Below are 55,673 nucleotides of genomic sequence, written 5' to 3' on the forward strand. Positions count from 1 at the left end.
GCTCCAGGTAGCGATCGATACCCGCGCACCGATTGTCGAGCCGGCGTCGCTTGTCGCGCATCAGGCGAAACGGATTGTGTGCGACCCACCCTGCCTCGACCAGCCAGGCAAACATGCCTTGCAGAATCACCAGGCTCTGCCTGCGGCTGGTCGGCGACAGCGGTCCGCGAAACGGCCGCCAATCCGGTGCGTGTCGAGGTCGTGGCGGTCCCACCCAGAGATGGCGCGGCGCGGGCGAAGCCAGGAAGGCTTCAAAGGTATCCAGGTCCTGGCGGCGCAATTGCCCCAAATCCCGGCCCTGATGCTCCAGCCATAGCAACAGCCGCTCGGCTTCCCGGCGATAGGCCCGCAGGGTTTGCGGGCTGGCACGGAACTCGGCAAGCCACAGGGCCACGGCTTCGGCATCGCTGCTGGCCGCGATACGAGCAGCGCCATTCGCGTTGGCCGCGATAGGCGTTGCCGGTGGAATGAGGCGGCTTCCCACTGCATGGCGAACCGGCTCCCACCCCTGGTTTGGGTTTGCGGCGGGGTCGCTGCCGCCCTCTTCGCGCAGATCTTGCTCGTGTAACTCTCGTTCGTGTTCGTGCATCGCTCGTGTCGTCTGTCCTGCGCCGCGCTTGTCGTCTCTGTGCAGAAGTGTCGCGTGTAGTGACTATAAATTCAAGATAATACGGGTAATCTTGAGTTTATATTTTATCATTACATAAATTACGTAATTACGCTTTGATGTAATTTCCTTTCCGCTTTGGCCGAAAGTCGCTATGCTTAGTTAGCCGAGCGGGCGCATGGGACGGTAACAACAAGCGACGCCTGCCGCGTGACGCAAGGATCAGCCATCACACCACACAAGGAGACTGTCATGGCACGCAGCGGTGTGCAGTACGTGGACGTCCAACAGGCCATCGAAACCCTGCTGGCCAAGGGGGAAGCGCCCAGCGTTCAAAAAATTCGCGACGTGCTGGGAACTGGCAGTTTCACCACCATCAGCGATCATCTAAGGGAGTGGCGGTTTCAGCGCGAGTCCAGTCGCGACCTGCCTGCTTCCCAGGCAATGCCTGAACCGGTGCTGAGATTGGCGGAGAGCTTGTGGCACAAGGCTCAGGAGTCCGCCGGAGAGGCACTGTCGGGCTACCGTGGAGAGGCCGATCGTCGTGTGGCGGATGCGCAGGCTGCCATGCAGGAAGCACAGCGCCAGGTGGAAAATGCCGAGCAGCGCGAAGCCGCTCTGGCGGCGCACCTGGCGGGCACGGAACAGCGGCTCGAGCAGCGCAGTGCCGCGCTGGCGAAAGCCGAGAGCGAGCGCGACCAGTGGCAGGAGCGCTCACGCCAACTGGAACAGCGCCTGAGCCGCACCCTGCAGCAGCTCGACAAGTTGCAGCGGGAGAATGAGCAGCAGATGCAAGCGCACCAGCAGGCGTTGGCCGACCGCGACGCCCAGCAACTGGCGCGCCTTAACCAGGAAGAGCAGCGCCACGAGGCTGCCGAGGCACGCCTGATGAGCCTGCTCGACGAAGCGCGTCAGGAGCGGATGTCGGCAGAGAAGCGACACGACGCCACAATAGCGCAACTCGAGAAGCGTCAGGAGAACATGCAGCGGCAGTTGCACGAGACCCAGGCGGCGCTGGCCAAGGAGGAAAAGCAGCATCGCGAGACCCAGTGGGCCAGGAGCCGTGCCGAAGAGCGCATCGATACCCTGCGCCACGAGCAGTCGCTGCTGCAGGCCCGCATCGAGGACCAGAAACGCCACATCGACGAGCAGGCGGCACGCCTGCGCACGCTGGAAGCGGAGCTGATGCGGCGCACCTGGCAGCCTGACGAGGAAGGAAAGCCCTTACGTCGTGCGGAACGGGGAGCCGAAATGCAGGAAGGCTCCAAGGTAGAGCCTTCCGAGAGCGTTCGCTGAATGACCGGCACGCCTTACGGGTGGCGCCCCATACGAACCATGGCGATGCCGCGAAATGCGGCTCGCCGTATTGGATATCAGCGATAGTAGGCGTTGGTGGTATCCGTGTGGTCGGTTACGTCGCGGATGCCGGCGAGTTCAGGAATGCGTTCCATCAGGGTCTTCTCCACCCCCTCCTTGAGGGTCAGGTCCACCGCCGCACAACCCTGGCAGCCGCCGCCGAAGGCCAGTACCGCCACCTGATCCTCGGTCAGTTCGACCAGCTTGATCTCGCCGCCGTGGGCGGCCAGGCCGGGATTGATTTCGCTGTAGAGGATGTAGTTGACGCGATCCTCGAGCGGACTATCGGCGTTGACCTTGGGCATCTTGGCATTGGGCGCCTTGATGGTGAGTTGGCCGCCCATGCGATCGGCATTGAAGTCGACGACCGCCTCCTCGAGGAAGGGAATGCTGTTCTTGTCGACCAGTACGACGATTTTCTCGAGCTCCAGCCGCTGGTCGGTGGGCTCCTCCTCGCCAGGCCGACAGTAGGCCAGGCAGGTCTCGGCATAGGGCGTACCTGGCTGAGTGATGAAGATGCGCACGGCAATCCCTTCGACGTTCTGCTTTTCGAGCAGCTCGGCGAGGTAGTCCTGGGCGCTGTCGGTAATCTGGATGATCTCGCTCATGGTGTTCTCGCTGGTCGGGCACGGTCGCGCGGACCGGCCATAGATGACATGCCATTATGGTAAGCAAAAGCCTGCTTCGAGACAATCCCGACTGTTTTGCTCGGTTTTTGACCAGCCCTGCCTTCAAGGCGCTGGTTTTGCTACCATGGCGGGCCGACATGACCGCCTACGCCCGTAGCTCACAAGAATCCGCGGGGCGGCCCCAAACCCTGGACGTGACTTCGCTGGAGATAGACCCGACCCATGGCCGCCGTACCCTCTGCACTGACCGCCACCCTCACCGAGCGTCTCGGCGAGCGCATCCTCATGCTGGATGGCGGCATGGGCACCATGTTGCAGAATGCCCGGCTCGACGAAGCCGACTTCCGCGGCGAGCGCTTCAGCGATTGGCCCTCCGACCTCAAGGGCAACAACGATCTGCTGGCGCTGACCTGCCCCGAACTGGTCACGCGGATTCATCGCCAGTATCTTGAGGCTGGCGCCGACATCATCGAAACCAACACTTTCAACAGCACCCGCCTCTCTCAGGCCGACTACGGCATGGAAGCGCTGGTGCCAGAACTCAACCGCGAGTCGGCGCGCCTGGCCCGCGAGGTGTGCGACGCCGTGGCAGCCGAAACCGGGGTGCCGCGCTACGTAGCCGGCGTGCTGGGGCCGACCTCGCGCACCGCCTCGCTGTCACCGGACGTCAACGACCCGGCCAAGCGCAACGTCACTTTCGATGAACTGCGCGACAACTACTACGAGGCGGCCGCAGCGCTGATCGAGGGTGGCGCCGACCTGATCCTGATCGAGACGATCTTCGACACCCTCAACGCCAAGGCGGCCATCTTCGCTCTGGAGACCCTGTTCGAAGCGCGTGGCGAACGCCTACCAGTCATGATCTCGGGCACCATCACCGACGCCTCGGGGCGCACCCTCTCCGGCCAGACCACGGAAGCCTTCTGGAGTTCGGTGCGCCACGCCCAGCCGCTATCTATCGGTCTCAACTGTGCGTTGGGTGCCGAAGAGTTGCGTCCCTATCTTGAGGAACTCTCGAACAAGGCCGACACCTTCGTCTCGGCGCACCCCAACGCCGGTTTGCCCAACGAATTCGGCGAGTATGATCAGACGCCGGAGGAGATGGCGGCCATCGTGGCCGAGTTTGCCCAAAGCGGCCTGGTCAACATCATCGGCGGCTGCTGCGGTTCGACCCCGGAGCACATCGCTGCGATCCATGCCGCCATCCAAGGCCTGACACCACGCCAAGTGCCCGAGCGCCCGCGCGCCTGTCGCCTCTCCGGCCTCGAGCCGTTCAACATCGAGAAGGATTCGCTCTTCGTCAACGTCGGCGAGCGCACCAACGTCACCGGCTCGGCGCGCTTCAAGCGGCTGATCGTCGAGGAGGACTACACCACGGCGCTGGAGGTGGCCCTCGAACAGGTCGAAAACGGCGCGCAGGTCATCGACATCAACATGGACGAGGGCATGCTTGAGTCCCAGGAGGCGATGGTACGCTTCCTCAACCTGATCGCCGGCGAGCCCGACATCGCCCGCGTGCCGATCATGATTGACTCCTCCAAGTGGGAGATCATCGAGGCCGGACTCAAGTGCGTGCAGGGCAAGGCGGTGGTCAACTCCATCTCGCTCAAGGAGGGCGAGGCGTCCTTCCTCGAGCAGGCCAGCCTGTGCCGTCGCTACGGTGCCGCCGTGGTGGTGATGGCCTTCGACGAGGCCGGCCAGGCCGATACCTTCGCGCGCAAGACCGAGATCTGCCAGCGCGCCTATGAACTGCTGGTCGAGCGGGTCGGCTTCCCGCCGGAAGACATCATCTTCGACCCCAACATCTTCGCCATCGCCACCGGCATCGAGGAGCACGACAACTACGCCGTCGACTTCATCGAGGCCACCCGCTGGATTCGCGAGCATCTGCCTCACGCCATGGTCTCGGGCGGCGTCTCCAACGTGTCGTTCTCCTTCCGTGGCAACAACCCGGTACGCGAGGCGATCCACTCTGTCTTCCTCTACCATGCGATCCGTGCCGGGCTGACCATGGGTATCGTCAACGCCGGTCAACTGGCGGTCTACGATGACTTGCCCACCGAGCTGCGTGAGGCGGTCGAGGATGTGGTGCTCAATCGACGTAGCGACTCCACCGAGCGACTGGTCGATCTGGCCGAGAAGTACAAGGGCGACGGCAGCGGCGCGGCCAAAAAGGAGGACCTCGAGTGGCGCTCCTGGCCGGTCAACAAGCGTATCGAGCATGCTCTGGTGAAGGGAGTGACGGCCTACATCGAGGACGACACCGAGGAAGCCCGCCAGCAGGCTAACCGTCCCATCGAGGTGATCGAGGGACCGCTAATGGACGGCATGAACGTGGTCGGCGACCTGTTCGGCGCCGGCAAGATGTTCCTGCCCCAGGTGGTCAAGTCGGCGCGGGTCATGAAGCAGGCGGTGGCGTATCTCATCCCCTTCATCGAGGCGGAGAAGCGCGAGCTTTCCCAGGAAGATAGCCAGGCCAAGGGCAAGATCGTGATGGCCACGGTCAAGGGCGACGTGCACGACATCGGCAAGAACATCGTAGGCGTGGTCCTGCAGTGCAACAACTACGAGGTGGTTGACCTCGGCGTGATGGTGCCGGCGGAAAAAATCCTGCAGACGGCCCGCGAGGTAAACGCCGACATCATCGGCCTCTCGGGACTCATCACGCCGTCGCTGGACGAGATGGTGCACGTGGCCAAGGAGATGCAGCGCCAGGGCTTCAAGCTGCCGCTGCTGATCGGCGGCGCCACCACCTCCAAGGCGCACACCGCGGTCAAGGTCGAGCCGCAGTACGACGAGCCGGTGATCTACGTGGCCGACGCCTCGCGTGCGGTCGGTGTCGCCGGCAAGCTGCTCTCACCCACGCTCAAGCCCAGCTACGTAGCTGGGATCAAGACCGAATACGAGCAGGTGCGCGACCGCAATGCCAAGCGTCGACCCAAGGCGGCCGACCTGAGCTATGCCGAGGCGCGTCAGCGCAAGCTGCCCATCGACTGGGATGGCTACACCCCGCCCAGGCCCGCCGTCACCGGCCTGCGGGTGTTCGACTGCTATGACATCGAAGAGCTGCTCGAGCGCATCGACTGGACGCCGTTCTTCATGAGTTGGGAGCTGGCGGGCAAATATCCGAAGATTCTCGACGACGCAGTGGTCGGCGAAGCGGCGCGCAACCTGTTCGCCGATGCTCAGCAAATGCTGCACAAACTGATCGACGAGAAGCGCGTCGAGGCGCGCGGCGTGATCGGCCTGTGGCCGGCCAACAGCATCGATGACGACGTTATCGAAGTATATGTCGACGAGTCGCGTACTCAGGTCATCGAGCGGCTGCACCACATTCGCCAGCAGACCACCAAGAATCGCGACGGCGTCTGCTACAGCCTGGCGGACTTCGTTGCGCCCAAGGAGAGCGGCAAGCCCGACTGGATCGGCGGCTTTGCCGTGACCACCGGCCATGGCGTCGAAGCCTTGGCCGAACGCTACAAGGCCGCTGGAGACGATTATAACGCGATCATGATCCAGGCGCTGACCGACCGCCTGGCCGAGGCCTTCGCCGAACGCATGCACGAGCGGGTGCGCAAGGAGTTCTGGGGCTACGTACCTGACGAGACGCTGGACAACGATTCTCTGATTGCCGAGAAGTACCAGGGCATCCGGCCGGCGCCAGGCTACCCCGCCTGCCCCGACCACACCGAGAAGCGCACCTTGTTCCGCCTGCTCGATGCCACCACGAACGCCGGCATCGAACTGACCGAGAACTTCGCCATGTGGCCGGCTGCGGCAGTATCGGGGTGGTATTTCTCCCATCCGCAGTCGAAGTACTTCTCGACCGGCAAGATCACCCGCGACCAAGTCGAGGCGCTGGCCGAGCGCAAGGGCATGATGCTTGCGGAGATGGAGCGCTGGCTGTCACCGGTGCTCTCCTACGACCCGGCTTGATAGGTCACCATTCGACACCGCCCGTGCCACCGGCACGGGCGTTTTTCAGACGAGCCGATAGTACGGATGTTACCCGACTCCATTCGCCGCCGGAGAATCCTGCGCCTCGCTCTGCCGATCATCGCTGCCATGGTCACCCAGAGCCTGATCAACCTGATCGATGCGGCCTTGGTTGGCTCGCTCGGCGAAGTGCCGCTGGCCGGCGTGGGTATAGGCGGCTACGCCATGTTCCTGATCACCGCACTGGTGTTCGGGCTCTCGTCGGGGGTACAGGCACAGACCGCCTGGCGGCACGGTGAACAGGCCTGGCAACTGCGTGCCCTGCCGCTCAATGCCGGGCTTGCGATTGCCCTGCTCGTGTCGCTGCCCGTTACCCTGCTCTGCCTGTGGCAGGCGCCATGGCTGCTGGGATGGCTCAACCCCAGCGCCGAGGTCACCGACGTCGCGGTGGAGTACTTCCGCTGGCGAGTGTTGTCACTCGCCGCCGTGGCGATGATCTTCTGCTTTCGCGGCTATTGGAACGGCATCCAGCAGAGCGGCTTCTACCTGCGCATCATGCTGGTGATGCACGTCGTCAACGTGCTCGCCAGCATCTGTCTGATCTTCGGCTACCTCGGGCTGCCCGCCATGGGGGCGGCAGGCGCTGGCGCGGGAACCACCCTTTCGCTGTTCGCCGGGCTCGGTCTGTGGGCTTGGGTCAGCACCCGTCATGCCGTCGCCTGCGGTTTCATGACGCGTCTGCCGGAACGTCCCACGCTGCTGACGACCCTGCGCCTGGCCACGCCGCACTCCTTTCAGCAGTTATGGTTCGCTGCCGGTTACGCCGTACTGTTCTGGATCCTGGGCCAGATCGATACCGCCAGCGTGGCGGTGGGTCACGTGCTGGTGAACCTGTCGCTGCTGCTGGTCCTGCCCGGTGTGGGGCTGGGCATGGCCGCGATGAGCCTGGTGGGCCAGTCGCTTGGCGAACAGGCCCATGGCGAGGCTCATCGCTGGGGCTGGGAGGTTGTGCGCCTGGCCTGGCTGTGCCTGGCGTCACTGGCGCTACCCATGACGCTATGGCCCGAGTATGTCCTGGGGTGGTTCCTGCATGACCCCGAGCTGATCGCCCTGGCTCGGCTGCCGCTGCAGTTGACTGCCGTAATGATCGTGCTGGATGCTGCTGCCCTGGTATTGGGACAGGCCCTGCTGGGCGCCGGGGCCAACCGTACCGTGATGACGACCACCCTCAGCCTGCAGTGGCTGGTCTTCCTGCCTCTGGCCTGGTGGGTTGGCGTGGCCATGGAACAAGGGCTGCTGGGCATCTGGTGGGTGCAGCTTGGCTACCGTTGCTTGAACTCGCTGTGGTTTGCCGCGATCTGGCAGCGCCGCCAGTGGCTCAGGGTGCAGTTCTGAGAAGACGGGAGACCCTCTTGACGCTTTATATGTCTTTACGTATAAAAAATATGAATATTTATTCTTTCATAGAATAATGCAGGGGCGTTATGGTGCCCCCTGACGCTTCGCCAATCCCCTATCAGCAGGACCGGCTGCATGTATCGCTACGACACCCATGATCAGACTCTGGTCAATGAACGCGTCGCCCAGTTTCGCGACCAGATGAACCGTTATCTGGCCGGCCGCATCAGCGACGAGGAATTTCTGCCCCTGCGCGTGCAGAACGGGCTCTATGTCCAGCGATACGCACCCATGCTGCGTATCGCCATCCCCTACGGCATGCTGGCCTCCTATCAGCTGCGCAAGCTCGGTGACCTGGCTCGCGATTACGATCGCGGCTATGGACACTTCACCACCCGCACCAATCTGCAGCTGAACTGGCCGAAACTGGAGACGGTGCCGGACATGCTGGCCGAGCTGGCCAGCGTGCAGATGCATGCCATCCAGACCAGCGGCAACGACATTCGCAATACCTCCACCGATCAGTTCGCCGGCATTGCCGAGGATGAAGAGGTCGATCCGCGTCCTTGGTGCGAGCTGATTCGTCAGTGGTCGACCTTCCATCCCGAGTTCACCTACCTGCCGCGTAAATTCAAGATCGCGGTGACGGGTGCCGCCGAGGATCGTGCCGCCATCCAGGTCCATGACGTGGGCCTGCGCCTGTGGCGTGACGAACACGGCGAAGTGCGCGTCAAGGTGCTGGCCGGCGGTGGCCTCGGCCGCACGCCGATGATCGGCGAGGTGGTGCGCGAGGACCTGCCCTGGCAGCATCTGCTGACCTATCTCGAGGCCCTGGTGCGCGTGTACAACCAGTTCGGTCGCCGCGACAACAAGTTCAAGGCGCGCATCAAGATTCTGGTCAAGGCGCTGGGCATCGAGGAATTCCGCCGCCGGGTCGACGCCGAATGGGCGCATCTGAAGGATGGGCCGCAGACCTTGACCCGCGAAGCCGTCGACGCGATGCAGTCGCATTTCGTCGATCCTGAACGCCGCGCCGTCAGCGACGAGGCGATTGCCGAGTTCGAGCGCCTGCGTGGCGAGAACCGTGCCTTCGCCCGCTTCGTGACCAATAACGTGCATGGCCACAAGGTGCCGGGCTACAAGGCGGTGACGCTGTCGCTCAAGCGCAGCGGCCATTCGCCCGGTGACCTGACCTGGGAGCAGATGCATCAGGTGGCGGATCTGGCCGACGAGTTCAGCTACGGCGAGATTCGCGTCACCCACGAGCAGAACCTGGTGCTGGCCGACGTGGCGGTGGATCGCCTGGAGGAGCTCTGGCACCGGCTGGATGAACTCGGGTTGGCCAATCCCACCGTGGGTACCCTCGCCGATCTGATCTGCTGCCCCGGCGGTGATTACTGCGCCCTGGCCAATGCCAAGTCCATTCCGGTGGCCCAGGCGATTCAGGAGCGCTTCGAGGATATCGATTACCTCTACGACCTCGGCCCCCTGGACCTCAATATCTCAGGCTGCATGAATGCCTGCGGGCATCACCACGTCGGCCATATCGGCATCCTCGGCGTCGACAAGAAGGGTGAGGAGTGGTATCAGATCTCGCTCGGTGGCGCTCAGGGCAACGAAGCCTCGCTGGGCAAGATCCTCGGCCCGTCGTTCGACCGTGAAAGCGTGCCCGAGGTGATCGACAAGGTGCTGCAAGTCTATGTCGGTGAGCGTGTCGAGGGCGAAACCTTCATCGAAACCTATCGCCGTATCGGCCTCAAGCCTTTCAAGGAGCGGGTATATGCCTGATCAGAACGTCTCCGTGCGCCCCTTCATTCGTGGCGGCAAGCCGGCCGAAGACCGCTGGGTGCTGATTCGCGAAGAAGATGCGGCACTGCCCGCCTCCCCCGCCATCGTGCCGTTGGCACGCTGGCAGGAGCTGGAAGGAAGCCAGGAGCGGGCCCCGTGGCTGGCCAGCGATACCGAACTGACACCGGAACTGGCCGAAGAGCTGGCTGCAGCACCGCTGATTGCCATCGACTTTCCCAAGTTCACCGACGGTCGCGGCTACAGCCTGGCGCGTCTGCTGCGTGAGCGTTACGGCTACGCGGGAGAGATCCGCGCCATTGGCGACGTGCTGGTCGATCAGGCCTTCTTCCTTACTCGCTGCGGCTTCGACGCCCTGTCACTGCGCGAGGACCAGTGGCTGGAGGACGCTCTGCAGGCCCTGAACGCCTTCAGCCGTGCCTACCAGCCGGCCGTCGACCTCGACGAGCCGCTGTTCCGTCGGCGCATGCGCGAAGCGGTGAAGCGCGCCGAGCCGGCATTGGCGTAAAGACCCTTTGGCGTAACCATGAAGCCGGCCGAGTGCCGGCTTCATGGTTTTTGAGACGCCTAGCTTCCGGCTTCGAGGGCTCAGCCGCGCCGCTTCTGCTGACGCTCGCGGTTTTCCGCCCTCGCCCGCTCACTCTTGCGCAGCATCACCCAAGTGGCTCCCAGGCCGCCATCGGCCTGCTGAGCGGAGACGAACGCCTGTACCTCCTCGAACTGTGCCAACCATTTTGCCAGGTAGGAGCGCAGCACGTTGGCTGGACTGTCGCTCTCTTGCCCCCGACCATGCACGACCAGCAGAGAACGCAGGTCGTGGGCATAGGCTTCGTGAATGAAGGGCGGCAGTGCTCGCCGACAATCGGTCAGCGGGCGACGCAACAGATGCAAGCGCGACTGGGCGGGATAGCCGCCATGTCGCAGGCGATCGACGACGCCTTGTTGGATGCCGTCACGGCGAAACTCGATGGGATCGAACGGTGGCAGCAGTTCGACAAAATCGTCCGACAGAAAGTTGTCCCGAGCGAGTTCCGCCTGAGCGCTCTCGCGCCGTGCCAGTTGGGCCTCCGTGGGCCGGGGGCGGCGCTGGCCCGGATCGGCTCGATTAGCGTGGCTGCGTAGCGGCTTCACATCTCCTATCAACGCCCTGAAGTCCTGATCCTCGTGTGTCGACTGAGCCATGGGCATCCTCCGCTGTGGTCGAGCCATACTTCGCATCCTAACAGAGCCTTGTGCTGGGGTTGAACCGGACAGTCGTTGTCCGGCCGTGGCAGGATAGAGCTCATCTGGAGCACTCTTCTCGAACATCCTTCTCGAAGACAAGGAGCGTGTATGCGCCTGTCTCATGTCGTTATCGCTGCGTCTGCTGCCCCGCTGGGCATAGTGGGCTGGCTATGGCTGACCATGCTCAGCCCTCTGACCTATGACCGCCCCGATCATCTTCCCGAGATCGACGAAGGCGAGCATGCGGTCTTCGTTTACGGCACGTTGCGTTTTGCCCCGGTACGCTGGGTGGTGATGGGCCGTGCGGGAGAGACCGAGGTGGCCGTACTCGAGGGGTTTCGCCGCGAAGGGCTCGATCTGGCCGAGGCGCCGGACGAGCGTGTGCAGGGTGAAATCGTGGTGGTCGACGCCGATGAACTGGAGCGCCTGGATCGCTACGAGCGCTTGGGAATTCGTTATCAGCGCGTGCCCATGCGTCTGGCGGATGGCCGCGTGGCATGGGTCTATCGCCGCCTGAACGAAACCACACAAGTCAGTGAAAGTCTTGCCACCGACTGAACGAGGCGGACGAACCTTCATCATGGCTTCGGTTGTGGCCGACATGGCCGCCCTTCTACAATACTGGCCAGCCTTTCAAGGATCGAGGAGTCACGCATGGCCATTACGCTCTACCACAATCCCCGTTGTTCCAAGTCGCGCCAAGCGTTGGCTCTATTGGAGGAACATGGCGCCGAGGTGAACATACGGCGCTATCTCGACGAGCCGCTTTCCGAGGAGGAATTGCGCGACCTGATGTCGCGTCTGGACGCCGACGGCGAACGCCTGGTGCGCACCCAGGAGCCGGAGTGGCAGGAGATCGACGAGACCGACCTGCAGGACCAGGAGCAGGTCATTCGCGCCATCGTCAGCCATCCCAAGCTGATGGAGCGCCCCATTGCCGACGACGGCAAGCGTGCCGTGATCGGTCGCCCGCCGGAGGATGTGCTCGCCCTGATCCATGTCAACGACTGACCCGCCTGCCCACTGTTGAATCGGAGCCACGATGCGCGACTCCCTGCCTTATGTGTTGATCCTCTATTACTCCCGACATGGCGCCACGCGCAGCATGGCCGAGCAACTGGCCGCCGGCGTCGAATCCTGCCCCGGTATCGAGGCGCGGCTGCGCACCGTGCCGCCGGTTTCACCCACCTGTGAGGCCGTTGACCCCGAGATCCCCGCCGAAGGTGCCGTCTATGTCGAGTTGGACGATGTGCGCCATTGCGCCGGCTTGGCGCTGGGCAGCCCGACTCGCTTCGGCAATATGGCCGCACCGCTGAAATACTTCATCGACTCCACCAGCGCCCTGTGGCTCAATGGCGTGCTGGTGGACAAGCCGGCGACGGCGTTCACCTCCACCTCCAGCCTTCACGGCGGGCAGGAAACCACATTGGTTTCCATGCTGTTGCCGTTGCTGCACCACGGCATGATCTATGCTGGTCTGCCCTACAGCGAGACCGATCTGATGACCACGACCGTCGGCGGCACCCCCTACGGGGCCAGCCATGTGGCGGGGCAGCGCAGCGATCAGCCCCTGGCCGATGTCGAGCGTCGGCTGCTGCGTGCCCAAGGCAAGCGCTTGGCACGCCTGGCCTTGGCACTGGCGAACCAGAGGGAAGTCTCATGAGGCGCTGGGTCGAGGGGCTCGAGGAGCGGCACGGACTGGATTTACTCACCGAACGCAGTCGCCAGTTGGTGCTTACCAGCTACGTCGTGTTGCTGCTTTTGCTGGTATGGAGCGGCCTGGCGATGCAGGCAGGGACCAATCCGCTGACGCCGATTCTGATCCGCGCGCTGCCATTGATCCTGTTTCTGCCTTCGATCATGGCCAAGCGGCCCCGGGGTCATGCTTGGCTTGCTTTCGTCAGTCTGCTCTATTTCATCCAGGGCGTCATGGTGGCCACGCTACCCGGCCAGGGGATTCTTGGTGTCGTCGAGGCCTTGACCGCGCTGGCGCTATTTACCGGTTGCATGTTCTATGCCCGCTTTCGGAGCCGCCAGCTCAAGGCGGAGCGCGGTGAGTGACATCAGGCTTTATTGATCCGTTGCGGATAGCGAAGCCGTGATGACGGTCAAGCCGTAGGTGTTGTGCCGTTGCCCCTCAGCGGCCACCATTGAAAAAATGACGAGGAGTACGCCATGACACGCAACATCGCCGATATCCGGCGCGACTACGAGGGTGGCAGGCTCGATGAGGCCATGGTGCCCGAACAGCCCATGGTACTGTTCGACGAGTGGCTAATGCTGGCGCTGAATGCCGAGGGCGAGGATGGCAACGTGATGACGCTGGCCACCGTCGATAGCCAGGGGCTGCCCCACGCACGCGTCGTGCTGTTGAAAGGCTGCGACGAGCGTGGCCTGGTGTTCTACACCAATTACCACAGTCACAAGGGCAGCGAGCTGACCAACGTGCCCCATGCCGCACTGGTGTTCTGGTGGCCGTCCCTCGGCCGTCAAGTGCGTATCGAGGGGCGCGTCGAGCTGGTTTCCGACGAAGAGTCGGATGCCTACTTCAACAGCCGCCCCCGAGCCAGCCAACTCGGCGCCTGGGTGGCGACCCAGAGCGTGGTGATTCCCGACCGTCACTGGATCGAGGAGCGGCAGCATCGTTTCGAGCAGGCCTACGAAGGGCAGGAGATCCCGCGCCCCGTACACTGGGGCGGCTACCGGGTGGTGCCGGACATGATCGAATTCTGGCAAGGCCAGCCGAGCCGGCTTCACGATCGTATTCGCTACGAATATCGGGACGAGAGCTGGCACTCCTTCCGCCTCGCGCCCTGAAACCACGCTCTCTCCGGAAGGCGCCGACGCGGTGGTCGGCGCCGATCGGCATCAGTCTGGCAGGCTCTCCAGTCGGTGTTTCTGCCACTCGCTCTGCGGTTCGTTGAGCCGCATCACCGCGTCGATCACCTGCTCTTCCATGTTGTAGCGACAACGGAAGCCGAGATGCTTCATCAGCGCTCGCATGGGATGGTTGTCGACCATCACCTTGCCGACCATCTCCAGCGTGCCCACGCTCTTGCAGTAAGCGATCATTTTCTTCATCAGCAGGCTGCCGAGTCCCTGTCCGGCCATGTCGTCGCGCACGATGATGGAGAACTCGGTGCGGATATTGTCGGGATCGTTCCATACACGGACCACGCCGAGCATCTCCTTGCTGCCGTTCTCCTTCTGGTGTTCGGCGATGAAGGCCATCTGCCGATCGTAGTTGATGTGAGATAGCATCGACAGGTCGCGCTGGCTGAGATCGGACTTGTTATGAAAGTAGCGAAAGCGAATGCTCTCCTCCGACAGCTGGCTGTGAAAACTGGTGATCAGCGGGGCGTCCTCGGCCCGGATCGGACGGACCTCGACGTTCATGCCATTGCTCAGGGTGACCCACTCTCGCAACTCCTCGGGGTACGGCATGATGGCGAAGCGTGCCGGCGGCCCAAGGTCGAGGGCGAAATCCACCGCCACCATGCCGTCGCGATTGAGCAGCAAGGGATTGAGCTCCAAGCCGCGAAGCTCGAGCAGATCCGATGCCATCTGCGATAGCTTGACCAGTAGTTGACACAGCCTTTGCAGGTCGCGATCGGGCTCGCTCGAATGCTCGCGAATGAGCCTTGCGGCATGGGTGCGCCCGACCACGTCCGCCGCCAGAGTCATGTTGAGCGGTGGCAGCGCGACTTGCCGGTCGGCCAGGATGTTGACCTTGTATCCACCGATGCCGAACACGATGAGTGGGCCGAACACCGGGTCGCGAGTGATGCCGGCGCAGATCTGCATCGACTGCTTGCCCCGTTGCATGGGCTGCAGGCAGTACTCGCGGATTTTTACCGGTGGGAATTTCTCATGCACCTTGTTGCCGAGCCGGGTGAGCCCATCGGCGACCTGGCTCGGCTCGTGGAGGTCCTGCAGTAGCCCCGCCGAGATGCGGTGAGGATGCTTGCGGTAGCGGAATGGGCGACAGTTGCCGTCATGCACCACTTTCAGCGCCCACGGCCCCTCGAACTCATGGGCCGCCGCCTCGGCTTCTGCCGGCGTGTAGACATAGCGGCTGGGGGCCACGGGGATGCCGTAGGCCTCGAGAACCTGGGCAGTCTCGGAATGCGACAGGGTTTCGCGCCCCTCGGCCTTGGCCTGTTCGATCAGGGTATGGCACTGGGCGCGAATGTCCGCCGTGGTGCTGAATGGCAGGCTGGGTGGGGTTTCCTGCAGCAGCGCCTGCACGCGCTGATAGTCGACCATGTGCATGAACGCCTTGACCGCTTTCTCCGGCGAGACGTAGGTGGGAATGCCCGACATGCTGCACTCGTGGCGGGCATACAGGGCGCCTTCCAGCCCCATCCAACTGGTCAACAGGTTGCGTCTGAAACGCTTGCGGTTGGCGATGAGCGCCTGAGCGGTGATCTTGGACGGAGCCAGTCGCGTGGGAGCGTGAACCACTAGCACGGCATCGACGCCGGGATCGGCCGCGACTATCTCCAGCGCGTCGACGAAGCGCTCCGGCGTGGCGTCTCCGCCCAGGTCCACCGGGTTCTCGCCAGGCTTGCTCATGTCGAACTCGCCGTGGCGTAGCGCCCGGCGCGTTTCCGCTGTGAAGCTTGCCAGTGCCCCCCCCGCGCTGATCAGCTTGTCGATGGCCAGCATCGCGGGCCCCAGCCCATTGGAAACGATGGCCAGGCGGTCGCCCTTGAGCGGGCGCATCTGCGACAGAGTCATCAACGCATCGAACAGTTCGTCGGAGTCGTTGACCCGTACCACGCCGGCGCGCGAGAAGGCCGCGTCGAAGACCACGTCACGATTGGCGATGCCTGGTGTCGGCGGCATTCCGGAGAGATCGGACTGTGGCGTGCGGCCGCTCTTGATCGCCAGCACCAGGCGATGGCGCGAGGCATCGCGTAGCGCGGTCATGAAATGCAGGGAGTCCTGGATGCGTTCCAGGTGCAGCAGGATGGCCTGGGTCGGGGCGTACTGGTTGATGTAGTCGATCAGATCGGGAAGCATCACGTCGACGCTGTCACCTACCGTGATCAGATGCGAGAATCCGATGCCGCGGCCTGCCGCCCAGTCGATCATGGCATTGCCGAGCATGCCCGATTGCCCGAGGTAGGCCACCTTTCCTGCTTTCACCGGCTGGCTGGAGTACGAGGCATTGATGCGCCGTCCTGGAACGATCAGCCCCATGCACTCGGGGCCCAGCACCCGAATGCCCGACTCTCGCGCCGCCGTCAGCATGCGCTCGCGGATCGAACCCTTGTCGCCTTCGGCGTCGTCGAGATGCGCTCCGCCCGACAGCACCAGCGCCGCCTTGACGCCAATGCGGCCCAGCCGGGAGATCACCTTGGGCAGGGTCGCCGCGGGCGTGCAGACGACGGCAAGATCCGGTGTCTCGGGCAGCTCGCTGATCCGGGAGACGCAAGGTTGCTCGAAGACGGAGTCGTAACCCTTACGGTTGACCGCCCACACGGCCCCGGTAAAGCCCGCCTCCTGCAGATTGCGGATCACGATGCCGCCGATGGAATGGTTTTTTTCCGAGGCGCCTATCACCGCGATGGTCCGGGGTTCGAAGAAGTGGCGCAGGAATCGGGTGCTCAAGACGTCACCTCCTCCAGAACGGAAATATGCTTCCTTGTGTACGACTTATTGACACTGTTGTGCAAGGGCTTGCGCGCATTAAGGTGACTTGAGTCACTCTGGAGTTCCATATGATCACGGCGTTCATCTCGCATCCCGATTGCGATCTTCACCATATGGGTCCGGAGCATCCCGAAAGCCCCCTGCGTCTGGAGGCCATTCGCGCCCGCCTGGCTCTCAGCGGCCTGCTGCAGCAGACCATGCAATCGGAAGCCCGCCCCGCCAGCGAAGAAGAACTCGCCCGGGTGCATCCGCTGCGCCATCTGCGTGCACTCGACAAGTGCGTTCCCGAGTCGGGCATCGTCAGCCTGGATGGCGACACCCTGATGAATCCGGATAGCCTGGACGCCGCCCGTATGGCGGCGGGCGCAGTCATTCGCGGTGTCGATCAGGTCTATCGCAGCCAGGCCGACAACGTGTTCTGTGCCGTGCGTCCCCCCGGCCACCATGCCGAGGCCACCGATGCCATGGGGTTCTGCTTCTACAACAACGTTGCCGTCGGTGCTGCTCATGCCCGGGTTCGTTACGGGGCGCGGCGCATTGCGATCCTCGACTTCGACGTGCACCAGTGCAACGGCACCATCGATATCTTCAAGGACGATCCGGACATCCTGATCTGTACCAGCTTCCAGTTTCCCTTCTACCCTTGGCGCTACCTGCGCAGCGAGTGGCAGAACGTGGTGAACACGCCGCTGGAAGCCGGTACCGATAGTGCCGCCTTCCGTCGGGCAATCGAGGACGACTGGCTGCCGGCATTGCACGCTTTCAAGCCTGAGCTGGTACTCGTCTCCGCCGGCTTCGATGCTCATCGCGAAGATCCTTTGGCCGAGCTGTGCCTGGAAGACGCGGACTACTACTGGATCACCCGGCTGGCCCTGGATATCGCAGCGCTGTATGCCGACAATCGCCTGGTATCGGTGCTTGAAGGCGGCTACGACCTGGATTCGTTGGGGCGCAGCGCCGAAGCGCACGTCAAGGCACTGCTCGGCCTGCCCTTCGAGGCTTGAATCAGGGACGGCAGGTGTCGGTTACACGCATTCTGAGGGCGCCTCCCGGCCGGTGCATTTGAGGGCTTCTGTGGTACGCTTTGCGGAAACTCTGTTTCCAATAGTGAACACGCCAATGCCCACCAATACCGATCAGCAGGCCGCCCTGCGCATCGCCTCGGGGCGCAAGCCGTTCGTCGAGCCGCTGCGCCTGGGTGAGCGGCTCAAGGAAATCCGCCTGGCCAATCAGTGGACGCTGGAAGACGTCAGTCAACGCACCGGGCTGGCCCGGTCCACGCTGTCAAAGATCGAGAACGATCAGATATCGCCCACGTTTACCGCCGTGCAGAAACTGATCAACGGCCTGGGCATCGACCTGCCGCAGTTGCTTACGCCGCCGAAGGTCCAGCCGCGCACCATGGGGCGCCGAGACCTGACGCGGCGTGGCGAAGGCCAGCTCCACCCTACCCCCACCTATGAGCACGAACTGCTCAGCTGTGAACTGGCCCAGAAGCGCATGATTCCGTTCAAGACCATCGTGCGGGCGCGCAGCTTTGATGAGTTCAGTGAATGGGTGCGCCACGATGGAGAAGAATTCCTGATGGTGCTGGAGGGCGAGATCCAGCTCTACACCGAATTCTACGAGCCGCTGCAGCTGTCACGTGGCGATAGCATCTATTTCGACAGCGACATGGGCCACGCGCTGGTCTCGGTCAGCGACGACGACGCCGTGGTGCTTTCGGTCTGCACCCGTGGCGACAACGCATGAGTCGATGCAGGCGAACGCCATTTTGTTATCCTGAGGCAACCTGAACCAGGAGCCAACGTCATGCAGCATCTCGACGACGCCACACGCACCCAGCTCGAGGCGGCCGCCTTCCGTCGCCTGCTCCAGCATCTGGATGCCAACAAGGACGTGCAGAACATCGACCTGATGATCCTCGCCGATTTCTGCCGCAACTGTCTTTCCAAGTGGCTGGTGGTCGCCGCCACCGAGCACGGCGCTGAACTCGACTACGAAGCGGCACGTGAATACGTCTACGGTATGCCGTACGCCGAGTGGAAGGAGAAATACCAGCAGGAGGCCACGCCGGAGCAGCAGGCTGCCTTCGAGGCCAGGCAGGCGCGCAGTCAGGAAGCGCAATCATGAGTGAGGCGATGATACCGCTGCGGATCGCGGTGCTGACTGTTTCCGATACGCGCGATTTCAATAGCGATCGCAGCGGCGCCCTGCTGGCCGAGCGCCTCGCCGGGGCCGGACATCAGCTGGCCGAACGTCGCATCGTCATCGACGACGTCTACCGCATTCGTGCGGTGGTATCCGAGTGGATCGCCGACCCCGAAGTCCAGGTGATCCTGACCACCGGCGGGACCGGTTTCACCGGCCGGGACTCCACGCCAGAAGCGGTGTCGGTATTGCTCGACAAGCGCATCGAAGGTTTTGGCGAGCAATTCCGCCAGCTCTCCTGGCAGGAGATCGGCAGCTCGACTATCCAGAGCCGCTGTCTCGGCGGCCTGGCCAATGCCACCGCGATCTTCTGCCTGCCGGGCTCGAGCGGCGCCTGCCGCACGGCCTGGGATGGGCTGCTTCTCGAACAGCTAGATAGCCGCCACAAGCCGTGCAACTTCGCCAACCTGGTCATCCCCGAACGAGGCCAGCATGTCTGAGCTGCAATCCGTCGAGGCGGCGCTTGCCGCCCTGTTGAAGGACGTCTCCCCCGTCGAGGCGGAAACCGTACCCTGCGAACAGGCCGGGCGCCGTGTGCTGGCCGATGAAGTCATCGCGCGTCTCGACGTGCCACCATTCGACAACAGCGCCATGGACGGTTATGCCCTGCACCATGAAGATGCCGGCAAGCGACTGCCCATCGCCCAGCGCGTCGCCGCGGGGTACGAGCCGCGGCCACTGGCGCGGGGTGCCTGCGCACGTATCTTCACCGGTGCGCCGCTGCCTCCCGGTGCCGACTGCGTGGTGATGCAGGAGAAAGTCGAAGTGACTGGCGACGCGGCGCTGATACCTCCCCAGGTTCCAGCGGACGCCAATGTGCGCCACCGCGGCAACGACGTGGCGGCCGGAAGCGTGCTGCTCGAACGCGGGCAGCGACTGCACGGCGCGGCCCTGGGCCACCTGGCGAGCCAAGGCATCGTCGAGGTGACGGTACGTCGACGGCCTCGCGTTGCCCTGCTCACCAGCGGTGACGAGATCGTCGAACCGGGCCAGCCGCTTCTCCCGGGCCAGATCTACAACAGCAACCGTCCCATGCTGAAGGAGCTACTGGAAAGCTTCGGCGCCGATGTGACGTTCGTCGCCTCCATGGCCGACGAGGCCGAGGGCACACGAGCCATGTTGGCGTTGGCTGCCGAGCAGGCCGATGTGGTAGTGGCCACCGGCGGGGTCAGCGTTGGCGAGGAGGACCATGTCAGAGCCGCCATCGAGGCGATCGGTCGGCTGGACCTGTGGCGTCTGGCGCTCAAGCCCGGCAAGCCGCTGGCGCTGGGCCGGCTCGATGCCAGCGACGGGCGCGAGGTGCGCTTCGTCGGTCTGCCCGGCAATCCGGTCTCCAGCTTCGTTGCCGCCTGGCTATTCCTGCGGCCGCTGATGGGCGCCCTGCTCGATTGTCCAGACCTTGCCAGCCTGCCCAGGCTCAGTGCACGCGCCGATTTTGCCACTCGCACCGGGCCACGACGGCATTACATGCGGGTCAGCCTGGACATGGGTGAGCAGGGCATCACGGCACATGCCTTCGCGGATCAGGGCTCGGGAGTGCTCACCACTTGCGTGAGAGCCGATGCGTTGGCAGTGATTCCGGGCGACTCACGCATCGAAGTGGGCGGCACAGTCGAGTGCCTGTGGCTCAGGGGCGATTGACTCCTTCGCCGTCGGGGGGCACTTCGAGCGCTACGACCACTGCCGCCCACAGCTGGCGGAAGTCGTGCTCCAGGGCGAGGTAATCCTCTTCCAGCCAGGGAACCAGCGCGGCCAGGCGATTTGGGCCGGACAAGCGCTGGCCAATCCCGCGCACCGCATCGCAGGTGAAGCCGAAATCGGCGTAGCGGTGCAGCCAGTCCTGGGCGACCAGGGCCGGAATCATCCGCTCCAGGCGCGCTGGCGCAGGTCGGTGACTCAGCACCCGATAGCTGCGCTGGACCAGGCGAGACGGCAGTCGATCCAGCGCGAGTTCCCGCGCCACGAAATGATCCCATATCAGATCGAGAGCGATCCCTGCGTAGCGCCGATACTCTTGGGGCGCACGTCTGCGTGCCGCGAGTGCCACCGGGTGCGTATCGACGAAGGCGTCGACTCGGCGATGATGACGGATACCGCTGGCCACCTCGGCAGGCCAGGCGGTGAGGTCGTTCCCCTTCACGCCGTCGGCGATCAGGTTGCCGTAGAGGAAGTCATCGCTTCCGCCGCGGGCAAGCCAGGCATGGGCCAGAAAATTCATTGCCTGGGCCGTCAGAGGCAGTTGGCGGGTTTCGGCAGCCCGGCAAGTCGTGCCGCCACCTTGGCGGGGCTGTCGGGAAAGAGCTTCATCAGATGCAGCGAGCGGCCCTTTTCCGGCCCCAGTGCCTGGCCCACCGCCTTGACCAGCGGTCGCATGGCCGGAGATGTTTCATAGCGTTCATAGAAGTGGCGTATCACCTCGAGCACCTCCCAGTGCTCCGCCGTCAGCTCGCGCCCCTCCTCGGCAGCTAGCGCTTCGGCCACGGCCGGGGTCCACTCCGACAGCTCGATGAGATAGCCTTCGGGGTCGAGGGCGACGTGGCCGTTGCCGGTCTCCAGGTAGCGTGCGATCTCGGAGGAAGCCATCAGAACCAGCTCACTGTCTTGCCGGCTTCTTCCGTCAGCGTAACGAAGCCATCCACGTCGACGACCTGCACGCTGGCATCGCACTGTCCCTCGAGACCGCGCGCGCTCAGATCCTCGCGCAGGGCGAACAGGCGACCTTCTATTGCCTGGAAGTGACGAACCTGGGCTGTCAGCGCCCCCAGAACGCCATCCTCGATCAGCAGCAGCCGATCCACAGCGCCCATGGCAGCGAGTGCGTCACGATAGACCAGGCTCGAACTGGGCGGTCGATTGAGAATATGCAGGATCATTTGCACCCTCTTGGCAGCGTGACGGCCAGTCAGAATGTCAGAACCAGCCGATGCCCGGCAATGAGTCGTGGGAGCGAAGCCGCATCGAGTGCGGCGGCGGGCAGAAGCAGGTCCTGCTCGCCGAGCCCGAAGCGCTCGAGCGCCTCTGGATCCAGATAGAGCGACTCGATATCGTACATGGCCAGCATGTCCAGCGTGGTCGCCGTACCCTTCTGGCCCAGTGGGCCGACACCTTGTCCCTTGGCCAATGCCAGTACCCCATCGCTTTGGAACAGCAGGCTTACCGATTGACCGAAAGCGGCAGCCACGAGTGCGGCATCAAGGCCTTCACGCAGCCAACTGCTGCCGTGTGGAGCATGACGGAGGATGACCAGCAGGTCACCGCTGAAATTGACGGTTGACGACATCATGGATCCTCAAGGAGCGAAGGTCACCAAGCGATCGACCTCCCGCCCCAGGTCGATCAACTGGCCGAGTCCCGTCAGCTCGAAGGGCGGCTCGACGCTGTGTCCCGATTTGCCGTGGCGCTCGGCTTCACGCGAATCGAGCAGAGCGCGGCGCAGTGCAGCGGCGATACAGACCTGCAACTGTGTGCCGTGCTCGTCGTGCAGGGAGCGCCAAGCGTCGTACAGGTGTGGCTCATCCTGCGGTGGTGCGGCGAGGCGTGCTGCGTTGTAAACACCATCATGATAGAAGAAAACACACTTCAGACGATGCCCCCTGGCGACCAACGCGGCAGCGAATCGCAGCGCGGAGTGGGATGCCTGGCTGCTATAGGGGGCGCCCTTGACGAGTAGACCGTAGCGCATGGACCTGCTTGCTCCTCAAACGCACAGGCCCCGCATCGGCGGGGCCTGGAGATTTGCTGACCGGTCCGCTGTCAGTCGTTGCTCATGATGCCGAGCAGCGACAGCAGGCTGACGAAGAGATTATAGATCGAAACGTACAGCGTGATGGTGGCCAGGATGTAGTTGGTCTCGCCGGCGCGATGCACGATTTCGCTGGTCTGATAGAGAATGGCGGCCGAGGCGAACAGCACGAAGCCGGCCGATACCATCAGCATCAGAGTGGGGATCTGGAAGATCAGTCCTGCCACCATGGCCAGGATCAGCACGATGGCGCCTGCCAGCAGGAAGTTGCCCAGGAAACTGAAGTCCTTCTTGGTGACCAGCGCCACGGCGGAAAGACCGATGAAGGTGAGCCCGGTCATGGCCAGGGCGTTCATGATCAGCGCGGCACCGTTGGGCAGGGCCAGGTAGGCGCTGAGGATCGGGCCGAGGGTGAAGCCCATGAAACCGGTGAAGGCGAAGGTGGCCAACAGGCCGGCAGCCGAGTTGGCTGTCTTGTGCACCAGGAACATCAAGCCGTATGCGCCGATGAAGAACACGAAGATGTTCATCCGCTCGACGCCCATGGCCATGGCGGCACCCGCTGTGACGGCGGAGAACAGCAATGTCATCGCCAGTAGTGCGTAGGTGTTGCGCAGCACCTTGTTGGCACTGACGGCCTGGGACGAGTGCTGGGCCACATGTGTGTCGTGATAGGCCATTGATCCAGAGCTCCCTGTGGTTGATCTTGATTGATCTCAGCAGTGGACCAAGGATGCCGTCGGTTGGTTCCAGACGCAAGTCCTTAGTTCTACATACATCAACGCATCTTCATCGTATTGCCTGGGGCTCGAGCAGGATAAGAGCGGTGCGCCGGGCGCTAGCGCACAGGTCCGGTTCCTCCCTCACCTGTCCCTCTTCCAGCCAGAGAATCTCGCTGGCGTCGTCTCCTGCCATGGCGTTGCCGCCTGTCCAGCGGCAGGTCACCACGACAATGACGTAGTGGCCCAGTAAGCGGCCTTTCTCGTCATGCTGAAGCTGATCGATGACGGTCAGTATCCGCTCTGGCTCGGCCATGAGTCCTGTCTCTTCGTATAGCTCGCGTCTGGCTGCCTCGAACAGGGTTTCGCCCGGCTCAAGATGGCCACCCGGCAATGCCAGCATGCCGGCATTGGGTGGATTCCGGCGCCGTATCGTCAACACCCTGTCCTGATGGACCAGTGCTGCAGCCACGGCAGCAATCGGCTTTACTTCATCTTCCTCATGAATCGACATGTTGTTTCCTTGGCAGCAGTTGGCGCATCCCCCTTGACCTTATGAGCGTAACTGGTAATATTCGCCCCCGTGAGCCGGAGGGATGGCAGAGCGGTTGAATGCACCGGTCTTGAAAACCGGCAAGGGTTAACGCCCTTCCAGGGTTCGAATCCCTGTCCCTCCGCCATTGCCTTTCTCAAGCCTCTGATAATTCAGGGGCTTTTTTCTTTTCAAGGCTAATAATTAGGCTTATTCTCTATATTGCAAAGCAATATAGAGTGATAAAATGGCGGCGGTCTTCCTAACCCTTCCTTTAGACATTCAAGTAGGACCCCACCATGCCCATTGGCTTTTGTCATTGCCCTAGGCTCCGGAGCCCCTTCCGGCGGCCAGGTCTCCTTCTGCTCGCTGTTCTTGCCCTACTCTTCTTCAGCCCGGCCGCGCTTGCCGTGACGGGTAGTCTGGAGATGACCAACTCGACCGTCGGCTTCATTGCCGTGGGTATCTTCGTTTTCGCCTATGCGCTGGTCATGGGCGAAGAGAAGCTGCACATGCGCAAGTCCAAGCCGGTGCTGGTCGCGGCTGGTCTGATCTGGTTCATGATCGGCTGGGTCTATGTGCAGGCCGGCATGCCCGACGAGGCCCAGCATGCCTTCCGCGAGACCCTGCTCGAGTTCACCGAGCTGATGCTGTTCCTGTTGGTGGCGATGACCTATATCAACGCCATGGACGAGCGGCGCGTGTTCGATACCCTGCGCTCCTGGATGATCCGCAAGGGATTCAGTTACAAACAGCTGTTCTGGCTGACTGGGATATTGGCGTTCGTGATCTCGCCCATCGCCGACAACCTGACCACCGCCATGCTGATGTGCGCGGTGGTAACCAAGGTGGCCGAGGGCGATAAGCGCTTCATCAACCTGTGCTGCATCAACATCGTGGTTGCCGCAAATGCCGGCGGCGCCTTCAGCCCCTTCGGCGACATCACCACCCTGATGGTATGGCAGGCCGGCATCGTGCAGTTCTACGAGTTCTTCTCGCTGCTGCTCCCCTCGGTGGTCAACTTCCTGATTCCCGCTGTCCTGATGAGCCTGTTCATCAACAATCGCAAGCCGGAGGGGGTTTATGAGGATGTCTGGCTGAAGCGTGGTGCGCGCCGGATCGTCGCCCTGTTCCTGCTCACCGTGGCAACAGCGGTGGCCGCTCATACGCTGCTCCATCTGCCGCCGGTGCTGGGCATGATGACAGGTCTTGGCTATCTGCAGTTCTTTGGCTACTACCTGCGCCGCAGCCTGCCCCGCTCGCTGGAGCGCAAGCGCATTCGCTATACGGCGCGCGGTGATGACCGCAAGCTGCGTCAGTTGGGTAGCGTAGTGCCGTTCGACGTATTCAACCGTGTGGCGCGCGCCGAGTGGGATACCTTGCTGTTTTTCTACGGCGTCGTGATGGCAGTCGGCGGCCTGGGTTTCCTGGGCTACCTCGGCCTGCTCTCCGAAGCGCTGTATACCGGCTGGGATGCCACTTGGGCCAACATCACCCTGGGCCTGGTTTCGGCAGTGGTCGACAATATCCCCGTGATGTTTGCCGTGCTGACCATGCAGCCCGAGATGTCCCACGGACATTGGCTGCTGATCACGCTGACTGCCGGTGTGGGCGGCAGCGTGCTGTCGATCGGCTCGGCGGCGGGCGTGGCGCTGATGGGTCAGGCACGCGGCAACTACACCTTCATGGGCCATCTGCGCTGGGCGCCGGTGATCGTGCTGGGTTACGCCGCCAGCGTCGCAACTCATATGTGGCTCAATGCCGGCAGCTTCAGCATCATGGGTTGATTCGGCGACATCGTTTCAAATCTTCATGGCGCCCGGCTTCGGCCGGGCGCAGCTTTTTTCAAGCTTTGCTTCTGCGCTTGGTTCTGCCTCAAGGCAACGGCCTCTCGCCGTGCCTTGGCTAGTTACCTAGCATGATGACGCTGGCCGGTGCGAAGAATGCGACGTAGCCCAAAACCAGGCCAATGGTTGCGCCCTGCCGGCTATGAATGAGCCCCAACAATGCGCCGATGAAGGCCAACGCCGTGGGTACGAGCATGCCTCCGAAAGCCAGGAACAAGTCATGGTTGGCATCGGGAGGCCAGCGCAAGATCATGAACAGGAACGTGCCGACCACCTGCCCTGCCAGCAGTACGAGCCACTGTTGAGGCGAGAACAACATCACAAACTCCCGTTGGAAGGGGGATTACCGTACTAGCCAAGTGAAACGGGGGATGCGATGTGGAAGCGGGCTGGAGAGCCGGGACGGCGCTTGCCGCCCGGCGAACGACGTCAAAAGATCAGCATCAGCAGACCGATGACCACGACCAAGCCAATGAGAAAGATGATTCCGACGGTACTTGCCAGGAACTTGAGCATGGGCATTTCCTCATTATTCGTTAACGGGAAATTCACTCTACTTCGCCAATGCCCTTGGTGACATCGGCCATGCTCTCATATTCCTGATCGGGCAGGTTGCGAACGATTGCCATGACCTCTGTTTCGGCACCATTGGCTTGAGCCTGGGCCACGAGGTCATCGCGGCGCGCGGGAAAATCCACCCCCTGAAGATGATACGTGATATTGGCCGGTGAACGGCCACCGAGTCCACGTGTCATGGCGAACCTCCGTCAAATCCTGTTGAGCGTGATGGTTTCAAGAGGAAGGTAGTTGGAGTGCGATCGAGCTGCAAGCGAGCCGGTCAATACAGGCGCAAGCCGACCCGGGTGACGCGATTGCCGTCCATTTCGCTGACGACCCAGTGGATGCCATGCCAATCGACATCGTCGCCCACCACGGGATGGCCGCCGACGCGCAGTGAGACGAACTCGGCCAGTGTCATCTCGCTTTCGCCCGGGCTGAGCGTCAAGCCGTAGACGCTGGCGATATCCTTCATCAAGGCATCGCCATCGAAGGTGAACGTGCCGAAGAAGGCGCGCTCGCGCTTGAGTTTGGCGTCGCCACTGAACAGCCGATTGAGGGCCGGCAGGTCGCCGCTGCGCCCGATGACGCATATGACGTCGCCCAGCTTCAGGCGTGTGCTGCCCTTGGGGTGAAGCATGGCGTGCTGGCGGAAAAGCGCCGAGATTACCGCGCCGGAAGGAAAGCGCAGCAGGCGGATGGGAACGCCGTCGAGGTCCTGGTTGTCCACCTTGTAGACGAACATCTCGTAGTCGTTTTCCGGCAGGATGCCAAGCGGGCCGCGATGATCGGGGGTGACGCCTACGGGGATCTCGACCTTCGTCCAGCGCGCCATCAGAGGCAAGGTGCCGCCCTGAATCAGCAGCGACAGCAGCACCACGGCAAAGGCGACGTTAAAATAGAGAGCGGCATTCTCCACGCCCCCGATTACCGGGAAGATGGCGAGTACGATGGGTACCGCACCGCGTAGACCCACCCAGGAGATGAAGCCGATCTCGCGCCATCGAAAGCGGAAGAAGGGTTTAACCGTGACCAGCACGGCCAGCGGCCGCGCGACGAAGATCAGGACCAGTGCCACGAGCGAGGCCGGCAGCGCATATTCGAACAGGCCCGACGGATTGACCAGCAGGCCCAGAATCAGGAACAGGCCTATCTGGCTCAGCCAGGCCAGGCCGTCGTGGACGGGAAGAATGAAGTTGAGATGCCGGCCCGGCTGGTTGCCGATCATGAGTCCCACCAGGTAGATCGCCAGGAAGCCGCTCCCGCCGAGAAAACCGGTTGCACCGAAGACGCAGAAGCCCAGCCCCAACGCCAACAGGGAGTAGAGCCCGGGGGCGAGATCGAGCCAGCGCAGCAGCTTGGCGCTCAACCAGCCGCCACCCAGGCCAATCAGCATGGCGAGGCCGAACTGCAGCATCATGAACAGTGCGGTCGAGCCCGGCCCGCGAATGTCCCCGACCAGGAGCTCGACCAGCAGCAGGGTCAGGAAGATGGCCATGGGGTCGTTGGTACCCGATTCGATCTCGAGGGTGGCACTGACACGTTCGTTGAGGTTCACGCCGCGGCCGCTCAGCATCGAGAACACGGCGGCGGCATCGGTGGAGCCGACGATGGCACCCACCAGCAGCCCCTGTACCAGGGTGAGATCGAAAACCCACGTCGCGAACAGGCCCACCAGGCCGCTGGTGACGAAAACCCCCAGCGTGGCCAGCGACAAGGCGGGCTTGAAACTGACGCGGAAGGTCTTCAGCCGGGTACGCAAGCCACCGTCGAGCAGGATCATGGCCAGTGCCAGGTGCCCGATGAGGAAAGCCAGCGAATAGTCATCGAACTGGATGCCCAGCAATCCCTCCTCGCCTGCCAGCATCCCAAGGCCCAGGAAGACCAACAGCAACGGCAACCCCACCATCGACGATATGCGGCTGGCTACGACGCTGAGGGCAATCAGAAACCCGGAGAGCAGGAAAAGGGTGTTGATGGTGTCCATGCATGACCTCGAGCTGGAATGGCTCCATTATGCCACGTGAGACCATGACCTAGGCACTGTACGAAAAGTGCCTGCGCTTGCCCATACGGCGTTAAAAATCGGCTTAAAGTACTCATTTACACCGCGTAAACTCCGTCTTTTCGCCGATTTTTGCCTTGCCTGGCCTACGCTCGACGACTTTTCGCACAAGGCCTGGCAGAAAATGCCTGCGCTAGCCACGCTTGGCATGACGGCGATAAACTCCGGGTTGTCGAAACTTACCCTCTCCGCTGGAGATCGCCATCCATGGCCAAGCCTTACTTGAGTTTCTCGGCCCGCGCCTTGGCTGGCAGGATCATGACGTTGGTGCTGGTGCTGGTGCTGGTGCTGCCGACGCCGCTTTTCGCCGAATCCCAGGCGGATCCAGAGTTGCTCCCCGCGCCTCCGCAGCAACCCGATACGATGATCGAACTGCCGGTGCTGCCGCATGGTACCGAGGCCTTCGCACCTGGCGAAGCCTCGCCGGTACGTGAAGTTCCGCCGGTCACGGAAACGCCGGGGATCTTCGAACGCCTGCTACCGAGTGAGCCGCCTTCCGTCGGGGCCGAGGAGCGAAGCGAGCCACTGGAGGTGCCAACGATGGTCAGCGAGCCTGCCGAGCCCATCGCACCACCCCCTACGACCCGGCTGACCGTAACCCTTGACTGGTATCTCAACCCCCAGCATGCCGCCCTGCTGGTGGCTCGTGAGAAAGGCATGTTTGCGCGCCGGGGTCTTGATGTGTCGCTGGTCGTGCCGGCAGATCCGAGCGTGACGACCAAGCTGTTGACTGCCGGGCGAACCGATTTGGCGGTGGGACGACAGCCTCAACTACACTTGTTGGCTGACAAGGGGGCGCCACTGATACGTGTGGCGACCTTGGTCGCGACTCCCGTTTCCGCCCTGGTGCTGCGCGATGAATTCGTGAATGAGAAGCGCGAACTCTCGCTCGAGGGGCTGCGTATCGGTGTGACTGACATTGATGGGCGCGATGCCCTGCTGGCTAGCATGCTCACGGAGTTGCTGGGCTTGGCCAATGGCCAGGAACTGGTAGAGCTGCACGACATCAGCTATTCAGTACTCGATGCCATGCGTGAGCAGCGTGTCGACGGAGTGTTAGCCCATCATCGTTATCTCTTGCCTCGCCAGTTGGCCGACGAGGGTGTAATGACACGTATGCTGCCTGTCGAGCAGCATGGACTGCCATCTCACGACGGCCTCATCCTGATGGCCAATCGTGACCAGCTCAACGGCAAGCGCGATGTCGTACGCCGGCTGGTGCTGGCGTTGGAAGAGGCTGCGCTATGGATCGTCAACCAACCCCACGAAGCCTGGGCACTGCTGCAGGCGGCGGAACCTGCGCTTGCCGATCAGGCCAGCGAGGAAGCCTGGGGCGATGTCTTTCCCCGCCTGTCGCTTCAGCCCGCCGCAGTGGACCACGGGCGCTATCTACATTTCGAGCAGTTTCTCTTCGAGGCAGGCGTCACCGAAGCCGTTACGCCACTGGAGCGGCTCGCCATCGATCTCGGCACGGCTGCTCCCTGATGCCTTTCAGGCCTGCGCAGCGAGGAAGTCGTTGACCGCAGATTGGAATGCTTCGGGCTGTTCGGCATGCAGCCAGTGGCCTGCCTCTTCCAGGGTCACCAGACGCGCTTGAGGGAGGGCTTCGCGCAAGCCCGGCAAGGCCGAGTCAGGCACATAGTGCGAGCGGCCGCCACGCAGTACCAGGGTCGGGCCCTCGAAAGCCCCCTTTCCCGCTGGTGCCTGCATGATGTCGGTATAGCCGGCCTCGATCTGATCGAGGCCAAGACGCAATGTCAGTCCGCCGTTTTCACCCCGCTCCAGGTTAGTGGCCAGGAACAAGCGGGTGGCGCGCTCCTCGACATGCTCGGCAAGTAGCTCATCGGCTTCCCGGCGATTCCCGGGCCTGCCGCGCTCCAGGTTCCTGAGCCCTGCGAAGACGGCATCGTGGCCATGTCCGTAGGCCTGGGGGGCGATATCCGCCACGATCAGCGAAGCGACACGCTCCGGCGCCAGGCGCGCCAGACTGATGACGACCTTGCCTCCCATGGAATGTCCGAGCAGATGCGCCCGGTCGATGTGCAGGCGATCCAGCAGCGCCAGGAGATCCTCGGCCATCTCGCGATAGCTCATGCCGTCGGCATGCGGTGAGCGTCCGTGGTTGCGCAGGTCAACCGCGACCACACGACGCAGCGCCTGCCACTGCTTGACGTGCGAGCGCCAATTGTCGGCGCTGCCCAGCAGACCATGCACCACCACTAGGGGAGTGCCTTCCCCACCGGTGTCCTGATAATTGAGTTCGACAGTCATCCTTCCTCCGTTGCTTAGTGGTGGTCAGAGGCGTTGGGGTGCGAGATCCCGCTGCCCGGTGAGTTCTACCAGCCTGCGACTTAGCCAGGCCAGCAACAGGCCGTAGAGCGGCAGGAAGAACAGCAGGCTGATGGCGAGCTTGATCACGTAGTCCACGGCGGCGATCTCGACCCAGTGTGCCGCCATGAAAGGATCGGGGCTGCGATAGAACGCCATGGCGAAGAACGCTGCGGTATCGGCAAGGTTGCCCAGCACGGTGGAGACCGCCGGTGCAATCCACCAGGCCCGTAGGCTGCGCAGGCGGTCGAAGACCTGAACGTCGAGCAGTTGACCCAATACGTAGGCCATGAAGCTCGCCAGAGCGATACGGGCCACGAACAGGTTCCATTCGCCCAGTGCCTCGAAACCGGCAAAGCTCCCGCGTGGGAAAACCACCGAGACGACATACGAGATGAGCAGCGCAGGGAGCATTACCCGCATGATGATCGCGCGTGCCGGCTCCTTGCCAAATAGCCGCACCGTAAGGTCGGTGGCGAGAAAGATGAAGGGAAAGCTGAACGCTCCCCAGGTGGTATGGAACCCGAACAGGGTGAAAGGCAACTGGACGAGGTAGTTGCTGGCCGCAATCACGAGGATGTGGAACGACACCAGCAGCAACAGGCAGCGGCGCTGCTGCGCTTCCGACAGGACGAACATGTGTGAATCCTTTTTGACGGCCCCGATGTGGCCACGATGGTTGACGAGGGGTGAGGGAACCCTCGCCGACAGCCGATGCGATCGGTTGCCGGAATGAGGCGGGGATTATACGTGGGGCCAACGGCTTGGGCCAACCTTCATGGCACCCGGCAAGCACACATCGCGATGAAGAGAAGAACGCCCGGGCCGGACAGCGTGCCTTGCGCCGCCCCAGCAGGCGGCGCAGGCATGCGTGCGGAAGCCGTTCACGTCAGACTTGGCGGGCCTCGTGGGCGGAGCCGATGTCGCGCTCCTTCATGGCTTCGTGTACGTCTTGCAGGCTGGCTGGATCGTCGATGGTAGATGGCACGCCATACTCCTTGCCGTCGGCGATGTTGCGCAGCAGTTTGCGCAGGATCTTGCCGGAGCGTGTCTTGGGCAGTCGGTTGACCACCAGTACCTCCTTGAAGCAGGCGACGGGGCCGATCTTCTCTCTCACCAGAGCGATCAGTTCGTTCTCGAGAGTGAGTTCGTCGCCCTCGAAGCCATCCTTGGGGATGACCAAGCCAACCGGCACCTGCCCCTTGAGGGCATCGTGAATGCCGATCACGGCGCATTCGGCAATGGCCTTGTGGGCTCCGACCACCTCTTCCATCTCACCGGTAGAAAGGCGGTGGCCTGCCACGTTGATGACGTCATCGGTGCGTCCCATGATGAAGAGGTAGCCCTCCTCATCGAAGTAACCGCCATCACCGGTCAGGTAGTAGCCGGGGAAGGCTGCCATATAGGCACTCCTGAAGCGCTGCGGATCGCCCCATACCCCCACCAGACAACCTGGGGGCATGGGCTGCTTGATTACCACGCTGCCCTGCTCCATCGGCCTCGCGCGTTCGCCTTCTCGATCGAGGATCTGAACGTTGAAGCCCGGCACGGGCACGGTGGCGCTGCCGGCCTTGGTCGGCATTGGTTCGAGCCCCTGCAGGTTGGCGGCGATCGGCCAGCCGGTCTCGGTCTGCCACCAGTGGTCGATCACCGGTACCTCAAGGAGGTCGTCGAGCCAATGGAAGGTCGGAGGATCGAGCCGCTCGCCGGCGAGGTAAAGCGCCTTCAGGCAGGAGATGTCGTACTGCTGCAACAGCTTGCCGTCGGGATCCTCCTTCTTGATCGCGCGAAAGGCCGTCGGCGCAGTGAAGAAGCTCTTGACCCGGTACTGGCTGATCAGCCGCCAGAAGGCACCCGCGTCCGGTGTCTTCACCGGCTTGCCCTCATATATCACGCTGGTGCAGCCTCGCAGCAAGGGGGCATAGACGATATAGGAATGCCCCACCACCCAGCCAACGTCCGAGGCCGAGAAGAACACGTCGCCAGGCGCAACGTCGTAGATGGCTTCCATGGAATAGTGCAAGGCCACCGCATAGCCCGCGGTGTCACGAACCACTCCCTTGGGTTTGCCGGTCGTACCCGAAGTATACAACACGTAAAGGGGATCGCTGCCCTTGACCCGTACACAATCGGCCGGTGCGGCGTCCTTCATCAGTTCCGACCAGTCGTGATCGCGCGCACCCAGTAGCGCACGCTGCTGGTCGCGCTGCAGGAAGACGCAAGCGTCGGGCTTGTGCTCGCTCTGCTCGATCGCTGCGTCGATGTTCGGCTTGTAGGGGATCACCCGGTCGACTTCGATACCGCAGGAGGCGGCTACCACCACCTTGGGCCGGGCATCGTCGATTCGCACGGCCAGTTCATGTGGGGCGAAGCCGCCGAACACTACGGAGTGAACCGCCCCCAGCCGCGCACAGGCATACATGGCCACCAGCGCCTCAGGCACCATGGGCATGTAGATGACGACTCGATCACCCTTCCCCACGCCAAACCTCTGCAGAGCCCCGGCGAACAAGGCCACTTCATCGCGCATCTGGCGATAGGTCAGGGTGCGCTTGTCGCCGGTGACCGGTGAGTCCCAGTAAATGGCCGGCTGGTCGCCCCGCCCCTGCTCCACATGATGATCGAGGGCTGCATGACAAATGTTCGTTTCGCCATCGGTGTACCAACGTGCGTGTCCGTGCTCATCGTATTCGAGAATACGCTTGGGCGGTGTGAACCACGGGATTCGGCGTGCCTGATCGGCCCAGAAAGCTTCCGGCTGATCAATGGAGCGTTGGAATTCGGCTTTATAGGTTGTCATGTGATGCAGTCCGCAGCGAACAAACTTGATTGTTGACACTCTAGAGTCTTTTTTTGAAATTTCCTTCATACCATCGGCTAATTTGGCGATCTTGAAGAAAAAATGCGTTATATCAAGCTTTAATTGTCAACAACATGGGTAGGTGATGGTGGCGAGAAAACCCGTTAAGTTGATTCTTCGTTTGACAGCCGTGCTCTTACTATCAATGATGACTAAATCAGCAATGCCATGACTCAATTTGGACACTGCCGAACTCCATCGTCTGCGACGTGGGTTCACGTTTTCCTGTCGCAGGCCGAGGTAGCCGCCTGACGCCGCAAGCCCAGAGCCTGGACATTGTGCTCGGGCAGCAACACGGGGAGATCATCATGAGCACCTCGCATAACGCCGCATCCCGCTTGCTTCAAGCCGGCCACCCGGCCATTGATGAAGCCACTGCCTTGCTGAAGGCGCTGGCAAACGACAATCGACTGCGTATTCTCTGCTTGCTCGATGGCTCCGAACTGTCGGTGACCGAACTCAACCAGCGGCTGGCCCTGAGCCAATCGGCGCTGTCGCAACACTTGGCGATTCTGAGACGGGAGGGCCTGGTCTCGACACGCCGCGCTTCGCAAACCATTTACTATTCCCTCCAAGGGGAACAGGCGCGCCAGATGATCGACACGCTGGTGCGGTTGCAGGACGCGTGACAGGCCCCGGTGGGAAGTGCGGGCTCAGCGTTTTTCCCATCGGCTCGCATCGAGTCGTTCCAGCAATCGCTCGGCACCACCTTCGATGGATTCTCTGACTGCCACGCCTAGCCGTTTCCCGATCGGCTGGCGCGCCTCGAGACGCACGCTAACGACTCGCGCCTCGTTCATGCGTGCCACCAGATAGGCTTCGCTGGTGCCGAGGGCATCCACCAGCCCTCTATCGAGCGCATCGTGTCCATACCACACCTCCCCTGTTGCGACCGCTTCGATATCGAGTCCTGGGCGGCGCTGGGCTACGTGGCGCTTGAATAGCTCGTGAATGTGCTCGAGATCCGACTGGAATTTTTCACGTCCCTCCTCGGTGTTTTCGCCGAATACGGTCAGGGTCCGCTTGTACTCCCCTGCCGTGAGCAGTTCGACATCGATATCGTGGCGCTTGAGCAAGCGGTGCACGTTGGGCAGTTGGGCGACGACACCGATGGAGCCGAGAACGGCGAATGGTGCGGCTCGCAGATGGTCAGCGGCGCACGCCATCAGGTAGCCACCGCTGGCAGCGACCTTGTCCACGCATACCGTAGTGGTGAGACCCGCTTCGCGCAGTCGATCGACCTGCGCCGCACCAAGGCCGTAGGCGTGTACCAGACCGCCGGCTGACTCCAAGCGAATCACGACTTCGTCGCCCTCCGCCGCTGCCGCCGTCACGGCTGAGATCTCTTCGGCGAGCCGCCCTACCCCCGCGGCCTTGAGATCGCCATGGAAGTCCAGTACCCATACCGTGCCGCGAGATTCGTTTTCCTGCTTGCGGCCGGCACGGGAGCGGCTCTTGTCGTCACGCCGAAAGGCCTTGGCGAGACGCTTGCGTGCACTCGGCTCGCTGGCCGCCAAGGCCAGGCGACGGCGGCGGTACTCGAGGCGGCCGTTCAATTCCTCGACCCTGAGCCGAACTCGCTCCCCTGCCTCGTTCCTGACCTTGGCGATCACCAACACTACCGCCATGATCAGTAGCGTCAGGATCGACATCTGTACGACGAAACGCCCTATGTCCAACAGCCATTCATTCACGTCACCACTCCTTTTGTCGTCGGTTGCCTCATCCTGCCCCCGGGCGGTGTCGCTGACAACGGGGTTGATTGAAACGATCGTTTGAAATATTCTGGTGAACAGCTCCCAAGCTCTCCGAACATCAACGAAGGAAAGGCCCCCATGTCCACCTCGACCTTAGACAAACTGCAAGAGCGCTTCGACCCCCAGGCTGCCCAGGGCATGGACGACATCTTCCAGTTTCACTTCAGCGATAACGGCAGTCACTATCTGGTGGTGAAGGATGGCTCCCTGTCGATCGAGGAAGGCGAGCATGACGATCCATCCGTATCGCTCTCGATGAGCACCGATACGCTGAAGGGCATCATGACCGGCGAGGTCAATGGCATGACGGCCTTCATGACTGGCAAGCTGAAGGCCACTGGCAATGTGATGCTGGCCACCAAGCTGACGAGCCTGTTCCCGAATCGCTGAGCGACAGTCTCTCCAAATGAGACGGGCCGCCCAAGGGGCGGCCCGTCTCATTTCAGCCTGCCGGTTTGGCGGCACCGTTTGCCACTTCGGCAAGGTGGGTCTCGATCAGTGCCCGCGAGATGGAGTACGGGGGCGGCAATTGCGGCAGCCGGCTTGGCAGGAACCAAGCGGCATCAGCGATCTCGATACCGTCGATGCGTATGCGGCGACTTGCAGCTTCGGCAAAGAAGCCCAGCATCAGCGCGTGGGGAAAAGGCCAGGCCTGGCTACGGTAATAGCGAATCCGCCCTACGCTGACTCCCACTTCCTCGTATATCTCGCGGTGCACGGCCTCCTCGGCGGACTCGCCAGGCTCAATGAAGCCCGCCAGAGTGGAGTAGCGTCCAGGAGGAAAGCGTGGGCTGCGGGCCAGCAGCATGGCATCGCCATGGGTGACCAAGGTGATGATGCAGGGCGATATGCGGGGATAGTTACGATGTCCGCACTGCTCGCAGTGCATGGCGAACTCGGCGTCGAGTCGTGATGCGGGCGCCCCGCAACGGCCGCAGTAACGGTGGTCGCGCAACCAAGCCGCCACCTGCAAGGCAGTGGAGATCAATGGAAACCAGGACTCGGGAAGACGGGAAAGCCATTGGCGACCGTCATGCCAGTCTTCCCCTGCCTGCTCTTCCACCGATAGAGCGATCGGTTCGTCATGCCAGTAAGCCAGCGGCTGGACACTCTCCGGCCAAGGTTGCTCTGGCTGTAGCGGACTGTCATCGAGCCCGGGGGCGATTTTCCCGGCCGCGACCCGAATCAGTCGCCCATGGCTGGCTTCGAGTGGCAGCTCACGGCGCAGCATCCTGGCTCCCCGCAGGCTGATCCACCAGCGCATCCCAGTGGCAGCTTCCGGACGCCTGGCGAATCTGGTCGAGTTTGGCCCGATGCGCCGCGAGTTCGGCGTCGTTGGGCCGCAATACGCGAAGGCTGCCGGCGGCAAGCGACATGCGCCGTATCGATAGGCCGCTGGCCATGGCCTGGTTGTCGCTGCGCTCCTCGGCATCCAGTGACAATGCGGTCTGTCCACCTGTCATTGCCAGGTAGACGTCGGCCAGGATCTCGGCATCCAGCAAGGCGCCATGCAGGACACGGCGGCCGTTGTCTATCTCGTAGCGCTTGCACAGCGCATCGAGGTTGTTGCGCTGGCCTGGATGACGTTCGCGGGCCATTTGCAAGGTATCGAGGATACGACAGTGCTCGGCCACCGGTCCCAGGCGCGGCTCGCCGCGAGCCGCCAGCAGCAGATTGAACTCGTGGTCGATGAAGCCGACGTCAAAGGCGGCGTTGTGAATGACCAGCTCCGCACCGCGCACGAACTCCCAGAAGGCGTCGGCCACTTCGGCGAAAACCGGTTTGTCGACGAGGAACTCGTTGGTGATGCCATGCACCTCGATGGCCTCGGCCTCGACCTCGCGCTGGGGATTGATGTACTGGTGATAGGTGTTGCCCGTGAGGCGCCGATTGACGAGTTCGACGGCGCCGATTTCGATCAGGCGGTGCCCCTCACGGGGATCGATGCCGGTGGTTTCGGTATCCAGAACGATCTGACGCATGGTCTCTAGGGCTCAGGTTGGGTGGCTTGCGACTTGTTGCGTGTCCAGTGGGCATCGATGGCGGCGTTGGCCAGTGCATCGGCCCGCTCATTGCCGGGATGTCCGCTGTGTCCTTTGACCCAGTGCCAATGGATGCGATGGCGATGGGTCTCCTCGAGTAGCTCCCGCCATAGCTCGGCGTTCTTGACCGGCTGTCTGCTCGCTGTCTTCCAGTTGCGCTTCATCCAGCCGTGTATCCATTCGGTGATGCCCAGGCGCAGGTATTCGGAGTCGGTCCAAAGCTCCACCTCGCACGGCCGCTTCAGCGCGCGCAACGCCATGATCGCAGCCATCAGCTCCATGCGGTTGTTGGTGGTACCGGCCTCGAAGCCATTGAGGGTTTTTTCATGCCGGCCACTGATCATGACAGCGCCCCACCCCCCCGGCCCCGGATTACCGCGGCAGGCACCGTCGGTATAAATGGTCACACTGGGGAGCGGCTTGCCGTTGTCGCTGTCACTCAACTTCGGTGGTCCTTCTGCTCGGTTCCGGGGTGGGGCTGCCGACACGGGTGGCGTGGCCCAATGCACCGCCGCCCAGGGTGCCCTGAAGCCTCAGCCTGGGGCGCTGGCTCTGGGCAAGCCGGCTGCGGCGACGGGCGCGAATGATGTAGCTGTCGCCCAGCGGCACATTATGCCGTCGCCCCAGTGTCTCCAAGGCGGCATTGTTCGGCAGGCTGCCAGGCAGGTGAAAGCCGCAGTAGTCTACCCGCTCAACACGGAAGTCGACAAACGCAAGCCAATCGCCGAGCTTGCCGGGCGTGCGCCAGTGTCCCCGCCACGGCAGACGGTTGCGGCGCCCCGGCGAGAGGCGCGACAGTCCCGTTATGCCGAGCGGCATCCAACCGAGCACGATCAGGCAGCCATCGTCGGCAGTGACCCGAGCCGCTTCTTGCAGCAGCCGATGAGGTTCGGGGACGACCTCCAGCAAGTGATGCACGATGACCAGATGCAGACATTCATCGGGGAGTGCAAGCGCATCCAGGGGGCACACCAGGGAAGAAGCATGCTCGGACAGCTCGGCCGTAGGAGCCCAGCGCATGTTGTGCCGGATGGGGGACATGTCGGTAAGCGAAGGTCCCATGCCAAGCTCCAGGCTATGCCCTCCGTGCAGGCTCTCACAAATCGGCCCCAGACAGGCCCGCTCGGCTCGCCAGTGGGCCTGACCATCGTCAGTGGACCAGTAGCGGCGCCCCTCACGATACAGCCTTGCCAGGGCGAGCGCTTCATGCGGGTTTGACATTGCTGACCATTACCTCCATGATCACCGGTTTTGCGGGTCATTTTCGGCATTTTAGCCGTGCTCGCCTCTGCGGCCCTGTGGGCTACCCACTTTGGTCTGGTACCTCCGTGGTATTCCCCGGCATGCCGTTGAGTGTGAGAAACGGGCCGGCAAACGCCATCCACCCTGTCGGTTTACGACGCGTAGTTTACGACGCGACGAAGGACATGACGCCTATGCTGAGCGTGACACCGATTCCCGCTTTTAGCGACAACTATATCTGGCTCATGCGCCAGGATACGAGCCCCGATGCCTGTGTCGTGGATCCTGGCGACGCCGAGCCAGTCATCCGTGTCCTCGAGCAAGAGGGTCTCACACTCGGCAGCATTCTCGTCACTCACCATCATCACGATCATACCGGTGGTCTGCCCGAACTCATCGATCGCTACTCACCGCAAGTGATCGGCCCCGACAACCCGAACATTGCCGGCCTGACGGAGCGGGTTGGGCATGGCGACACCTGTCGGGTCATGGGGCGGCGCTTCGACGTCTATGAAGTTCCCGGCCACACCCTCGATCACATTGCCTTCTTTACCGCCGGCATACCACCGCTGCTGTTTTGCGGCGACAGCTTGTTCTCGGCAGGCTGCGGCCGCCTGTTCGAAGGCAGTCCCGAGCAGATGTACCGCTCACTGCAGACCCTGGCCGGATTGCCGGACGACACCCTGGTTTTCGCTGCTCATGAATACACTCTGGCCAACCTCAGGTTTGCCCAGGCAGCCGACCCGCATAACCAGGACGTTGCCGATGTTTTGGCCGAGGCCCAGCGTGCGCGCGATCTCGACCGCCCGACGCTGCCGAGCCACCTGGCTCGGGAAAAGCGCATCAATCCATTCCTGCGCTGCGGCGATCCCGATGTGCGTGCCACGGCATCGCAGCATGGCAACACGGATACCGAGCAGGCCACTTTCGCTACCTTGCGTGCCTGGAAAGACAGTTTCTGAGAATCGGCGCATCCCATGGGCAGCGTGAACGACACCTGCTCTGAAGGAGAACGTATGACTTATCGAACGACGCGGCAATGGACCTTGGTCCTTGCTGGAGGCATCGCTTTGATCGGTGCACTGACGGCAGCCAGTCCGGCTTTGCTGGCAAGCCCGCACTCCGGCGCCACGCCGCCAATGCCGACCCACCATTTCTGGGACGATCTGAATCTCGACTTCCTGCCCGGCGATGCCTGGGAGAGGCTGCGCGACAACCTGGCATGGCATGATCGGCGTCACGATTCCCGCGTTCAACAATGGATAGAACACTACCGTGCCAATCCCGATAACGTGGCGGAAATCATCGAGCGTGCCCGGCCTTGGATGGCCTGGATCACCGAGCAGGTAGAGTTGCGCGGGCTGCCCGGCGAAATCGGTTTGATCCCCTTCATCGAGAGTTCCTACGACCCGCAGGCCCGCAGCCATCGCGGTGCGGCCGGTCTGTGGCAGTTCATGCCCGGTACTGCGGATGCCCTGGGGCTGCGTCGCCTCAACGGTTACGATGCGCGCCTCGACGTCGTCGCGTCGACCCGCGCCGCGCTGGACTACATCGAGCTGCAGGCCGAGCAGTGGTACGACGGCGATATCGAGCTCTCCCTGGCGGCCTACAACGCCGGTGCGGGTACGGTGAACCGGGCGCGCCACACGGCGGCATCCCAGGGCGTCCCCGATAGCTACTGGCACCTGCAGTTGCCCAACGAAACGATGAACTACCTGCCCAAGCTCAATGCCATTGCCGCCATCATCGATAACCCCGAGGCCTACGGCGTGGCACTCCCCGAGATCGACGATACCCCCGCCTTCGCCAAGGTACCGGTCAATGCACCCATCAATCTGTCGCAACTGGCCAGTGTGGCCGGTGTCGATCGGGAAGAGCTCGTTGCCCTCAATCCCGGGCTGACCAATGGCAGCGCGAGCCCCGCCACGGTCGACACGGTACTGGTACCGATCGAGCAGGAGGAGGCTATTCTTGCCGAGCTGAGCTCACCGGCCTCCCGCTCGGCACCCGCCGCCGGCGAACGTTATCTGGTCCAGCGCGGCGATAGCCTTTCCGCAATTGCCAGCCGCCACGGCATCAGCGTGGCCGAACTCCGTCAGTACAACGGCTTGAGTGGTGACATCATTCAGATCGGCCAAGCACTCGACATCCCGCGGCGCAGCCTGGCAGCGCGTTGACGGCTCGGTCGGCCACCTCCCAAGACCGAGGTTTACAAGCGGCGGGCGGCCTGACACCTTATGTCGATAACGCTCGGGCTCCCGGGCCAGTTTCGATCAAGGATGTCATTGATGCGGTTCGTCTTGCGTACCACTCTCGTCTGCTGCCTGTCGTTCACCGGGTGGGCTCCCCTGTTCGCTGCCGAAGCGGATGAGGTGCCCACCGTTCATGGCCTGGCGCTCTACGATGCTCCGGCCCTGCCCGTAGGTTTCAGCCACTTCCCCTATGTCAATCCCGAGGCGCCCAAGGGCGGCAGCATGACCCAGTCCGCTGTGGGAAGCAGCTTCGATTCGACCAATCCTTTCATCATCCGTGGCACGCCGGCCATTGGCATCGGGCAGATCTACGATACCTTGCTGACCGAGAATGTCGACGAACCATTCAGCGTCTATGGCCTGCTGGCGGAAGGCATACGGCTGGATCCGGATCGCTTGTGGATCGAGTTCGATCTGCGTCCCGAGGCGCGTTTCCACGATGGCGAACCGCTGACGGCCGACGACGTGGTGTTCAGCTTCAACCTGCTGATGGAGGAAGGCAATCCCTTCTATCGCGGCTACTACGCCGACGTGGAGGACGTGGTTGCGCTCGACCGCCATACCGTACGCTTCGAATTCGCCTCCAACCATTCGCGTGAGTTGCCGTTGATCGTCGGTCAGTTGCCGATCCTGCCCAAGCACTACTGGGAGACGCGTGAGTTCGGCACGCCGACCCTGGCGCGTCACCCCGGCTCCGGCCCGTATCGCATCGCCAGTGTCGAACCGGGCCGTCGCATCGTCTATCAGCGCGACGAGGAGTATTGGGGCCGCGACCTGCCGGTCAACGTCGGCCGACATAACATCGACCGCTTGATCTACGACTATTACCGCGATCGCGACATTGCCTGGGAAGCCTTCAAGGCGGGCGTGCTGGACTATCGCATCGACGCCCGCGCGGCGACCTGGGCCATCGGTTACGACTTCCCCGCCTATCGTGACGGGCTGGTCAAGCGAATTACCGTCCCGGACGGCCAGCCTTCCCGCATGCAGGCCTTCGTGTTCAACCTGCGGCGTGAGAAGTTTCAGGACATACGGGTGCGTGAGGCGCTCAACCTGACGTTCGATTTCCCCTGGCTCAATGCCAATCTCTTCTACGATACCTACCACCCCACCAAGAGCTATTTCCAGAACTCCGAGATGGCGGCAGAGGGCCTACCGAGCGAAGCGGAAATCGAGCTGCTCGAACCGCATCGCGACGAACTGTCCGAGCGCGTATTCGACAGTGCCGTGCCCATCGACCATCCCGACGATCTGCGGGAGCGTCTGCGCCTGGCCTATGAGCTGCTGCTCGAGGCCGGCTATGAAGTGCGCGACGGCAGGCTGGTCGATGAGCGCGGGCGCCCGCTGACCATTGAGGTCATGCTCTTCGATAGCGGCATGGAGCGCGTCGTACAGCCGATGCTGCGCAACATGTCGCGGCTCGGCATCCAGGGGCGGTTGCGCATTGTCGATATCAACCAGTTTCTCAATCGCCTGCGCAGCTTCGACTTCGATATCATCGTCGGGCAGTTCCCCCAGTCCAATAATCCGGGCAACGAGCAGCGCGAGTTCTGGACCAGTGAGTTTGCCCAAACGCCCCAGAGCCGCAATCTGATGGGACTTGAGAGCCCTGCCGTGGATGACCTGGTGGAGCGCCTGATCCGGGCCGACAGTCGTGAGGAGCTCAACACCGCGACACGTGCGCTCGATCGAGTGCTGCTATGGAGCTTCATCACCATTCCCCAGTACCATTCCGGCGAGACACGGATCGCGGTATGGGACAAGTTCGACTACCCGGAACCTTTCCCCAAGTATGGCTTCGACCTCGAAGCCTGGTGGGTAGATACCACGCGCGAAGCCGAGATCAACCGGCGCCTGCGGCGCCGCTAGGCCAACAATGAATGCACGCAGACAACGAACGTACAAGGATGACCTGACGTGAGCCGCTACATCCTGCGCCGCCTGTTGCTGATGATTCCGACATTGATCGGCATCATGCTGCTCAATTTCGTCATCGTCCAGGCCGCTCCGGGCGGGCCGATCGACCAGATGCTGGCACGCTTCGAAGGCATGGATGCCATGGCCAGCACGCGTCTTGATGCCGGCGGTGGCGACGTGGTGGTGCAGGATGAATCGCGTGGCGCCAGGGGCATCGATCCTCGCTTCATCGAGCAGTTGGAGCAGCAGTTCGGTTTCGACAAGCCGGCCCACGTGCGCTTTCTGACCATGATGCGTGATTACGCGACCTTCGACTTCGGCAACAGCTTCTTCCGTGATCGGCCTGTGGTCGAATTGATGATCGAACGGCTGCCAGTCTCGATATCGCTGGGGTTGTGGACCACCCTGCTGGTCTATCTGATCTCGATTCCCCTGGGCATCCGCAAGGCGCTGCATCACGGCTCCCGTTTCGATGTCTGGACATCTGGGCTGGTCATCGTCGGCTATGCGATCCCCGGCTTTCTGTTCGCCATTCTGCTGATCGTGCTGTTCGCCGGCGGCAGCTACTGGGATCTGTTCCCCTTGCGTGGGCTAACCTCACCCGACTTCGACGAGCTGAGTGCCTGGGGCAAGGTCAAGGATTACTTCTGGCACATCACCCTGCCGGTCACGGCCATGACCATCGGCAGCTTCGCCACCTTGACCATGCTGACCAAGAACAGCTTTCTCGATGAGATCCACAAGCAGTACGTGCTCACTGCGCGCGCCAAGGGCGCGAGCGACAGCCGCACGCTCTATGGCCATGTATTCCGCAACGCCATGCTGATCATCATCGCGGGCCTTCCCGGTGCCCTGGTCACTATCTTCTTCACCGGCTCGCTGCTGATCGAGGTGATCTTTTCGCTCGAAGGGCTCGGGCTGCTCGGTTTTGAAGCAGTGATGCAACGCGACTACCCGGTAATCTTCGGCACGCTGTTTCTGTATACCTTGATCGGGTTGATCCTCAAGCTGGTTTCCGATCTCACATATGTGTGGGTGGATCCGCGCATCGATTTCGAGACACGGGAGTCCTGAGCCGATGACATACGCATCCAAGCTCTCCCCCATTGTGCAGCGCCGTATCAGCGTCTTCCGCAGCAACCGGCGCGCTCGAGTCTCACTGTGGGTCTTCCTCGCCCTGTTTGTGGTGAGCCTCGGCGCCGAGTTGATCGCCAACGACAAGCCCGTGCTCATGCGCTATGACGGGCAGTGGTACGTGCCACTGCTGGTCGACTACCCCGAGACGGAATTCGGCGGTTTCCTGCCGACCCGCGCCGATTATCATGACCCGTTCATTCGCGAGCAGATCGAAGCGCACGGCTGGGCCATCTGGCCGCTGATTCCCTTTTCCTATCAGACCCTGGACATGCAGATGATGCGGTCCTCTCCCTCGCCGCCCGATTCACGCCACTGGCTGGGCACGGATGACCAGGGACGCGACGTGCTGGCCCGGGTGATATACGGCTTCCGTCTCTCGGTGGCCTTCGCCCTGGTACTGACCGCCGGTTCGTTGGTCATGGGGGTAATCATCGGCGGCATCCAGGGCTATTTCGGCGGCAAGACGGACCTCATCGGGCAACGTCTCACCGAGATCTGGTCCGGGCTGCCTGTGCTGTTCCTACTGATCATTCTGGCAAGTTTCGTGCAACCGGGCTTTTGGTGGCTACTAGGGATCATGCTGCTGTTCTCCTGGCTTGGGCTGGTCGATGTGGTACGAGCGGAGTTCCTGCGTGCCCGCAACCTGGAATACGTGCGCGCAGCCAAGGCCATGGGCTTGCCCTCGCGGCTGATCATGTGGCGTCATGTGCTGCCCAATGCCATGGTGGCCACGCTGACCTTCATCCCCTTCCTGTTCACCGGCGCCATCACCACCCTGACGGCTCTTGATTTCCTCGGCTTCGGGCTGCCACCAGGTTCTCCCTCGCTGGGTGAACTGGTGGCCCAGGGCAAGAACAACCTGCATGCGCCATGGCTCGGTATCACTGCTTTCGTCAGTCTCTCGCTAATGCTTTCGTTGCTGGTCTTCATTGGCGAGGGCCTGCGCGACGCCTTCGACCCCCGGCACATCCAGCATGCCCCCAGCGCCACACCGTTGACCAGGACCCAGCCCAATGCCTGAGACCCATACTGAAACACTGCTGCGTCTCGACAAGCTGTCGATCGCCTTCGACGGCAAACCGGTGCTCAAGGAGCTGACCCTTGAGGTGCGCCGTGGCGAAACGCTGGCTTTGGTCGGCGAGTCCGGCTCCGGCAAGTCGGTTTCGGCACTGGGCGCCATGAACCTGCTGCCGAGCAATGCCCTGGTTCAGGGAGGACGTTGGCTTGGCGATACGGACCTGACCAAGCTTCGGCCGCGGGATTGGCAAGCGCTACGCGGTGGCCGTGTCGGTTTCGTGTTTCAGGAGCCGATGACGTCGCTCAACCCGCTACACACCGTAGCCAAGCAGATCGGCGAGACGCTTCGCTTGCATCAGGGAATTTCGGGGCGCGAAGCGCGGGAGCGAACCCGCAAACTGCTCGAGCAGGTGAAGCTGCCGCGTGCCGAGGAGCTGCTCGATGCCTGGCCGCACCAGCTGTCCGGCGGCCAGCGCCAGCGAGTCATGATCGCCATGGCCATCGCCAACGATCCCGAGCTGCTGATCGCCGACGAGCCCACCACGGCGCTGGATGTCACCGTGCAGCAGGAAATCCTCGCCCTGCTCGCTGAACTACGCGATCGTCATGGCATGGGGATGCTGTTCATTACCCACGACCTCAATCTGGTACGACGCCATGCGGACCGGGTCTGTGTTCTATACGGTGGCCGCGAACAGGAGACCGGCCCGGTTGGCGAGGTCTTTGTTTCGCCGCGCAGCGCCTATACCCGTACGCTGCTGGATGCCGAGCCGCGTGGGCGGCCGGTGCCCGTGACGTCATCCAAACGTCTGCTCGAGGCACGAGGCATTACGGTGAGTTTTCAACGTCCCAAGCGCCTCTTTGCCAAGCGACCTCCCGCCTTCGAAGCCGTGAAGCCGATCGACCTGCACCTGGCGCCTGGCGAGACGCTCGGCATCGTTGGTGAATCCGGCTCCGGCAAGACCACCTTGGCCATGGCCCTGTTGCGCCTGGTGGAAAGTCGCGGCGAAATAGAACTCGACGGCGAGCGGCTCGACCAGCTCACCGGAAATGCGCTGCGTAAGCGTCGTCGGCGCATTCAGGTGGTCTTTCAGGATCCCTATGGCTCGTTGTCGCCACGCATGCCGGTCTCCGACATCATCAGCGAAGGACTCAGGTTCCATTACCCTGCCCTCACCGAAGAGCAGGTGGCGAAGCGCGTGCGCGCGGCTATCCAGGAAGTCGGGTTGCCTGCTGACTGCGCTTCACGCTATCCGCATGAATTTTCCGGTGGGCAGCGCCAACGTATCGCCGTGGCGCGCGCCTTGATACTGGAGCCAGCGCTTGTCGTGCTCGACGAACCCACTTCAGCGCTGGATCGTACCGTGCAGAAGCAACTCGTCGAACTGCTGCGCAATCTCCAGGCTCGGCGAGGATTGAGCTTCCTCTTCATCAGCCATGACCTTGCGGTGGTACGGGCCATGGCACACCGGATCCTGGTACTAAAGGACGGCGCCTTGGTTGAGCAAGGTGAATGCCAGGCCCTGTTAGCGGAGCCTGACAATGAATATACACGTGCCTTGGTGAAAGCGGCGGGACTGAATCCAGAGCTCTTGTGAAAACAGTTACAAGGCTGGTAGACGATGATCCAAAAGAAAGATAACGGTATAATACTTCTCTAAGGATTCGAAGGCGAACTGTAACCACTCCCGACTTATACTACATCGTTGCCTGCGAAAACTGGAAACGTTATTCATGCGCTGCCTCGCCCATTCATCGTGGCTTTTCGCACTATTGCTGCTGGTGTCGTTGTTATTTCCAACCAGCTTGCAGGCGTCCCCTTCTCCGCTGGATCTCACCGAGGGTTGGGAATACCGCTGGGGCGATTCGCCGCGATTTGCCGACGATACTCCGGCATGGCTCGTCGAGGAGGCACCCAATGGCGCCTGGCAGGCCATCGGCTTCCCCTCCAACCCACCCGCACGTAATGGAAACCGTTACGTTTGGTTCCGAATCACCCTGCCCGCAGGCGAATGGCGCGATCCGGTACTTTACATCTTCAGTATCGACCTACTGGCTCAAGTGTTTCTGGATACTGAACTGATCTATCAGCACGGCAGTTTCGATGCAGATGAAGAAGGCCGCTTCGTCGGCTGGCCCTGGCATATGATCAGCCTGCCCGAAGACTACGCCGGCCGCCAGCTCGCTTTCCGGGTCTACTCCAATTACACCGATATTGGCTTATGGGGCGAAGTCCGGCTAATGGATCGCCCCGATGTCCTCAGCATGATCCTGAGCCGATCGGCAGCCGACCTGGTAATTGCCGCCTTCTGCCTCTTACTCGCCTTACTGGCGGGCGTCTTTGCGCTGATTCAACAGCATAGGCAGAGTTTCGCCGGCATCGGTCTCTTCTCGCTCGCCTCCGGCATCATGGTGCTTGCCGAAACTCAGGCCAGCCAGCTGCTGCTGGCCAAGCCGCTGCTATGGAGCTATTTGGCCGCAGCCGGCTACTATGCCCTTCCCGTCGGCATAGGACTACTGCTCGAGCCTTGGTTCAAGGCACGGCATTCACTGTGGATCCGTCGCCTCTGGCAACTGCATCTAGGCTATCTGGTATTCGCTCTGGGGCTAGCCCTCTCGGGAGTTGTCAACCTTTCGACAACTTTCCCGGTCTACGACGTCCTATTGGTTGTCAGCCTGCCCACGCTGTTCCTCTTCGTCTCGCTGCAACTGAGGCAGCTCAGCGGTGAGCAGCAACTGGTGATCGCCGCCTATGGCGTGCTCGCTCTGTTGCTGCTGTTCGACATGGCAGTGGCTCACGGTTTTCTCCCGTGGCGACTCATTCCGGTCAGTCTCGGTGCCCTGATCTTCAGTCTCGCCATCGTGGCAATATCGCTGCGTCACTATGCCCGCACCCAGCGCGAACTGGTCAAGCTCAACCAACACCTGGAGCTACAGGTCACGGAACGAACCCATGCGTTGCAGGACATGGTCGAGAAATTCAGAGCCTTCTCCTACCAAGACCCGCTGACGGGACTGAAGAACCGTCGCCACTTCGATGAGATCTTCGCTCACGAAGCGGCCATTGCCCGACGCGGTGCAACGCTGACCCTGGTCATGCTCGATATCGATCACTTCAAGCACTTCAACGACCTACACGGCCACGAGGCAGGCGATGCAGTACTGGTGGCAACAGGCCAACTGATCGGCGAGCACTTCCGAGAGGCCGATGTCGTCTGTCGCCTGGGCGGAGAAGAGTTCGTCGTAGTCATGCCAGGCGCAAGCGCGGAGCAGGCCTGTGAAGCAGTGGAAAGGCTATTGCGCACGATGCGCCAACGGCGCTTCCAGCATGGAGAAGCATCGCTCGGCCGGGTGAGTTTGTCCTGCGGCGTCGCCAGCTATCCTGAGCATACCGATGACCCTCTCGACCTGATTCGCTTGGCCGACCTGGCTCTCTATCGTGCCAAACACTGTGGTCGCGATCGCAGCGAAACCTACGAATCCTCAGCCTGAGTCAGACGAAGGCAGCCACTTCGGCCTCGCTCAGTTCACGCCATTCGCCCGGACGAAGCGAACCCAACGTCAACGGGCCAATCGAAATCCGTTCCAGGGCAGTGACCCGATTGCCTAGCGCGGCGAACATGCGCTTGACCTGGTGGTAGCGCCCCTCGTAGAGAGTCAGTTCAGCCTCGCAAGGGCCAAGCATGGCGAGCTGGGCCGGCAGCGTGGGCTTCTCCTCACCCTCGAGCAGAATTCCTTCCTCGAAGCGCCTGACGGCCTCATCCAGCGCGCCACTCACTAACGGTTCGGCCAGTACGGCGCGGTAGACCTTGGCGCAACGCCTGCGCGGTGAAGTAACCCGATGCGACCATTGGCCATCGTCGGTCAACAGCACCAGTCCGGTGGTATCGACATCGAGCCGGCCCACCGTCTGCAGGCGTTCGGCTTTGGGTAGATCGATGAGATCCACTGCGCGCGGATAGAGACCGCGTCGCGCGCTGCACTCCACGTCGGCTGGCTTGTTGAGCATTACGTAGCGCAATCCAACCAATTCCAGCGTTTGGCCGGCCCATTCGATCCGATCCTCATCACTCACCTGGGTAGTTGGCTGCTTCACCACGACACCGTTGATGCTGACTTCGCCGCGCTGAAGCGCTTTCTTGGCCAGGCTACGGGTCAGATCGGTAGTTTCCGCCAGGAAGCGGTCCAGGCGCATCAGAACCCCACTCCGTCGGCCAGCATGAAATGATCGGCATCACGCCAGGCGGGAAACTTCTCACGGAACGCGTCGAGTTCGGCGCGGGAAAGCGTGGCGGTCTTGGTGAAGGCGGTATCGTGCGGTTCGTCGATGAGCGCCTCGCCCTTGAAGTCGACCAGCATGGAATCGCCGGAATAACGCATGCCATTGGCGTCCTCGCCGACACGATTGACGCCAATGACCGGACACAGGTTCTCGATCGCCCGCGCCTGCAGCAAGATGCGCCAAGGGTGGCGCCGCGGCGCCGGCCAATTGGCCACGCACAGCAGGGCGTCGTACTCGAAATGCTCACCGGGTTCGGGGCACTGACGTAGCCACACCGGGAAACGCAAGTCATAGCAAACGCTAAGCAGAATGCGGAATCCCTTGAGCGTCACGATCACCCGGTCGTGGCCCATGGAGTAGCGCTCGTGCTCGCCGGCCATGCGGAACAAATGACGCTTGTCGTAGCAAACATGGCTGCCGTCCGGGCGAGCCCAGACCAGACGGTTGTAATAATGGCCATCCTCGACGATCGCCACACTGCCTGTTAACACGCAATTGCGTTTGATCGCTTGGTCGCTCAGCCATGCAACGGCACGGCTCTGCTCCATGGGCTCGGCCATTTCACGGGAGTTCATGGTAAAGCCCGTGGCGAACATTTCGGGCAGCACGATGAGATCGGTCTCGTTGCCACCGAGTTCCCCAAGCTGCTCTTCCAGCATACGGCAATTGGCCTCGGGATCTTCCCAGCGCAGGTCGCACTGAACCAAGGTCGTACGTAAATCACTCATGGTGGTTCCCTTGCGGTGTCATCTATCGCGTCAGCCTAACTCAGGCCAGTTACGACGTCAGCCCGGGCCGGGCTTTATCGGGAGCGATGCTTATAGAGCATAGAGATGATTCCAATAGGCTGCTAAGTTATAGCTTTTCTCATGTCAGAGTAACCAGCATGCCCCTGCTGCTCTCGAACGATCGCGAAGCCACCCGCGGTGTCGGCTTCGGTCTTGTCGCCTACATCATGTGGGGCTGTTTCCCGCTGTTCTTTGCCCTGTTCGAGGGCGTTCCTGCCTTCGAGGTGCTGATTCACCGTATCATCTGGTCGTGCCTGTTCCTGGTAGGACTGGTCACGCTGCTCAAGCGCTGGGGGCCCATCCGCAAGGCACTCGGCGAACCTCGTCGCCTGGGGCGGGTGCTCGGCTGTGCCCTGCTGATCGCCATCAACTGGGGGCTCTATATCTATGCGGTGGAAAGCCGGCAGGTCTTTCAGGCCAGCCTGGGCTACTTTCTCACCCCGTTGGTCAACGTTGCGCTGGGCATGCTGGTACTGCGTGAGGCGATGGCTGGGCTGCAGCGTGTCGCCGTCGTGCTGGCGGGCATCGCCATAGCCATTCAACTGATCCTGCTGGGCGAGCTGCCATGGATCAGCCTGACCCTAGCGCTGAGCTTCGGCACCTACGGCCTGCTGCGCAAGCAGGTGCCCCTCGATGGCCTCTCGGGACTGTTCGTGGAAACCCTGCTGTTGCTGCCGCTGGGGTTGACGGCACTCGCCTGGCTCAGCGCCAACGAACTCTCCCATTTCCTGACCGAGCCTCGCATCACGTTGCTACTGATAGCAAGCGGCATCATTACTGCCCTGCCCTTGCTGGCCTTCGCTGGTGCCGCCCGGCGCCTGCGACTCGCCACGCTGGGCTTTCTGATGTATCTCAATCCCACCATTCAGTTCTTCATCGCCTTGCTGGTGTTCCGCGAGTCGCTTGCGCTGGTCCAGCTCGCCACTTTCCTGCTGATCTGGGCCAGCCTGGCACTCTACTCCTGGTCGGCCTGGAACGGCCGTCCGCGCTCCCCCCTGGTACCGGCCGGTACGCTTCAGGAGGGAAAGCGGATCTGACTTCTAAGGGGGCAAGCCCCGCTCAGGCGGTTTCCGGCTTGTAGCCGACCCGGAAGCCGCCCCAGTGCTTGCCGCCCACGTAGATCGGCACGGAGAGATCATGCATGACCTCGCCGGTATCGCGCTTGTAGGTCTGTAGCAGCAGCGGTTGCTCATGGCTCCCGCAGCGTTGACCGGTGGGGTCCTCGTAGATGCGGCGGTTGCGGCAGAACTTGAGATCGTGCTCGTAATCGCCCGTCGGCGGGCGGCTGGATGCGACGTTATGGGTGGGGATATAGCCGCAGCGATCAATACCGATGGCGTAGGCCACTCCCAGGCGCTCGAGCAACGGTTCCTGGATCGGCGGGAAATGCTCGTCGGTAAAGCCGACGAAACCGGTTTCGTACTGCTGCGGGTTGGTACCGGGAATCGGCGTGTACTGGGCGTGGAAGAGAGTCCCTTCATCGAGTTCGCCGCGCTTGATGGCGCTGTCGAGCAGCGCACTAATCTTGGCCGCGGCCTGGCGCGCCGCTTCGAAGACCTGCTGGTGACGTCCTTCGAGCCGCTGCTGGGCGAGAGCCGCGTCCACCGCTTCAGCGCCTGCCATCAAGGCCCGCGCCTGGCTTGCAAGACCATGCATGTCACGGTTGCCCTGCTCGGCATCCTCCTCCAGCGTACCCAGGGTACCGGCAACCCTCTGGGAGTGCCGGTTGGTGTCCTCCATGGCCTCGGCGATGGAGCGAATCTCTCCCTCCACCTGGTCGAAATGGCCAGTCATCTCGGTGAGCTGTTCACCTACCTTGCTCATTTCCTTGGCCCGGTCGCCCACTCGCTGCATCAGGTGGCCGATGGTGTCGACCACACGATGGCTGCTGTCGCCGATGTCACCCACCAGAGCCTCGACGTTGCGAGTGGCATCGGCAGTGCGGCCGGCAAGCTGACGCACCTCGCCGGCTACGACGGCAAAGCCACGTCCATGTTCACCGGCCCGAGCCGCCTCGATCGACGCATTGAGCGATAGCAGATTGGTCTGCTCGGCGATCTCTTCGATCAACGCGGTAACGTGACGCACGCTATCCGCTTTCTGGCTCAGCATGTTGAGCAACTCGAGCGCCTCCTCGGAGCGCTCTGCCAGTGTCTGCATCTCCTCTATGACCTGTCCGAGCGATTCTCGGCTGACATGACTGGCATCACGCGAGCGGCTGGCCAGCGAGGCCACGTTGGCGGCACTGGCGGCCACCTGCTCGATCGCCGAAGTGATCGCCGCCATGCTCGACGAGGCTTCACGAACGGTCTGCTCCTGACGCTCCAGCCGCTGATCCATCCTGTCGGCGTGGTGCGAGACCTCAGCGGAGGCAATAGCCGTGGTGCTGGCCTGACGAATCAGTCCATGCGCCATACGGCGCAGCGAGAGATAATCGCGCGTGACCGGCAGCCAAGCCTGGAGGCGTCCCTCGGCAAGCCCACTCGCATCGGCTCGATACACGGCCACCATGCCGCTCAAGGCCATCATCACGCCGGCTACCAGCCCCAGCCCGGGACCCGCAAAGGCCGGCCAGCCTACCCCGTTCTGATGAGAAAGGAAGAAACCACCGGCAAGCGCGACCGAGGCCAGTAGAAGCATCAGGATCCGCATGGCGTCTCGTCTCTTTGTTATTGGAGAATGTCGAGAGATTAACGCCATGCCAACGATATTCGCATCACCACTTTGGCCTGACAGACGAAAGCACGACTCAAGTCGGTGGTATGCCGACCCGATACCCCCTGTGGCTGGTAAATTGCAACTGGCAAAACGACCGGGATAGGGCGGGCCGCCCCAGTCAGGAGCGGCTGTTGTCTTCAGGCCTGGCTCGCAGCGAGTGCCTGGTCGAGATCGGCAATGATGTCATCGACATGCTCGATGCCGATGGAGAGCCGTACCATGTCGGGCGTCACGCCGGCAGCCGCCAGTTCCTCGTCGTTGAGCTGACGATGGGTGGTCGAAGCCGGGATCGATGAGCAAGTCTTGGCATCACCGATATTGACCAGGCGCAGGATCATGCCCAGCGCATCGTAGAAGCGTGCCCCCGCCTCGCGCCCGCCTTGAATGCCGAAGCTGAGGATGCCCGAGGCGTGACCGTTCATGTAGCGATGGGCAAGCTCGTGGTCCTTGTGGCTGGGCAGGCCGGCATACTGCACCCAGCTCACCGCCGGGTGATTCTCCAGGTACTCGGCCACCTTGAGTGCATTGGCACAGATCCGCTCGATACGAAGCGACAGCGTCTCCAGCCCCTGCAGCAGGTTCCATGCCGCCTGCGCCGAGAGCGCTGCTCCGGTATTACGCAGCGGCACCACCCTGGCACGCGCGATGAAAGCCGCTTCGCCCACGTCACGGGTATAGTGCACCCCATGATAGGAAACGTCCGGTTCGTTGAGCAGCGGGAAGCGCTGCGGGTAATCGGCCCAGGGGAACTTACCCGAATCGACGATCACACCACCGACCGTGGTGCCATGCCCGCCGATGTACTTGGTGGCGGAGTGGATGACGATATCGGCGCCCTGCTCGATGGGCCGCCACAGGAAAGGCGTGGGGACGGTATTGTCGACGATCACGGGAACGCCATGGCGATGGGCGACCTCGACCAGGCGGGCCATGTCGATTACGCTACCCGAAGGATTGCCCACGCTCTCGCAGAATACCGCCTTGGTACGCGCATCGATCAGCGACTCGATGCCGCCAATGTCGTCCTTGTCGGCAAAGCGCACCTCGATACCCTGGCGCGGCAAGGTATGGGCAAACAGGTTGTAGGTGCCACCATATAGCTCGCTGATCGAGACGATGTTGTCGCCGGCCTCGGCGATGGTCTGAATCGCGTAGGTGATCGCCGCCATGCCCGATGCCACCGCCAACCCGGCGATGCCCCCCTCCAGCGCCGCGATACGCTGCTCCAGCACCGCGCAGGTGGGATTCATGATGCGCGAATAGATGTTGCCCTCGACCTTGAGATCGAACAGGTCGGCGGCATGCTGGGCACTGTCGAATGAAAATGAGGTGGTCTGATGGATAGGCACGGCCACGGCGTGCTGGTCGTTGGGCGCATAGCCATGGTGCAAAGCGATAGTTTCGGGCTTCATGACGTGTCCTATGAGGTCGAAGAAACATTCGGTTTATATCACTCGATGCTAACCAAGACTCAACCCATCCACCAATATCGTTTAGTCTGGTCGTTCCTACTCCCTGATACGAAGAGACGGGATGCTCAAGCGCTATCTGCCGATTCTCACTTGGTTGCCCCACTACAATCGTCGCCTGGGAGGGGCCGACATCCTGGCTGGTCTGATCGTCACCGTGATGGTGATTCCTCAGTCGTTGGCGTATGCCGTGCTGGCCGGGCTGCCGGCGGTGGTGGGCCTCTATGCCAGCCTATTGCCTGCCATCGCCTATGCCCTCCTGGGCACCAGCCGGACCCTGGCGGTGGGACCAGTGGCCATCATCGCGCTGATGACAGGGGCAGCACTGTCGGGCGTCGCACTGCCCGGCACGCCCGAGTATGTGGAGGCGGCACTGGTCCTTTCCCTGCTCTCGGGCCTCATCCTGCTGCTGATGGGGCTGCTGCGCATGGGCTTCGTGGCCAACTTCCTCAGCCACCCTGTCATCGCCGGCTTTCTCACTGCCTCGGGCATCCTCATTGCTGCCAGCCAGGTAGGCTACCTGGTCGGCGTCGGGCTCGACGCCCGCGACCTGCTGCCTAGGCTGATGCAACTGGTACGGAGACTTCCCGACGCTCACCTGGAGACGCTGGCTATCGGTATCGGCAGCCTGCTGTTTCTGCTGCTGCTGCGTCAGTATGGGAGGCCGACCCTGCGCCGCATTGGTCTCTCCCAGCCCTTGGCCGACCTACTCACTCGGGCAGGGCCCGTCTTCGCCGTAGTGGCGACCACGCTGGTTACCTGGCATTACGAGCTGGCCGCCGCCGGTGTCGCGGTCATCGGTGATATCCCCCAGGGCTTACCACCGCTTACCCTACCCGGCTTCGACGCCACCCTATGGCAGGCGCTACTGGTGCCGGCGCTGCTGATCAGCGTGGTGGGTTTCGTTGAGTCGGTTTCCATGGGCCAGATGTTGGCCGCACGCCGGCGCGAACGCATCTCGCCCAACCAGGAATTGGTCGGCCTAGGCGGCGCCAATGTCGTTGCCGCCTTGTCCGCAGGCATGCCGGTATCTGGCGGACTGACGCGCACGGTGATCAATTACGACGCCGGAGCACAGACTCCGCTTGCCGGGCTGTTCGCCGCGCTCGGCATCGGCGCGGTGGCACTGTTTCTCACCCCTGCGCTCCACCACCTTCCCATTGCCACCTTAGCAGCCACAATCACCGTGTCGATCATTACCCTGATCGACATTTCCATGATCCGCCAAACTTGGCGCTACTCGCGCAGCGATTTCTCGGCCATGGCAATCACCATCCTGCTGACCCTGGTCGAAGGCGTCGAGACCGGTATCATCAGTGGCGTTGCGCTCTCCATCGGCCTGTTCCTCTACCGCACCAGTCGCCCCCATAGCGCACTGGTCGGGCGTATTCCCGACACCGAACATTTCCGCAACATCGAACGACACGAAACCGAGAGCGCCAACCACCTGGCACTGCTGCGCATCGACGAAAGCCTTTATTTCGCTAATGCCCGCTACCTGGAGGATACCGTCTACGACTTGGTGGCCACACGACCGGAGCTGGAACACGTGGTGCTGATCTGCTCGGCGGTGAAC

55 protein-coding genes and 1 tRNA gene (2 of these 56 running past the window's edge) are annotated in these 55,673 nt (G+C 62.3%); 29 read left to right on the forward strand and 27 right to left on the reverse strand.

Going from position 1 to position 55,673, the window contains the following annotated elements; all coding sequences use genetic code 11:
- Positions 1-589, reverse strand: partial view of a tyrosine-type recombinase/integrase gene (locus HOP51_RS02955; RefSeq protein WP_234272449.1) — the 5' end (the start) only. The gene continues 656 nt to the left of window position 1, outside the view; the window shows 589 of its 1,245 coding nt (coding positions 1-589); the start codon lies at positions 587-589; its stop codon lies off the left edge, out of view.
- Between the two features lie 270 nt (positions 590-859).
- Between HOP51_RS02955 and HOP51_RS02960 the strand changes: the two genes are divergently transcribed.
- Positions 860-1,903 (forward strand): DNA-binding protein, encoded by a 1,044-nt coding sequence (locus tag HOP51_RS02960; RefSeq protein WP_234272450.1) that lies wholly within the window; start codon positions 860-862, stop codon positions 1,901-1,903.
- A gap of 77 nt (positions 1,904-1,980) precedes the next feature.
- Here HOP51_RS02960 and nfuA read toward each other — a convergent pair whose 3' ends face one another.
- Positions 1,981-2,571 carry a Fe-S biogenesis protein NfuA gene (nfuA, locus tag HOP51_RS02965; protein WP_159552104.1) on the reverse strand — a complete coding sequence of 197 codons (591 nt, stop codon included), beginning with the start codon at positions 2,569-2,571 and terminating at the stop codon, positions 1,981-1,983.
- Between the two features lie 243 nt (positions 2,572-2,814).
- Between nfuA and metH the strand changes: the two genes are divergently transcribed.
- The 4 genes from metH to HOP51_RS02985 all read left to right on the forward strand — a co-directional run bounded on the left by metH (position 2,815) and on the right by HOP51_RS02985 (position 10,240).
- Positions 2,815-6,528 carry a methionine synthase gene (metH, locus tag HOP51_RS02970; protein WP_234272451.1) on the forward strand — a complete coding sequence of 1,238 codons (3,714 nt, stop codon included), beginning with the start codon at positions 2,815-2,817 and terminating at the stop codon, positions 6,526-6,528.
- A gap of 66 nt (positions 6,529-6,594) precedes the next feature.
- Positions 6,595-7,923, forward strand: coding sequence for an MATE family efflux transporter (locus HOP51_RS02975; protein WP_234272452.1), 1,329 nt, complete (start codon positions 6,595-6,597; stop codon positions 7,921-7,923).
- Between the two features lie 138 nt (positions 7,924-8,061).
- Entirely contained in the window at positions 8,062-9,714 is a 1,653-nt protein-coding gene (locus HOP51_RS02980; protein WP_234272453.1) for a nitrite/sulfite reductase, read from the forward strand.
- Positions 9,707-10,240, forward strand: coding sequence for a DUF934 domain-containing protein (locus HOP51_RS02985; protein WP_234272454.1), 534 nt, complete (start codon positions 9,707-9,709; stop codon positions 10,238-10,240). Before HOP51_RS02980 ends, HOP51_RS02985 begins: the two co-directional genes overlap by 8 nt.
- 80 nt (positions 10,241-10,320) lie before the next feature.
- Here HOP51_RS02985 and smrA read toward each other — a convergent pair whose 3' ends face one another.
- Complete coding sequence (smrA, locus tag HOP51_RS02990; protein ID WP_234272455.1) at positions 10,321-10,914, reverse strand: DNA endonuclease SmrA; 594 nt, start codon at positions 10,912-10,914, stop codon at positions 10,321-10,323.
- A gap of 150 nt (positions 10,915-11,064) precedes the next feature.
- Between smrA and HOP51_RS02995 the strand changes: the two genes are divergently transcribed.
- From HOP51_RS02995 to pdxH, 5 genes are all read left to right on the forward strand, one after another.
- Positions 11,065-11,514, forward strand: a complete 450-nt coding sequence (locus HOP51_RS02995) for a gamma-glutamylcyclotransferase family protein (RefSeq protein WP_234272456.1) — start codon at positions 11,065-11,067, stop codon at positions 11,512-11,514.
- A 96-nt stretch (positions 11,515-11,610) separates the two neighbouring features.
- Complete coding sequence (arsC, locus tag HOP51_RS03000) at positions 11,611-11,967, forward strand: arsenate reductase (glutaredoxin) (protein ID WP_234272457.1); 357 nt, start codon at positions 11,611-11,613, stop codon at positions 11,965-11,967.
- A 31-nt stretch (positions 11,968-11,998) separates the two neighbouring features.
- A complete protein-coding gene (wrbA, locus tag HOP51_RS03005) occupies positions 11,999-12,619 on the forward strand; it encodes an NAD(P)H:quinone oxidoreductase (protein ID WP_234272458.1) in 621 nt (206 codons plus the stop codon).
- Entirely contained in the window at positions 12,616-13,017 is a 402-nt protein-coding gene (locus HOP51_RS03010; RefSeq protein ID WP_234272459.1) for a DUF2069 domain-containing protein, read from the forward strand. Before wrbA ends, HOP51_RS03010 begins: the two co-directional genes overlap by 4 nt.
- Before the next feature lie 114 nt (positions 13,018-13,131).
- Complete coding sequence (pdxH, locus tag HOP51_RS03015; RefSeq protein WP_234272460.1) at positions 13,132-13,773, forward strand: pyridoxamine 5'-phosphate oxidase; 642 nt, start codon at positions 13,132-13,134, stop codon at positions 13,771-13,773.
- Positions 13,774-13,824: 51 nt separating this feature from the next.
- On the opposite strand, the gene HOP51_RS03020 is transcribed toward pdxH, so the two are convergent.
- Positions 13,825-16,572: a bifunctional acetate--CoA ligase family protein/GNAT family N-acetyltransferase gene (locus HOP51_RS03020; RefSeq protein ID WP_234272461.1), complete on the reverse strand. Its 2,748-nt coding sequence runs from the start codon at positions 16,570-16,572 to the stop codon at positions 13,825-13,827.
- Between the two features lie 110 nt (positions 16,573-16,682).
- Between HOP51_RS03020 and HOP51_RS03025 the strand changes: the two genes are divergently transcribed.
- The 5 genes from HOP51_RS03025 (at position 16,683) to HOP51_RS03045 (ending at position 20,466) form a co-directional block, all read left to right on the forward strand.
- Positions 16,683-17,618, forward strand: coding sequence for a histone deacetylase family protein (locus HOP51_RS03025; RefSeq protein ID WP_234272462.1), 936 nt, complete (start codon positions 16,683-16,685; stop codon positions 17,616-17,618).
- Between the two features lie 115 nt (positions 17,619-17,733).
- Positions 17,734-18,366 carry a helix-turn-helix domain-containing protein gene (locus HOP51_RS03030; RefSeq protein WP_234272463.1) on the forward strand — a complete coding sequence of 211 codons (633 nt, stop codon included), beginning with the start codon at positions 17,734-17,736 and terminating at the stop codon, positions 18,364-18,366.
- 60 nt (positions 18,367-18,426) lie between these two features.
- A complete protein-coding gene (locus tag HOP51_RS03035) occupies positions 18,427-18,747 on the forward strand; it encodes a DUF1244 domain-containing protein (protein WP_234272464.1) in 321 nt (106 codons plus the stop codon).
- A complete protein-coding gene (gene moaB, locus HOP51_RS03040) occupies positions 18,744-19,265 on the forward strand; it encodes a molybdenum cofactor biosynthesis protein B (protein WP_234272465.1) in 522 nt (173 codons plus the stop codon). Before HOP51_RS03035 ends, moaB begins: the two co-directional genes overlap by 4 nt.
- Positions 19,258-20,466 (forward strand): molybdopterin molybdotransferase MoeA, encoded by a 1,209-nt coding sequence (locus HOP51_RS03045; RefSeq protein ID WP_234272466.1) that lies wholly within the window; start codon positions 19,258-19,260, stop codon positions 20,464-20,466. Before moaB ends, HOP51_RS03045 begins: the two co-directional genes overlap by 8 nt.
- On the opposite strand, the gene HOP51_RS03050 is transcribed toward HOP51_RS03045, so the two are convergent.
- The 7 genes from HOP51_RS03050 to HOP51_RS03080 all read right to left on the reverse strand — a co-directional run bounded on the left by HOP51_RS03050 (position 20,453) and on the right by HOP51_RS03080 (position 23,800).
- The gene (locus tag HOP51_RS03050; protein ID WP_234272467.1) at positions 20,453-21,043 is read right to left on the reverse strand and encodes an acyl carrier protein phosphodiesterase; all 591 of its coding nucleotides are present in this window, start codon (positions 21,041-21,043) and stop codon (positions 20,453-20,455) included. The genes HOP51_RS03045 and HOP51_RS03050 overlap by 14 nt on opposite strands.
- A gap of 11 nt (positions 21,044-21,054) precedes the next feature.
- On the reverse strand, positions 21,055-21,408 hold the full coding sequence (locus HOP51_RS03055; protein ID WP_234272468.1) for a TusE/DsrC/DsvC family sulfur relay protein: 354 nt from the start codon (positions 21,406-21,408) through the stop codon (positions 21,055-21,057).
- Positions 21,408-21,698 (reverse strand): sulfurtransferase complex subunit TusB, encoded by a 291-nt coding sequence (gene tusB, locus HOP51_RS03060; RefSeq protein WP_234272469.1) that lies wholly within the window; start codon positions 21,696-21,698, stop codon positions 21,408-21,410. Before tusB ends, HOP51_RS03055 begins: the two co-directional genes overlap by 1 nt.
- A gap of 29 nt (positions 21,699-21,727) precedes the next feature.
- On the reverse strand, positions 21,728-22,105 hold the full coding sequence (gene tusC, locus HOP51_RS03065; protein ID WP_234272617.1) for a sulfurtransferase complex subunit TusC: 378 nt from the start codon (positions 22,103-22,105) through the stop codon (positions 21,728-21,730).
- A 9-nt stretch (positions 22,106-22,114) separates the two neighbouring features.
- The gene (gene tusD, locus HOP51_RS03070; protein WP_234272470.1) at positions 22,115-22,507 is read right to left on the reverse strand and encodes a sulfurtransferase complex subunit TusD; all 393 of its coding nucleotides are present in this window, start codon (positions 22,505-22,507) and stop codon (positions 22,115-22,117) included.
- A gap of 71 nt (positions 22,508-22,578) precedes the next feature.
- On the reverse strand, positions 22,579-23,247 hold the full coding sequence (locus HOP51_RS03075) for a Bax inhibitor-1/YccA family protein (protein ID WP_234272471.1): 669 nt from the start codon (positions 23,245-23,247) through the stop codon (positions 22,579-22,581).
- Between the two features lie 109 nt (positions 23,248-23,356).
- Positions 23,357-23,800: an NUDIX hydrolase gene (locus tag HOP51_RS03080; protein WP_234272472.1), complete on the reverse strand. Its 444-nt coding sequence runs from the start codon at positions 23,798-23,800 to the stop codon at positions 23,357-23,359.
- Between the two features lie 76 nt (positions 23,801-23,876).
- Between HOP51_RS03080 and HOP51_RS03085 the strand changes: the two genes are divergently transcribed.
- Both HOP51_RS03085 and nhaD read left to right on the forward strand, forming a co-directional pair.
- A tRNA-Ser gene (locus HOP51_RS03085) sits at positions 23,877-23,966 on the forward strand.
- Positions 23,967-24,117: 151 nt separating this feature from the next.
- Positions 24,118-25,605 carry a sodium:proton antiporter NhaD gene (gene nhaD, locus HOP51_RS03090; RefSeq protein WP_234272473.1) on the forward strand — a complete coding sequence of 496 codons (1,488 nt, stop codon included), beginning with the start codon at positions 24,118-24,120 and terminating at the stop codon, positions 25,603-25,605.
- Positions 25,606-25,723: 118 nt separating this feature from the next.
- Here nhaD and HOP51_RS03095 read toward each other — a convergent pair whose 3' ends face one another.
- The 4 genes from HOP51_RS03095 to HOP51_RS03105 form a co-directional block, all read right to left on the reverse strand.
- Positions 25,724-25,984, reverse strand: a complete 261-nt coding sequence (locus tag HOP51_RS03095) for a hypothetical protein (RefSeq protein ID WP_234272474.1) — start codon at positions 25,982-25,984, stop codon at positions 25,724-25,726.
- Between the two features lie 110 nt (positions 25,985-26,094).
- On the reverse strand, positions 26,095-26,187 hold the full coding sequence (locus HOP51_RS21145; protein ID WP_455423582.1) for a small membrane protein YohP: 93 nt from the start codon (positions 26,185-26,187) through the stop codon (positions 26,095-26,097).
- Between the two features lie 26 nt (positions 26,188-26,213).
- Positions 26,214-26,420 carry a DUF2795 domain-containing protein gene (locus HOP51_RS03100; protein ID WP_234272475.1) on the reverse strand — a complete coding sequence of 69 codons (207 nt, stop codon included), beginning with the start codon at positions 26,418-26,420 and terminating at the stop codon, positions 26,214-26,216.
- 83 nt (positions 26,421-26,503) lie between these two features.
- Complete coding sequence (locus tag HOP51_RS03105) at positions 26,504-28,210, reverse strand: potassium/proton antiporter (RefSeq protein WP_234272476.1); 1,707 nt, start codon at positions 28,208-28,210, stop codon at positions 26,504-26,506.
- A gap of 285 nt (positions 28,211-28,495) precedes the next feature.
- On the opposite strand from HOP51_RS03105, the gene HOP51_RS03110 reads away from it, so the two are divergent.
- Positions 28,496-29,773, forward strand: a complete 1,278-nt coding sequence (locus tag HOP51_RS03110) for an ABC transporter substrate-binding protein (protein ID WP_234272477.1) — start codon at positions 28,496-28,498, stop codon at positions 29,771-29,773.
- A 6-nt stretch (positions 29,774-29,779) separates the two neighbouring features.
- Here HOP51_RS03110 and HOP51_RS03115 read toward each other — a convergent pair whose 3' ends face one another.
- The 3 genes from HOP51_RS03115 to HOP51_RS03125 form a co-directional block, all read right to left on the reverse strand.
- Positions 29,780-30,559 (reverse strand): alpha/beta fold hydrolase, encoded by a 780-nt coding sequence (locus HOP51_RS03115; RefSeq protein WP_234272478.1) that lies wholly within the window; start codon positions 30,557-30,559, stop codon positions 29,780-29,782.
- Positions 30,560-30,583: 24 nt separating this feature from the next.
- Positions 30,584-31,255: a 7-cyano-7-deazaguanine/7-aminomethyl-7-deazaguanine transporter gene (locus HOP51_RS03120; RefSeq protein ID WP_234272479.1), complete on the reverse strand. Its 672-nt coding sequence runs from the start codon at positions 31,253-31,255 to the stop codon at positions 30,584-30,586.
- Between the two features lie 250 nt (positions 31,256-31,505).
- A complete protein-coding gene (locus tag HOP51_RS03125) occupies positions 31,506-33,485 on the reverse strand; it encodes a propionyl-CoA synthetase (RefSeq protein ID WP_267957584.1) in 1,980 nt (659 codons plus the stop codon).
- 299 nt (positions 33,486-33,784) lie between these two features.
- Here HOP51_RS03125 and HOP51_RS03130 point away from each other — a divergent pair, with 299 nt between their 5' ends.
- On the forward strand, positions 33,785-34,105 hold the full coding sequence (locus tag HOP51_RS03130; protein WP_234272481.1) for an ArsR/SmtB family transcription factor: 321 nt from the start codon (positions 33,785-33,787) through the stop codon (positions 34,103-34,105).
- A 24-nt stretch (positions 34,106-34,129) separates the two neighbouring features.
- Here the strand turns inward: HOP51_RS03130 and sohB are convergent, their stop codons facing one another.
- Entirely contained in the window at positions 34,130-35,170 is a 1,041-nt protein-coding gene (gene sohB, locus HOP51_RS03135) for a protease SohB (protein ID WP_234272482.1), read from the reverse strand.
- 141 nt (positions 35,171-35,311) lie between these two features.
- On the opposite strand from sohB, the gene HOP51_RS03140 reads away from it, so the two are divergent.
- Positions 35,312-35,623: an SCP2 sterol-binding domain-containing protein gene (locus tag HOP51_RS03140; protein ID WP_234272483.1), complete on the forward strand. Its 312-nt coding sequence runs from the start codon at positions 35,312-35,314 to the stop codon at positions 35,621-35,623.
- Between the two features lie 52 nt (positions 35,624-35,675).
- Here HOP51_RS03140 and nudC read toward each other — a convergent pair whose 3' ends face one another.
- From nudC to HOP51_RS03160, 4 genes are read right to left on the reverse strand one after another with little or no spacing between them, the layout of a single operon-like run.
- A complete protein-coding gene (nudC, locus tag HOP51_RS03145) occupies positions 35,676-36,464 on the reverse strand; it encodes an NAD(+) diphosphatase (protein WP_234272484.1) in 789 nt (262 codons plus the stop codon).
- A complete protein-coding gene (dnaQ, locus tag HOP51_RS03150; RefSeq protein ID WP_234272485.1) occupies positions 36,451-37,215 on the reverse strand; it encodes a DNA polymerase III subunit epsilon in 765 nt (254 codons plus the stop codon). The genes nudC and dnaQ overlap by 14 nt, the downstream gene beginning before the upstream one ends.
- 5 nt (positions 37,216-37,220) lie before the next feature.
- On the reverse strand, positions 37,221-37,718 hold the full coding sequence (gene rnhA / locus HOP51_RS03155) for a ribonuclease HI (protein WP_234272486.1): 498 nt from the start codon (positions 37,716-37,718) through the stop codon (positions 37,221-37,223).
- Positions 37,711-38,496 (reverse strand): class I SAM-dependent methyltransferase, encoded by a 786-nt coding sequence (locus HOP51_RS03160; RefSeq protein ID WP_234272487.1) that lies wholly within the window; start codon positions 38,494-38,496, stop codon positions 37,711-37,713. The genes rnhA and HOP51_RS03160 overlap by 8 nt, the downstream gene beginning before the upstream one ends.
- 215 nt (positions 38,497-38,711) lie before the next feature.
- Between HOP51_RS03160 and gloB the strand changes: the two genes are divergently transcribed.
- From gloB to HOP51_RS03195, 7 genes are all read left to right on the forward strand, one after another.
- Complete coding sequence (gloB, locus tag HOP51_RS03165) at positions 38,712-39,479, forward strand: hydroxyacylglutathione hydrolase (RefSeq protein WP_234272618.1); 768 nt, start codon at positions 38,712-38,714, stop codon at positions 39,477-39,479.
- A 54-nt stretch (positions 39,480-39,533) separates the two neighbouring features.
- Positions 39,534-40,694: a transglycosylase SLT domain-containing protein gene (locus HOP51_RS03170; RefSeq protein ID WP_234272488.1), complete on the forward strand. Its 1,161-nt coding sequence runs from the start codon at positions 39,534-39,536 to the stop codon at positions 40,692-40,694.
- A 111-nt stretch (positions 40,695-40,805) separates the two neighbouring features.
- Positions 40,806-42,638: an extracellular solute-binding protein gene (locus tag HOP51_RS03175; protein ID WP_234272489.1), complete on the forward strand. Its 1,833-nt coding sequence runs from the start codon at positions 40,806-40,808 to the stop codon at positions 42,636-42,638.
- 48 nt (positions 42,639-42,686) lie between these two features.
- Positions 42,687-43,760 (forward strand): microcin C ABC transporter permease YejB, encoded by a 1,074-nt coding sequence (locus tag HOP51_RS03180; protein ID WP_234272490.1) that lies wholly within the window; start codon positions 42,687-42,689, stop codon positions 43,758-43,760.
- Between the two features lie 4 nt (positions 43,761-43,764).
- Positions 43,765-44,844 carry an ABC transporter permease gene (locus HOP51_RS03185; protein WP_234272491.1) on the forward strand — a complete coding sequence of 360 codons (1,080 nt, stop codon included), beginning with the start codon at positions 43,765-43,767 and terminating at the stop codon, positions 44,842-44,844.
- Complete coding sequence (locus tag HOP51_RS03190) at positions 44,837-46,438, forward strand: ABC transporter ATP-binding protein (RefSeq protein ID WP_234272492.1); 1,602 nt, start codon at positions 44,837-44,839, stop codon at positions 46,436-46,438. Before HOP51_RS03185 ends, HOP51_RS03190 begins: the two co-directional genes overlap by 8 nt.
- Before the next feature lie 136 nt (positions 46,439-46,574).
- The gene (locus HOP51_RS03195) at positions 46,575-48,332 is read left to right on the forward strand and encodes a GGDEF domain-containing protein (protein ID WP_234272493.1); all 1,758 of its coding nucleotides are present in this window, start codon (positions 46,575-46,577) and stop codon (positions 48,330-48,332) included.
- A gap of 1 nt (position 48,333) precedes the next feature.
- Here the strand turns inward: HOP51_RS03195 and HOP51_RS03200 are convergent, their stop codons facing one another.
- The gene (locus tag HOP51_RS03200; RefSeq protein ID WP_234272494.1) at positions 48,334-49,035 is read right to left on the reverse strand and encodes a pseudouridine synthase; all 702 of its coding nucleotides are present in this window, start codon (positions 49,033-49,035) and stop codon (positions 48,334-48,336) included.
- Positions 49,035-49,850: an amidohydrolase gene (locus HOP51_RS03205; RefSeq protein WP_234272495.1), complete on the reverse strand. Its 816-nt coding sequence runs from the start codon at positions 49,848-49,850 to the stop codon at positions 49,035-49,037. Before HOP51_RS03205 ends, HOP51_RS03200 begins: the two co-directional genes overlap by 1 nt.
- Positions 49,851-50,008: 158 nt before the next feature.
- Here HOP51_RS03205 and rarD point away from each other — a divergent pair, with 158 nt between their 5' ends.
- Entirely contained in the window at positions 50,009-50,947 is a 939-nt protein-coding gene (gene rarD, locus HOP51_RS03210; RefSeq protein ID WP_234272496.1) for an EamA family transporter RarD, read from the forward strand.
- Positions 50,948-50,969: 22 nt separating this feature from the next.
- On the opposite strand, the gene HOP51_RS03215 is transcribed toward rarD, so the two are convergent.
- Together HOP51_RS03215 and HOP51_RS03220 are read right to left on the reverse strand one after the other, a co-directional pair.
- A complete protein-coding gene (locus tag HOP51_RS03215) occupies positions 50,970-52,562 on the reverse strand; it encodes a methyl-accepting chemotaxis protein (protein WP_234272497.1) in 1,593 nt (530 codons plus the stop codon).
- A gap of 203 nt (positions 52,563-52,765) precedes the next feature.
- Complete coding sequence (locus tag HOP51_RS03220; RefSeq protein ID WP_234272499.1) at positions 52,766-54,040, reverse strand: O-acetylhomoserine aminocarboxypropyltransferase/cysteine synthase family protein; 1,275 nt, start codon at positions 54,038-54,040, stop codon at positions 52,766-52,768.
- 121 nt (positions 54,041-54,161) lie between these two features.
- Here HOP51_RS03220 and HOP51_RS03225 point away from each other — a divergent pair, with 121 nt between their 5' ends.
- Positions 54,162-55,673: the 5' portion of a SulP family inorganic anion transporter gene (locus HOP51_RS03225; RefSeq protein WP_234272500.1), read on the forward strand. 201 nt of this gene lie beyond the right edge of the window; the window shows 1,512 of its 1,713 coding nt (coding positions 1-1,512); it begins with the start codon at positions 54,162-54,164; the stop codon falls past the right edge of the window.

The organism is Billgrantia zhangzhouensis, assembly GCF_021404465.1.
GTDB classification, from domain to species: Bacteria; Pseudomonadota; Gammaproteobacteria; order Pseudomonadales; family Halomonadaceae; genus Halomonas; species Halomonas zhangzhouensis.

Excerpts from the sequence above, each read along its gene's own strand:
- HOP51_RS03080 (WP_234272472.1), bottom strand. The coding sequence starts at position 23,800 with ATGTCGATTCATGAGGAAGATGAAGTAAAGCCGATTGCTGCCGTGGCT.
- HOP51_RS03125 (WP_267957584.1), bottom strand. The coding sequence starts at position 33,485 with ATGAAGGAAATTTCAAAAAAAGACTCTAGAGTGTCAACAATCAAGTTT.
- nudC (WP_234272484.1), bottom strand. The coding sequence starts at position 36,464 with ATGCTGCGCCGTGAGCTGCCACTCGAAGCCAGCCATGGGCGACTGATT.
- HOP51_RS21145 (WP_455423582.1), bottom strand. The coding sequence starts at position 26,187 with ATGCCCATGCTCAAGTTCCTGGCAAGTACCGTCGGAATCATCTTTCTC.
- HOP51_RS03140 (WP_234272483.1), top strand. The coding sequence starts at position 35,312 with ATGTCCACCTCGACCTTAGACAAACTGCAAGAGCGCTTCGACCCCCAG.
- HOP51_RS03095 (WP_234272474.1), bottom strand. The coding sequence starts at position 25,984 with ATGTTGTTCTCGCCTCAACAGTGGCTCGTACTGCTGGCAGGGCAGGTG.
- rarD (WP_234272496.1), top strand. The coding sequence starts at position 50,009 with ATGCCCCTGCTGCTCTCGAACGATCGCGAAGCCACCCGCGGTGTCGGC.
- HOP51_RS03100 (WP_234272475.1), bottom strand. The coding sequence starts at position 26,420 with ATGACACGTGGACTCGGTGGCCGTTCACCGGCCAATATCACGTATCAT.
- HOP51_RS02975 (WP_234272452.1), top strand. The coding sequence starts at position 6,595 with ATGTTACCCGACTCCATTCGCCGCCGGAGAATCCTGCGCCTCGCTCTG.
- HOP51_RS03220 (WP_234272499.1), bottom strand. The coding sequence starts at position 54,040 with ATGAAGCCCGAAACTATCGCTTTGCACCATGGCTATGCGCCCAACGAC.
- HOP51_RS03075 (WP_234272471.1), bottom strand. The coding sequence starts at position 23,247 with ATGGCCTATCACGACACACATGTGGCCCAGCACTCGTCCCAGGCCGTC.
- HOP51_RS03205 (WP_234272495.1), bottom strand. The coding sequence starts at position 49,850 with ATGAGTGATTTACGTACGACCTTGGTTCAGTGCGACCTGCGCTGGGAA.
- HOP51_RS02985 (WP_234272454.1), top strand. The coding sequence starts at position 9,707 with ATGCCTGATCAGAACGTCTCCGTGCGCCCCTTCATTCGTGGCGGCAAG.
- HOP51_RS03010 (WP_234272459.1), top strand. The coding sequence starts at position 12,616 with ATGAGGCGCTGGGTCGAGGGGCTCGAGGAGCGGCACGGACTGGATTTA.
- HOP51_RS03110 (WP_234272477.1), top strand. The coding sequence starts at position 28,496 with ATGGCCAAGCCTTACTTGAGTTTCTCGGCCCGCGCCTTGGCTGGCAGG.
- HOP51_RS03045 (WP_234272466.1), top strand. The coding sequence starts at position 19,258 with ATGTCTGAGCTGCAATCCGTCGAGGCGGCGCTTGCCGCCCTGTTGAAG.
- arsC (WP_234272457.1), top strand. The coding sequence starts at position 11,611 with ATGGCCATTACGCTCTACCACAATCCCCGTTGTTCCAAGTCGCGCCAA.
- HOP51_RS03120 (WP_234272479.1), bottom strand. The coding sequence starts at position 31,255 with ATGTTCGTCCTGTCGGAAGCGCAGCAGCGCCGCTGCCTGTTGCTGCTG.
- HOP51_RS02980 (WP_234272453.1), top strand. The coding sequence starts at position 8,062 with ATGTATCGCTACGACACCCATGATCAGACTCTGGTCAATGAACGCGTC.
- HOP51_RS03035 (WP_234272464.1), top strand. The coding sequence starts at position 18,427 with ATGCAGCATCTCGACGACGCCACACGCACCCAGCTCGAGGCGGCCGCC.
- moaB (WP_234272465.1), top strand. The coding sequence starts at position 18,744 with ATGAGTGAGGCGATGATACCGCTGCGGATCGCGGTGCTGACTGTTTCC.
- tusB (WP_234272469.1), bottom strand. The coding sequence starts at position 21,698 with ATGATCCTGCATATTCTCAATCGACCGCCCAGTTCGAGCCTGGTCTAT.
- HOP51_RS03175 (WP_234272489.1), top strand. The coding sequence starts at position 40,806 with ATGCGGTTCGTCTTGCGTACCACTCTCGTCTGCTGCCTGTCGTTCACC.
- HOP51_RS03190 (WP_234272492.1), top strand. The coding sequence starts at position 44,837 with ATGCCTGAGACCCATACTGAAACACTGCTGCGTCTCGACAAGCTGTCG.
- tusC (WP_234272617.1), bottom strand. The coding sequence starts at position 22,105 with ATGTCGTCAACCGTCAATTTCAGCGGTGACCTGCTGGTCATCCTCCGT.
- HOP51_RS03115 (WP_234272478.1), bottom strand. The coding sequence starts at position 30,559 with ATGACTGTCGAACTCAATTATCAGGACACCGGTGGGGAAGGCACTCCC.
- nhaD (WP_234272473.1), top strand. The coding sequence starts at position 24,118 with ATGCCCATTGGCTTTTGTCATTGCCCTAGGCTCCGGAGCCCCTTCCGG.
- HOP51_RS03105 (WP_234272476.1), bottom strand. The coding sequence starts at position 28,210 with ATGGACACCATCAACACCCTTTTCCTGCTCTCCGGGTTTCTGATTGCC.
- nfuA (WP_159552104.1), bottom strand. The coding sequence starts at position 2,571 with ATGAGCGAGATCATCCAGATTACCGACAGCGCCCAGGACTACCTCGCC.
- gloB (WP_234272618.1), top strand. The coding sequence starts at position 38,712 with ATGCTGAGCGTGACACCGATTCCCGCTTTTAGCGACAACTATATCTGG.
- HOP51_RS03025 (WP_234272462.1), top strand. The coding sequence starts at position 16,683 with ATGATCACGGCGTTCATCTCGCATCCCGATTGCGATCTTCACCATATG.
- wrbA (WP_234272458.1), top strand. The coding sequence starts at position 11,999 with ATGCGCGACTCCCTGCCTTATGTGTTGATCCTCTATTACTCCCGACAT.
- pdxH (WP_234272460.1), top strand. The coding sequence starts at position 13,132 with ATGACACGCAACATCGCCGATATCCGGCGCGACTACGAGGGTGGCAGG.
- HOP51_RS03185 (WP_234272491.1), top strand. The coding sequence starts at position 43,765 with ATGACATACGCATCCAAGCTCTCCCCCATTGTGCAGCGCCGTATCAGC.
- tusD (WP_234272470.1), bottom strand. The coding sequence starts at position 22,507 with ATGCGCTACGGTCTACTCGTCAAGGGCGCCCCCTATAGCAGCCAGGCA.
- smrA (WP_234272455.1), bottom strand. The coding sequence starts at position 10,914 with ATGGCTCAGTCGACACACGAGGATCAGGACTTCAGGGCGTTGATAGGA.
- HOP51_RS02995 (WP_234272456.1), top strand. The coding sequence starts at position 11,065 with ATGCGCCTGTCTCATGTCGTTATCGCTGCGTCTGCTGCCCCGCTGGGC.
- HOP51_RS03160 (WP_234272487.1), bottom strand. The coding sequence starts at position 38,496 with ATGTCAAACCCGCATGAAGCGCTCGCCCTGGCAAGGCTGTATCGTGAG.
- HOP51_RS03130 (WP_234272481.1), top strand. The coding sequence starts at position 33,785 with ATGAGCACCTCGCATAACGCCGCATCCCGCTTGCTTCAAGCCGGCCAC.
- HOP51_RS02960 (WP_234272450.1), top strand. The coding sequence starts at position 860 with ATGGCACGCAGCGGTGTGCAGTACGTGGACGTCCAACAGGCCATCGAA.
- metH (WP_234272451.1), top strand. The coding sequence starts at position 2,815 with ATGGCCGCCGTACCCTCTGCACTGACCGCCACCCTCACCGAGCGTCTC.
- HOP51_RS03050 (WP_234272467.1), bottom strand. The coding sequence starts at position 21,043 with ATGAATTTTCTGGCCCATGCCTGGCTTGCCCGCGGCGGAAGCGATGAC.
- HOP51_RS03170 (WP_234272488.1), top strand. The coding sequence starts at position 39,534 with ATGACTTATCGAACGACGCGGCAATGGACCTTGGTCCTTGCTGGAGGC.
- HOP51_RS03195 (WP_234272493.1), top strand. The coding sequence starts at position 46,575 with ATGCGCTGCCTCGCCCATTCATCGTGGCTTTTCGCACTATTGCTGCTG.
- HOP51_RS03200 (WP_234272494.1), bottom strand. The coding sequence starts at position 49,035 with ATGCGCCTGGACCGCTTCCTGGCGGAAACTACCGATCTGACCCGTAGC.
- HOP51_RS03030 (WP_234272463.1), top strand. The coding sequence starts at position 17,734 with ATGCCCACCAATACCGATCAGCAGGCCGCCCTGCGCATCGCCTCGGGG.
- dnaQ (WP_234272485.1), bottom strand. The coding sequence starts at position 37,215 with ATGCGTCAGATCGTTCTGGATACCGAAACCACCGGCATCGATCCCCGT.
- HOP51_RS03055 (WP_234272468.1), bottom strand. The coding sequence starts at position 21,408 with ATGGCTTCCTCCGAGATCGCACGCTACCTGGAGACCGGCAACGGCCAC.
- HOP51_RS03215 (WP_234272497.1), bottom strand. The coding sequence starts at position 52,562 with ATGCGGATCCTGATGCTTCTACTGGCCTCGGTCGCGCTTGCCGGTGGT.